Raw genomic sequence first — 57671 nt, forward strand, 5'->3', positions numbered from 1 at the left:
CCGACTCGTCGTCGCCGGGGACAGCGCCGGCGGCAACCTCGCGGCCACCGTCGCGCTGGCGTCCCGCGATCGTCGTGGTCCGGCCGTCGCCGCCCAGGCACTGCTCTACCCCGTCATCGACGACGACTTCGAAACCGACTCCTACCGAACCTATTCCGAGGGTCACTTCAACACCCGTGCGGCGATGCAGTGGTACTGGAAGCAGTACGCACCCGGCGGCGCGGACAGCGCGCTGATCTCCCCCAACCGCGCCGAGAGCCTGTCCGGCGTCGCGCCCGCCGTCGTCGTCACCGCGACCCGCGACCCGCTGTGCAGCGAGGGCGACGCCTACGCCGCACGGCTCGCGGCGGACGGTGTGCCCACGATCCACCGCGTGTACGAGGGGCTGTTCCACGGATTCCTGACGATTCCGGCACTGTCGATCACCCAGGTGGCGCGCAAGCAGTTGTGGGCGGACCTCCAGTCGATCCTGGGGACCGCGTCGAACTGAGCGTCAGCGGGAGGGGTGGGCGCTCAGCGCTGCCCACCCTTCTCCAAGCCCTCGACGAAATCCTCGACATCACGCCAGGAACCAGCCACCTCGGGAATCGGATTGCCAAGTTCGTCGCGCTCGCGCACGTGCGCGAAAGTCTCTGCGGCCTCGTCGATATCGTCGAGCATCTGCCGCGCGAGGTCCATCTCGGCCCGGTAGTAGCGCTCGGCCCACTTCAGGCTCATCTTCGAGAACGCCCACGACGGCTCGCGCGTGGCGTGGTCGGCGTGCAACTCGGCGCGCTGGCGCAGCGCCTCCATGTTCTCGATGTGGGCCTCGACGAGCGCCTTGAGCTGCTCGGGGTCGTTGAGGTGTCCCATCCACAGCCGGAGCATTAAACCGTGCTTGAGCACGGGCTGGTCGACGGGCGCGTCCCGGGACCAGTTCCGCGCCGCATGCGTCCCACGCTCGGTGATCCGGTAGACGCGCCGGCCACGCTCGCCGGGCTCGGAGACCATCTCGGACTCCACCAGGCCCGCCGCCTCGAGCTTCTTGAGTTCCCCGTACACCTGGCTGATCGACGGGCTCCAGTAGAAGTAGCCGATACTCCAGTCGGCCCACTTCTTGAGGTCGTATCCGGTGAGCCCCTCACCGAGGGTCAGCATGCCCAGAACCGCCCAACTGGTGGCGGGCAGCGACGGGTAGCCGGCGTCGACAGCGTCGTTGGCGGGCTCGGTTTCGGGCATGGCCGAAGCCTAACAGCCCAGGTAGAAGGTGGTTACAGCCCGGTAGCAAGTGTCCGCTCACCGGGAGCGCACCTCCCGCTCCGTGGGAGAACTGCAGACGTACGACACGACAGTGACTACCGTCACGCATGGAGTCAGGAGGTCCGTTCATGGAAAGCGTCAGCTGCAATAGCTGCGGCAACCGAGTCCTCGTCGAGAAGTACAGCGAGGCCCACACCAGCATCCAGTGGCTCGAGGATGCCGACCGCGCGTGCCCCGAGTTCGCCGAGGCCCGCACCGAGGTCGGACGTCCGTGGACGCCCACGTGCCACAAGCTGCGCGAGTCCATCGACGATCTCACGATCTCCGGACAGCTCGGCCTGTCCCTGCGCAGCTACCCGGTGCCCGGCCGCCTCGAGTGATCCGACGGCGGTCCCGGTCTCTGCCACCGGGATCGCCCAGGCACGCACACCGATGCGTCCCCTACGTTCGAACGATGAAGTGGGCATTGCCGGGCGCGATGATCGCGACCGCCGAGCGAAATCGGCTTCTACACCAACGTGCTGAAGCTGCCGCTTCGTGATCCGCTGCTGACGGCGAAGCAGGTCGCGACGATGGCCGTGATGTCGGGCAACCGGATCGCCGTCGGCGTCGGGCTGTCGTGGATCCCGGAGGAGTTCACCTTCACCGGCACCGAGATGCGGACCCGCGGTGCCCGCACCGACGAGGCCATCGAGATCCTGAAGGCCGTGTGCGCCGGGCGTGGTCCCGAATGGGTCGATTTCCACGGCAACCACTACGACTTCGACCGGCTGATGATCAGTCCCGCACCGGATCTGCCGGTGCCTGTCTACGGCGGTGGGCACAGCGAGGCCGGCCTGCGCCGCGCGGCACGCTTCGCGGACGGCTGGATCTCCGTCAACACCGGGGTCGCAGAACTGACCTCCGCGATCGAGCGTCTGGGCGAACTGCGCGCCGAGTTCGGGCGCGCCGACGAGCCGTTCGAGATCGACGCCTCCCCCACCGACGTCTCGGACATCGACGGACACCGCGCGCTCGCCGATATCGGCGTCACCCGGGTCCGGGTCTCCCCGTGGCGACTCTACGGCGCCGATCCGTCCGATCCGCGGGCCCGCCTCGACGCCGTCCGCCGTTTCGCCGACCAGGCCATCGCCGGCTCCTGAAGCACTGGACGGGAGTTCACGGCACACTTCGACGGCGAAGGTGTGCCGCGAACTCCCGCTCAGGGGTCCGCTGGGCTACGCATTCCCACCGAGCCCGACCGCCCAGGTCAGGAAAGCATCGACGTGATCTGCCCCGATTGCCAGCGCCGACGGACGCACCAGCGCGGAGTCGACGCCCAGTTCCCGCGCCTGGTCGGCCGATGCCGCCATCGCGTCGAACTCGACGCCACCGGATCCGTCGTCGATTGCCGGCAGCATGATCTGTACCTCGGCGGATGCCGGGTCGCGGCCCTGCTCCTCGAAACAGTTGCGCAGCAGCGTGATGCTCTCGGCGAGGCGGGGCATGTCCGCCGGGGCTGCGGTCCAGCCGTCGCCGACGCGCGCGATCCGGTCGAAGTTCCGCTTCGACGGCGCCATCCCGAAGATCACCGGCACCCGTGACTGCACGGGACGCGGCAGGCTGTAGAAGTCGGAGAACGCGAAGCCCGTTCCGGTGAACGACGCCGGCGGCGGACCCCACAGTTCGCGGCACGCGGCCACCGTCTCCTCCAACCGGCCGAAGCGGCGCTCGAACGGAATCCCCGCCGCCTCGTACTCGGCCTGCTGCCAGCCGACGCCCATCCCGATCCGCGTCCGGCCCCGCGACAGCACGTCCAGCGTCGCGATCTGCTTGGCGAGCAACAGCGCCGGCCGCAGCGGCGCAACGAGCACGTACACGCCCAGCTCCACCCGTTCGGTCACCGCGGCCACCGCGGACAGCAACGACATCGGGTCGAGCCACGGATGCTCGAGCTCGAACGGAAAACCGTTGGCACGCACCCGCTCTTCGTGAGCCTCCCGCGAGAAGCCCAGGTGGTCCGAGGCCGTGATCAGGTCGATGCCGCGCCGGTCGGCCTCCGCCGCCAGGTCGAGCAGTCCACGGTGGTCGCCGTCGTAGAGTCGCTCCGCACCGAAGACGTCCAGTCCGATCCTCATGGGTCCTTGTCCTCTTCCTTCAGAAAGCACCGAAACGGGAGTTCACGGCACGCATTCGCTGTCGAAGTGTGCCGTGAACTCCCGTTGAGGGGTTTGCAGTGCCGGTCAGACGCGCCCGAAGTACGCGTCCTTGAGGACTGCGAGGTCGTCGATCTCCGACGCCGGCGAGTCCATGACGACCTTGCCGATGTCGAGGACGGTGACGTGGTCGGCGACGCTCATCGCCGCCTCGACGGCCTGCTCGACGAGGAGCACGGCCAGGCCGGTTTCCTTGAGCAGTTGGACGCGCTCCATGACCTCGTTGACGATGACGGGGGCCAGGCCGCCCGACGGCTCGTCGAGCAGCAGCAGCTTCGGTTCTGCCATCAGTGCCGCACCGATCGCCAGCATCTGCTGCTGACCACCGGACATCGAGCCGGCCAACAGGTTCCGCTTCTCACCGAGGATCGGGAACATCTCGTAGATGCGCTCGACCTCGGACTTGAGGGCGGTGCGACGCTTCTTCGTGGTGTAGCCGCCGAGCAGCAGGTTCTGCTCGATGGTCTGCTTGTGGAAGACGCGCTTGCCCTCCTGCACGTACGCCATGCCGCGGCGCACCCGCTGGTGGGCGGGAACACCGGAGATGTCCTGGCCGTCCATCTCGATGGTGCCGCCGTGAACCTTGTTGAGACCGGAGATCGCACGCAGGGTGCTGGTCTTGCCGGCACCGTTGCGTCCGAGCAGGGCCGTCACCTGGCCGGGGTAGACGTCGAAGGAGACGTCCCAGACCACGCGCAGGTCACCGTAACCGGACTGCAGATTCCGAACGCTCAGAACCGGTTTCATCACTCCACCTTCTCCAGCTCGGTAGCCGTGCCGCTGTCGGGGTCCACGCCGAGGTACTCGCTGAGCACGCGGGGGTGGTGCTCGATCTCCGCGGGCGGGCCCGACGCGATGACCTGTCCCTGCGCCAGCACGACGATGGTGTCGGCGAGGGAGAGGACGAGGCGGAAGTTGTGCTCCACCAGCAGCACGGTGGCGCCGGCGTCACGCAGGGCGCGGATGAGCACCGACAGCCGCACGAGTTCGTCCTCGTCCATGCCGGACGCGATCTCGTCGAGCAGCAGGACCCGCGGCTCGGCGATCACGGCGCGCGCGACCTCGAGCATCCGTCGCATTCCCAGCGGCAGCGAGGTGGCAACCTCGTTCCGTAGGTGCGACATTCCGACCAGTTCGAGGACCCGCTCGGCCTCGGTGATGTCGGCCTTGGCGACCTTGCGGAAGCTCGGCAGCCGGAACACGGCCGAGAGCATCGAGGCACGGTTCGTCATGTACCGGCCCGAGGCGACCGCCTCGAGGACCGTGACGTTCTCGGGGATGTTCGGGGTCTGGAACGTGCGGGCCACACCCTCACGGGCCACCCGGTTCGACGAGAACTTCTGGACCTCGGTGTCACCGATGACGATTCGACCGGAGTCCGCGGTGTAGAAGCCACAGATCATGTTGAGCATCGTGGTCTTGCCGGAACCGTTGGGCCCGATCAGCGCGGTCACCCGGCCCGGCTCGGCCCGCAGGGTCGCCGCCTCGAGCGCCTGGTTCCCGCCGAACGCCTTCGAGATGCCGTCGACCTCGAGCGTGGCACCCGCGATGGGATCGACATGCGGAATCGCCTCCGGGTCCCGCGGTTCCGGCCGTTCGAGGGCGCCGATACCGGCCTTGCGGTCGAGCCTGGTTGCCAGGCTGCGGAACACCTTCGTGAGTCCACCCGAGAGCAGGACGCCGCCGATGATCAGGAAGCCGCCGTAGAAGATCAGCGAGTACTCCTGGAACGCGGTCGACTGATTCGGCCCGAACTGCATGATGGCCGCACCGATCACCGCACCGTAGACGCTCGCCGAACCACCGAGGATCGACGCCGCGAGCACCGCGGTGGCGAACGTGAAACCGAACGCCTCGGGGGCGATGAACAGGTCGGTGTTCGCGAACAGGGCGCCCGCGAGGCCTGCGGGCAGGGCGCCGATCGCGTAGCCCAACAGCTTCATCCGGAACACGGACACACCCTGGGACTGCGCGAGAACCGGAGACTGCTTGAGCGTGCGGAACGCGATGCCGTGACGCGAGACCACGAGGTTGCGCATCACCACGAACCACAGGATCGTCACGCCGACCACGACGTAGTAGAAGTTCTTGTCGATGTCCTGGCCGAACAGCGTCGGCGGTTCCATCCCGGACAGGCCGTTACGGCCACCGGTCTTGCCGCCGAAGATCGCGAGGATGTCGGGCACCAACAGGATCAGGAAGAACGACGTCATCGCCAGCGACCAACTACCCAGTCGCAGACCGGGAATGCCGGTGATGATGCCGACAATGAGTGCGACCGCGCCCGCGGCCGCCAACTGCACCAGGATCTCGGTGTGCCCGGCCTGGGACATCAGACCGGCCGTGTACGCGCCGGCCGCGTACATCGCGGCCTGGCCCAGTGCGAGCTCACCGGCATAGCCGAGGCTCAGGTTCAGGCCGCTGACCACCAGGGCCAGGATGCACGCCAGCTGGAGCTGACGCGTGTTCGTCGCGTCCATGCCCATCATCGGTGCGAAGAACACGATCAGGCCGAATGCGAGCGCGAAGATCCAGCTCGGGACACCGCGCAGAGTGCGCCAGATCTGCATGGTCACACCACCCGTTCTTTCACCGTGCCGAACAGTCCGGCAGGTTTGACCATCAGGACGACGATCAGCACGACGAACACCGCGATGTTGCTGTACTGGCTACCCGCCCACAGTGCGGTGAACGATTCGACCAGACCGACCGTCAGACCACCGATCAGTGCGCCCGGCAGCGAACCGAAGCCGCCGATCGCCAGGGCCACGAAGCCCTTGAGCGCCAGCGCGGCACCGAGCGTCGCGACCGCGAACGTCTTGGGGCCCACGAACAGTCCGAGCACACCGGCGATCGCACCGGAGAACGCGAACGCGCCCATCGCGATGCGCCGCACATTGACACCACGCAGCATCGCGGCCTCGCGGTCCTCGGAGACACCCATGAGAGCCAGACCGGTCATGGTCCGCTTGCTCAGCTGACCGAGGCCGATCACGAGCACGATCGACAGGACCAGCAGCGCGATCTCGACCGGATACGTCCGGCCGCCCAGGATGGTGATCGGGTCGTTCGACCCGAAGAACGGAACCGTCAGCGGCTCACTGCCCCAGATCAACTGCGTCGCACCGTTGAGCAACGTCGCCGCACCCAATGTCGTCACCAATTGGTTCTGGTGATCGGCGACCGGTCTGATCGCGACCAACTCCTCGACGGCCGCGAGGATCATCACCGTCACGGTGGCCATCACGGCAACCACCAGCACCGGAAGCTTCAGCGTCACCAGGCCCGTGTAAGCCACGAAGGTGCCGACCATCATCAACTGCGCCTGCGCGAAGTTGAAGGTGTTCGACGAGACGAACACGATGTTGTACCCGATCGCGACGAGCACGTAGACAGCGCCGAGGGCGAGCCCCGACCACAGAATCGTCACAGCGAGAACCTCCTTCGCGTCGTATGGGAATCAGAGTTCATGAACGTCATGCGGCCGGATTGCCGAACTGGCCGTTGACGACCTTGGTGGGCGCGATGAACTTCATCTCGTCCTGCGTCGGGTTCGGGCCGTGGTTGTCGGCAGTGAAGTTGTAGCGGGACAGGAAGGCCGTCTTCGCGTTCTTCTGGACCTCTTCGGTCTCGAGCGCCTGCGCCAGCTTCTCGGAATCGGTGGTGGTGCCGGCCTTCTCGGCAGCGGCGGCCACGAGCGGGAACGCGTCGTAGTTGTCAGCAATGATCAGCGTCGACGAGATGGCGCCCATCGAGGCCATCGTGTCGACCATCTTGTTGACGGCCTCGTTGTTCGGGTCGTACACGGTGCTCGTGAAGACCTGCGAGACAAGGTTCTTCACCTCAGGCGTACCGAGGACGCCGTTCGGCGGCTCGTTGGCGACGAGGTTGGTGCTCGACACCGAGGTGTTGCCGATCAGCGGCACGTCCCAGCCCAGACGCTGCATGCTCTGCAGGACGTAACCCAGCGGCGCGCCGTACGCGTCCAGCGCGATCGCCTTGGCGCCGGCGTTCTTGAGCGACTGCAGCTGCGCGGTCATATCCAGCGCGGTGGCCTCGTACTCCTCGTTGCCGGCCTGCTTCAGCCCGGCCTTCTCCAGCTCGGAGGTCATCTCCTTGCCGAACAGCTCGCCGTACGCGGTGCTGCCGTGGATGACACCGATGTTGTCGTAGCCCTTCTCCTTCACGTGGCCGACGATGCCGCGGGCGTTGTCGCCGGCGCCGGGCGCCAGGTCGAAGTTCAGCGGGAACTTCGACGGATCCGTCGAATCCGGCGTGGGCGCAACGTTGAACGAGAGGATGTCGTTCTGCTCGAGGATCGGCAGCACCGCGGCGCCGACGGACGACGGTCCGGAGTTGAGGACGAGGTCCGGCTTCTGCTTGTTGATGGCCTCGCGCACCTTGGTGACCGCGATAGTGGCGTCACCGGCGTCGTCGACGACCGTCAGTTCGATCTGGCGACCACCGATGCCACCGGCCTGGTTCTGAACCTCGACACCGGCCTTGGTCGCGAGGATCGAGGTCTGCGCGTTGGCCGCGAGGACACCCTGGGCGCTGATACCGCCGGTCACGAGGACCCGGTACGGCGCATCGGCGCCGCCGGCCTCGGCGGAGTCCGTGCCACCGCACCCCGCAATCGTCAAGACCGACGCGGCAACCGCCGCGACGAACACTGGACGCCGATTCTTCATGACTGCCCTCCTAGGACACCCGCTACGTACCTACAGAACCAAGCGCTCGCTTGGCGTGTTTGGACACGGAAGAGCTCGGCGAGCCCCAGCTGGGCGACGCCTCGACACGTCACCCTGCATCAACACCCACCGAGCTCTTCCCATCAAGCACTTGCTTGATTCACCAAGCACTTGCTCGAGTGGGAGCATAAGGGTGTGACGTGGGTAACGTCAACCGACTCGACCATGGGATGGGAGGGCGATGCCCCGCGATACCGCTGAACGGGAATTCACGGCACGTTCCCGGGGCCGAAAGCGTGCCGTGAACTCCCGTTCCGGGGTTGGTCAGGGTCGATCAGGGGTTGTCCACAGCACCGGCACCGCCCACAGGCGACGACGCCGCGGCGCGCTGGGCGCATTCCGTGTTCCACGGCGGGGCCGCCCTCGATCGGGGCCTGGTGAGCAGGCGTGGACTCCGACGCCACTACACGCGCATCTACCCCGACACCTACCTGCACAACGACATCGAGGTCGACACCCGGGTCCGCGCGGAATCATCCAGTTGTGCAGCGTGATCGAGGAGTACGACGGCGACCACCACTTCGAGGTGGAGCAACGGAACCGCGGCGTCGAACGCTAGCACGCGTTCGAAGCAGCCGGATGGCGGGTGATCCGTGCCTAGGCCCGGCGGTTGATCCACCGCTGCAGCGGTTGATCAAGACGTGGGCGGCCCGATCCACTCCGGATACTGCACCGCGACCGGCATTGTCTCGGGCACGTACCCCTCAGGAGGGTCGAGAACGTTGGAGCCGTTTCGAGGCACGAAGGTCGGGAACCGCTCCTGCCACCAATCAACACAGGAACGCGGAATTTCCTCAATCGGCACATACTTGAGCTTGTCGATCTTCCACGAGCCGAAGACATTCCATGTCGGTATCGGGTGCTCCCGCTGGTCGTTCGTCCGTGCATCCGTATCTGCGACGGCAGGTACGCCCGGATCGCCTCCAGGATTCGACAGTTTGACCCACCAGGCGCCACGCAGCTGATTCGGTCCAGGATTCGCAGTACCGTCTGGGTCGATCCAATAATCGCAAACCGTCGCGTTCACGGTTCGCTTGGACTCTTCGAGTTCTGCAATGTGGCGAAAGAACGTTGTGGGCTTCTGCTGGGATTCACCCGGTTGGTTCGAAAAGAAGTAGTCCTCCACGGCCGGATTCGTACTCGAGATGTATCCGGGGAGCGCGTCCAGGTAGCCGGGGAATGACTGTGCTGCACCAACATACGTCGCGTACTCGCCGGCCTCGAGTGCAGCGCGCGTCAATTCTGCACCCCTGCTGAAGATGCTGACGTCTGCACCGGCTGACCACACATTCGAGTACACAGGCCCCGGCACTTGCTGAGGCTCGGAATCGGAATCACCGTCAGTGACACCGCATGACGCGACCAGTAGTCCTAGCGCGATCACTCCGATGGCAATCGACCGATTTCTACCCGTCATTGCGGACTACTTCGTTGTACATCTCCTGCATCAAACTCCCATGGCCGTCTGTTGGATCACCGATCTTGTTGAACACTGCTCGTAGATCTGTTTTCCATCTGTCACCCCGAGAATCGATCGCATCGTAGGGTCGCAGGTTTCCTTGGTCGTCGAACAGATCCTTGTATTCGGATCGGACACCATCCGGAATGTCCGGCGTTGCGGCGAGGACCGCATGGTATGCGGCCGGAAAGTCGGGCCCGGTCAGCACCGCCCGGTCCGCTTCACCGGGCGCCTTTCCGATGATTGATTCCTTGAGCGTGTCCCCACCCGCGTCGACCAGTGTGCTGAACGCATCACCGCCCCAGGCTTTGTCCAGCCCGTAGGTTCCGACGGTAGTTGCCAACGAGTACGCGGCAGCCTTGCGCTCGTACGCGGCCTTCGCGGCTTCCGCGCTGTCCTGGTATTCGTTCTGCGTCTCGATGAGCAGGCCCCGATCGACGAGCCCCATGAGGCGCCCCGCGGTCACCAGGTCGTAGCTTGCGTGTGGATCGCTCGGATCCTTTGCGTACGCCCCGAGGCTGTCGAGCGTGGTGTGCTGCGCGGCCGCCGTGAAGTGTCGCCCGGCTTCGCCGTCGGTGTTCATCAACGCGAAGATGTTGGCGGTTCCGTTGTAGTGGCCGTTGTCGCTGGGGTCGGCCCAGTCACCAGGCGCGAAGCCCGGACGGTCGAGCATCTCGGCGCCGGTGAGCCCCGGAAGGTACGGGCTCAGGCTGTGCGACAGCGTCCGGAGCAACTCCGGGTTGACCTGTCCGGCCGATTGGCCGTTCGCACCAGGGATGTCGGAGAGGGTCTTCCACGCGTCGGCGGTACTCAGATGCTCCCCTACCCCCGCCATGAGCTTCCCGGCCTGCGTCGCACGAGCCACGTCCTCGGGATTGTTCGGGTCCTCGACGGTGAAGTCCTGCTCGGAGAAGCGGAACATCGACGACGCCGCCTTACCGTCGTCCGTCCAATCGTGGGCAAGCATGTCGCGCACCAGGTCCCCGCCGTGCTTGCCCGTCACGGCGTCGAGAACAGCGGCCTTGTCGTCGCCGACGGCATCGAAGATCTGCTCCGCAACCGCGTCACCGCTCGATCCGCGTCCGTCGACCGCGAAGTACTCGAACTTGTTGTTCGGGTTCTGCTCGTGCGCCACCTGGGCGTCGAGGTACTGCCGGCCGGCGTCGAGCAGGCGCCTGTCGAGTTCACTGCCCGTCTTGTACAGCGCGTCCCCCGACTCCACGATGCGGGCGATGGCCTGGTTGTCGGACACACCGTTGAGTTCGGCACTCCACGAACCTGTTCCGGCGATCATCTTGAACTCACGGACCACCAGATCGTCGCGGGTGAGAGATTCTCGGACCCTGTCCGGGAGGAGGTCCGCGCCACCGCTCGTCGGCACCTCCGGGTCACCGGCCACGCCCGCGATAACGCGCTCGTTCGACACGATCTGGAGTGAATTCGCGAGTGCCCGCCTACCCTCCTCCGGCAGCCTGCCCATGAGTTCCTCGATCTCGCGCGGGCTCTTTCCGTCGAGAGATCGCGCCACCTGATTGAGGTACTCCATGTGCGACGCCGGGATGGGTGCCTCGTGTCCACCCGACAGCGCTGCAAGCTGTGCAGGGTCGAGCGTCCCGGCCTCGACGAGACGGCGCACCGACTCCGCGCTCACCTCCCCGCCGGAGGCGATCAACTCGCCATCGGTCCGGCCCTGCTCGGCTCCCAGCGCCGCTACCGACACGAACATCGCGCGCAACTCGGAGCGGTGCGCACCGAGCGCCTCGCGAACGGAGCGGTCGGCCATCTCCACGTCGTTTGCCGCCGCGGTGATCTCCCCCTGCCACTGCCGCAGGGCTGCAATCCTTTCCGGCGAGGACTCGGACAGGGTGTCGGTGAGCTGAAGTGCGCTCGACACCGCGAACCGCTCCCCTTCGGCACCGGCGATCGCGTTGCGCGCCCGAGACAGCGGGGCGTCGATCTCGAAGAATCCCTGCCGCGCTCGCGCCGCGAGGCTTCCGAGCCGATCGACCACGGCCAGGGCGGTCTTCCGGTCCGAGGTCGCACGATCCTGCGCCGCCTCGGCAGCTCGGCCTTCCCAGTACCCGTCGTTCACGCGGGTGACCGCCTCGACGTAGCGGTCGAACAAACCCTCGACCTTCGAGCCGAACGCCTCCCACGCATCCGCGACATCGTTGAGTGTGGCCGGATTCCAGGATTCGATCTGTGAACGCGAGAGGGTCACGCGGGGTCCCCCGGTGCATCCCAGTCGCCTGTCGCGTCGAGATAGGTGCGCACGAGTTGTTCGGCGTTCGCGGTCTCCTGGTTCCGATACTGCGCGGCGACGTAGCGCATGACGTCACCCGTCTCTCCAAGACGCTCAGCGAGCGCGGCGACGAGTGCTCCGTCCACGAGATCAGCGGAAATGCTCGACGCCTCGAGTACCGACGACATGGTGCCGCCGACGGTCGAGGCGTAGGGACCTGCTGCCGGACCGGTGCGAAGCGAACGCGCCTCGTCACCCAGTGCATTGCAGGATCGAACTCAGTTGCTCGAGATGTTCGAGATCAGTCGTCAACGCGTCCACGTCGCCCCCCCGGGTTGTGTTCGGGACACACACTAGCAACCGGGGATTCAGCGCTGGTTGCGCGGCTTCCAGACGACGAGCGCGTTGCTGCGCGGGATGGGCACCAGGTCCCGGCGGTAACTGGCGTGGACGCGGGCGATCTCGGCGGCCATCTCGTCGACGCGGTGCTGCAGCGCCTCGACCTGGTTGGTCAGCTCGATGATCCGCTTGATGCCGGCGAGGTTGACGCCCTCGTCCTGGGACAGGCGCTGCACTTCACGCAACAGCGCCACGTCCCGCGGCGAGTACCGGCGGCCGCCACCGGTGGTGCGGTGCGGGGTGACCAGGCCGAGCCGGTCGTAGTTACGCAACGTCTGTGCGTGCATCCCGGCCAGTTCGGCGGCCACCGAGATGACGAACACCCGCGCGTCGGGGTCCGCTGGGACCTCCGACGCCTTGCGTTGCTTGTCGCTCATGATGGTTCACCTGTTCGATCGGTTCGCGCCGGTCAGGCGCCGGCCCATCCTGCCCGCGGATCGAATCCGCTGGCCTTCTCTGCCTCCAGATAGGTCTGGAGTGCCTCGGTGGCGGGGTCGTCGAGCTTCTGCGGCACCGTAACCTTCACGGTGACCAGCAGATCGCCGGCGCCTCCGCCGCGCTTGGGCACACCGCGCCCTCGCACCCTGAGAATCCGCCCGTCCGCGGTTCCGGCCGGAACCTTCACGCCCACACGGCCGTCCAGTGTCGGCACCGACAGGGTCGTACCGAGCACCAATTCGCCATAACTGACCGGCACCACCAGCGTCAGATCGTCGTTGTTGCGCCCGAACACCTTGTCGGGACGCACGTGGACGGTGACGTACAGGTCGCCGGACGGTGCACCCCGCAGCCCGGCCTCACCCTGACCCGCCAGGCGGATCCGCTGGCCGTCACTCACGCCCGAGGGAACCCGGACGGTGATGGTGCGGGTGCGGTTGGTGACGCCGTTTCCGTGGCAGTCGGCGCACGGATCGTCGATGATCGACCCGGTGCCGCGGCAGTCGTCGCACGGCTCACTGAAACCGAACGCACCCTGGTTGCGGCTGACCACGCCGGTTCCGTTGCAGCGCGGGCACACCCGCGGGCTGGTACCCGGCTCGGCACCGCTGCCGTGGCATGTGGTGCACGCCGACCTGCTGGTCAGGCGCAGCGGAACCGTCACGCCCTGGGCGGCCTCGCGGAACTCGAGCGTGGTCTCCGTCTCGACGTCGCTGCCGCGGTGCGGACGCGACGCCGTGGTGCGGCCACCGCCACCGCGGTTGAACAGCCCGCCGAACAGGTCACCGAGGCCACCGTCGCCGCCGGCGGCACCGCCGCCGCCACCACCGAACAGGTCGTTGATGTCGAAGCCGCCGCCGCCGAAACCGCCACCGCCGGTGCTGTATCCGGCTCCGGGGCCGAAGCCGCCGCTCGCGAACAAGCGGCGGGCCTCGTCGTACTCCTTGCGCTTCGCGGGGTCGGACAGGACGGCATGCGCCTCACTGACCGTCTTGAAACGCTCCTCCGCCTTGGTGTCACCGGGGTTGGCGTCGGGATGCAGATCCCGGGCCAGCTTGCGGTACGCCTTCTTGATCTCGTCGGCGGAGGCGTCGGAAGAGACACCCAGTTCCTTGTAGAAGTCCTTTTCGATCCACTCCCGTTGGCTCACTGGGCGTCTCCTCCTTTCACTGTTGTCTGTCTATCTACTCGGCTGCCGCATCGGCTGCAGGCGCGCCGTCGGTGACGGTCACCATCGCCGTGCGGAGCACTCGTTCGCCCAGGCGGTAGCCCTTGCGCAGCACTGCCCCGAGGACGGGGTTGTCACCGTCACCCTCCATCTGCACGGCCTCGTGCAGTTCCGCGGAGAAGGCATCGCCCTCGGCGCCGAACCCCTCGAGGCCGAGACCGTCGAGCACACCGGCGAGCTTGTCGGACAGCGCCTTCAGCGGTCCCGACTCCAGATCCCCGTGGGCGCGTGCCCGGTCGAGATCGTCGACGAGGTCGAGGAACTTCCCGACCACCGCGACCCTCTCGTCCTCGACGGCCCGATCGATCCGGGCCAACGCGTTGCGGCGGATGTTGGCGATCTCCGCCTTCGCGTAGCCCAGCTCGGTGCTGGCCTTCTCGAGTTCGGAGGTGATCGCGGTCAGATCGTCCGTCTCGGCCGCACCGGCCCCGGCCGCCTCCTCGGAGGCAGCCGGGGTGGTGGTGGCGTCGACCTGATCGTCGGCCGTCACCGGTTCGCGCTCGGGGTTTTCCGCCGTCACTTCTTGTCCTGATCGGTCGGCTCGTCGACAACCTCGGCGTCGACGACGTCGTCAGCGGCGGGGCCGGAGCCGTCACCCGACGCGGCGGCGTCGGCGGCCTGCGCGTCGTAGATCGCCTGGCCCAGGGCCTGCGACTCGGTGGACAGCTTCTCCACTGCAGCCTTGACGGCGGCGATGTCCGAGCCGGCGAGAGCGGTCTTGACCTCGGTGACCGCGGCCTCGACCTTCTCCTTGACGTCGGCGGGCACCTTGTCCTCGTTGTCCTTGATGAACTTCTCGGTCTGGTGCACCAGCGAATCGGCCTGGTTGCGGACCTCGGCCTCCTCGCGGCGGTTCTTGTCCTCCTCCGCGTGCGCCTCGGCGTCCTTGATCATCCGATCGATCTCGTCCTTGGACAGACCGGAGCCGTCCTGGATCTTGATCGTGTTCTCCTTGCCCGTGCCCTTGTCCTTCGCGGTCACGTGCACGATGCCGTTGGCGTCGATGTCGAAGGTGACCTCGATCTGCGGCACGCCGCGCGGGGCCGGCGGGATACCGGACAGCTCGAACGATCCGAGGAGCTTGTTGTGCGAGGCGATCTCGCGCTCACCCTGGAACACCTGGATCTGCACCGACGGCTGGTTGTCGTCCGCCGTGGTGAAGGTCTCGGAGCGCTTGGTCGGGATCGTGGTGTTGCGCTCGATGAGCTTGGTCATCACGCCACCCTTGGTCTCGATACCGAGAGACAGCGGGGTGACGTCGAGCAGCAGAACGTCCTTGACCTCGCCCTTGAGGACGCCGGCCTGAAGCGCCGCTCCGACTGCAACCACTTCGTCCGGGTTCACGCCCTTGTTGGGCTCCCGGCCACCGGTGAGCTCACGAACCAGGTCGGAGACGGCCGGCATACGGGTGGAGCCACCGACGAGCACGACGTGGTCGATGTCCTTGACGGCGATGCCCGAGTCCTTGACCACGGCCTGGAACGGCGCGCGGGTGCGGTCCAGCAGGTCGGAGGTGATCTTCTGGAACTCGCTGCGGGTGAGCTGCTCGTCGAGGAACAGCGGGTTCTTGTCCGCGTCGACGGTGATGTACGGCAGGTTGATGGAGGTGCTCTGCGAGCTGGACAGCTCGATCTTCGCCTTCTCCGCAGCCTCACGCAGACGCTGCAGGGCCATCTTGTCCTTGGTCAGATCGATGCCGTTCTGAGCCTTGAACTTGTCGACCAGCCAGCTGACGATGCGCTCGTCCCAGTCGTCGCCACCGAGGTGGTTGTCACCGGAGGTCGCGCGGACCTCGACGACGCCGTCGCCGATCTCGAGCAGGGACACGTCGAAGGTGCCGCCGCCGAGGTCGAAGACCAGGATGGTCTGTTCCTTCTCGCCCTTGTCGAGGCCGTACGCCAGCGCGGCCGCGGTGGGCTCGTTGACGATGCGCAGGACGTTGAGGCCCGCGATCTGTCCGGCTTCCTTGGTGGCCTGGCGCTGCGCGTCCTCGAAGTAGGCGGGGACGGTGATGACGGCGTCGGTGATCTCCTCACCGAGGTACGCCTCCGCGTCACGCTTCAGCTTCATCAGCGTGCGGGCGCTGATCTCCTGCGGCGTGTACTTCTTGTCGTCGATCTCCACGTTCCAGTCGGTGCCGATGTGGCGCTTGACCGAGCGGATGGTGCGGTCGACGTTGGTGACCGCCTGGTTCTTGGCGGGCTGACCGACGAGCACTTCACCGTTCTTGGCGAAGGCCACGACGGACGGGGTGGTGCGCGAGCCCTCGGAGTTGGCGACCACTACCGGCTCGCCGCCTTCGAGCACAGACACGACCGAGTTGGTGGTCCCGAGGTCGATTCCGACCGCACGAGCCATAGTGATCCCTCACTTTCCTTCTTCGCAGCCTCTCGAGCTGCGGTTATCTTCTCGACACTGAGCTAATGAACCTCAGGTGAGCGTATCCGGCTCAAGTTTGCATGCGACTCCAGTCGAAGTCAATCCGAAACTTGAGTCCTCGACGCTCAGGTTCTCGAAATGGTCAACGGGCCGCCTCACGGGTTTGTTCCCGACTGCGGGATTTTCCCGACCGGGCTGACCGGACCGCGGGCGCGGATACGATTCGGACGTGGACACCACCGACGAACACGAGGCAACGGCGGTGCCGGCGCAGCCGCACCGGCCCCGGCCGCCCCGACCCGATGTCGTCGTCGCTCCGCTGCACACCCCGACCGCGGTCACTCCCCCGCACGCGCTCGCCGCGGCACTGGCCGCGTGGACGGCCTCCTTCGTCGTTTTCGTCGGACTCCTCGGAGCCCTCGCGTTGGACTACGGAAGGGTGCGCGACGCCCTCGAGTCCGACCTCGCCGATCGGAATCCGACCGCCGCCGCGGGCGACGTCTCCGGGGTCGTCAGCCTCACCGTGCCGGCCGTCGTCGGCATCGGGCTGCTGGTCATGCTCACCGCGGTGTTCGCGATCCTTCGGCTCCGCAGGCGTCGTCGCGGCGGCCGAACCGGGCTGGCCGTCGCCGCACTACCGACGATCGTCGCGGCCGTCGCCACCTGGAATCTGTTGTCGGGCGCGTGGGACACCTCCGTCCGCGCCCTCACGTGGGCGCCGCTGCTGCAGGCCGGGTTGGTCGTGGTCGGCACGGCGTTGCTGTTCGCACCCGCCGTCTCGGCGTGGCTCGACCGCCCGGCCGGCGGCACGCCATGACGGACGCCGTCGTCGTCGGCTCCGGCCCCAACGGGCTGGCCGCGGGTGTGGCGCTCGCGCTGCGCGGCATCTCCGTGACCGTGTACGAGGCCGCGGACACGATCGGCGGCGGCACCCGCACCTCCGAGCGCCTCGTGCCCGGACTGCTGCACGACGACTGCTCGGCGGTGCACCCGATGGGCGTGGCGTCACCGTTCTTCCGCTCGCTCGACCTCTCCGCGCACGGACTCGAATGGCGGTATCCGGAGATCGATCTCGCGCATCCGCTCGACGATGCCGTGTCGGGCGTGTTCACACGGTCGATCGAGCAGACCGCGAGCCGACTGGGGCCCGACGGACCCGCGTGGCGACGGCTGTTCGCGCCGCTGTCCGAGCACTTCGACGAACTGGCCGGCGAACTGCTGCGTCCCGTCGTACACCTGCCCAGGCACCCGATCCCGATGGTGCGCTTCGGGATCCATGCGCTCGCCCCCGCCACGCTGACGGCGAGGCGATGGCGCACCGCGCAGGCGCGGGCGCTGTTCGGCGGTGTGGCCGCGCACGCCTACTACCCGTTGTCCCGGCCCACGACGTCGGCGGCGGGCCTGATGATGCTCGCCGCCGGGCACCGCTACGGCTGGCCGGTCGCGAAGGGCGGGTCCCGCGCGATCACCGATGCGCTGGCCTCACTGTTACTCGCCCACGGCGGTCGGATCGAGACCGGACGACGTGTCCGCTCGCTGGGCGAGTTGCCGCGCGCCGACATCACGATGCTCGACCTGTCGCCCACCGGCGTCGCCGAGGTGGCCGGCAACCTGCTGCCGGCCCGGGTGGCCCGCGCGTACCGCCGGTACCGGTACGGTCCGGCGGCGTTCAAGCTGGATCTGGCCGTCGAGGGCGGCATTCCGTGGCGTGACGACGCATGCCGCCGCGCCGGCACCGTCCACCTCGGCGGGACCTTCGAGGAGGTGGTCGCGACTGAGCGGGACCTGCACCGCGGCCGAATGCCCGAGCGTCCGTTCGTCCTGATCGGACAGCAGTACCTGGCGGACCCCTCACGATCGGCCGGTGACGTGCACCCGGTGTGGGCGTACGCCCATGTGCCGCACGGATACACCGGCGACGCGACGGAGGCGATCCTGCGCCAGATCGAGCGCTTCGCACCCCACACCCGGGACCGCATCGTCGGCAGCTTCACCCGGTCCGCCGTCGAGATGCCCGCCTACAACCCCAATTACGTGGGCGGCGACATCGCGACCGGCGCGAACGATCCGGTGCAGTTGTTGACGCGCCCGCGGGTGGCCATCGACCCCTATTCGACAGGCATCCCGGGCGTCTACATCTGCTCCGCCGCGACCCCGCCCGGCGGCGGCGCGCACGGGATGGGCGGATACAACGCAGCCAGGTCGGCACTGCGGCGAATCGAGCGTTAGGTTTCGGACGCCGCACCGGACCACGGCACGTTGGGATCGATCATCGCGAGAGCGCAAGGCGAAGGTGTCGGAGCGCGTCGACGATCGCCCCGGGCTCACCGGCCGGCAGCAACGGAAGCCGGACGTTCGGGGTGGATATCCGACCCTGGGCATGGAGAACGGCCTTGATGACGGTGGGATTGGGCTCGGATATCAGTGCGGATGTGGGCCCCACCAATTGGTGCGCCAGCGCCCGTGCGGGCACGGGTCGTCCGCTGCGCCAGAGGTCGTACAGTTCGACGAATTCCCTCGCACACACATTCGCGGTCGCCGCGATCGCGCCCGCCGCGCCCATCGCGAGCAGCGGCGAGACGAGCGTGTCCTCCCCCGCAAGAACCGAGAACGCGTCCACAGGAGCAGACCCCGCGGCGCGACCCGACGACGCAGACTCCGCGAGAAGCCGCGCGGTGTCGGTATCCACCGAGCCGACTGCCTGCTTGATGCCGACGATCCGCGGATGCTTCGCCAGGCGCACAACGGACTCCCAACCCAGATACTGGCCGGTGCGGTACGGAACGTTGTACAGAACGAGCGGAAGCGGACTCCGATCGGCGACGTACTCGAAGTGCGCCACGACCCCCGCCTCGGACGGTCGCGTGTAGTACGGGACCACTACCAATACGCCCGTGACATCGGCTTCCGCATTCAGCGCCTCGATCGCCCGCACGGTGCCGACCGTGTCGTTGGAGCCGGCCCCGACGAGCAGAGGAACCCCGCGCTCGCGGCACACCCTGCCGCAGATCCGCACGACATCGCGGCGTTCCGGTGGGCTCAGCGTCGCCGGCTCCGCGGTGGTCCCCAACGCGACGATCCCGGCCGCTCCCTCGTCGATCACGGCGTGCGCGAGGAGTTCCAGCTCGGCAGCGGCGAGCTCACCGTCGTCCGCGAACGGAGTGACGAGCGGGACGAGAATTCCTGACGGGTGGAAGGTCATGCACCCAGTCTCACCGCGCACATAATCAAGATCCAGTTACTGTTCATGGCGCTATCCGTAAGCTGAACTGATGCTCGACATCCGCAAGCTCAGACTTCTGCGCGAACTCGCCCACCGAGGCACCATCGCGTCGGTCGCAGAGGCACTGTCGTACACGCCCTCGGCGGTGTCACAGCAGCTTGCGGCCCTCGAGCGCGAGGCCGGTCGCCCGCTGTTGACACGCACGGGCCGTCGGGTGAGTCTCACGCCGGCCGGGACGATGCTGGTCGAGCACACGGAGGTCGTGCTCGCCGACCTGGAACGAGCCGAGGCCGCGCTCTCCGCGAGCGAGAAGGGCCTGTCGGGTTCGGTTCGCCTGGGGGCGTTTCCGACTGCCCTACGGACGATCGTGCTGCCCGCAATGCTGGAGATCGGCCGCGCCGAGAAGGGTTTGGAACTGACGGTGACCGAGGTGGATCCCGCCGCCGTGCCGGATCTTCTTCGCGGCGGTCGACTGGACATCGCGTTGGTTCATGAATACGACAACGTGCCCTCCACCATGGGGCCAGGCATCGAGACCGAACCGATCCTCGACGAGGTCGTGTACCTCGCGTCAACGGAACCGGCGGAGGGGGTCGACATGACGGTGGTCCGCCGGCACGCCGGAAGCCGCTGGATAGTCGGCAACACCGGCACCCTCTGCCACACGATGGCCGTACGTACCTGTCAGTCCCAGGGCTTCGAACCGCACATAGCCCATCGGGTCGATGACTTCGCGACGGTCCTGCGACTCGTCGCCGCGGGAGACGGCGTGGCGTTGGTTCCCCAACTCGGAGCGACCGACGTCCCGGAGGGGGTAGTGCTCACGACTCTCCCGATCCACAGGCGGACCCGGATCGCCTACCGGCTCGGAAGTCGGTTCCGGCCGCCATTCGCCGCCGTGAGCGACGAATTGCACCGTGCGGCACGATCGCTTCCACAGCGCCCCTCGACAACCGATCGATCGCACATCGGGTGATCTCCCGGGCCGCCGGCCGGGTCATTGCCCGCAAAGGTCAGGCGTCGGATCCGGATTCCGGTCGATCGACACGGATGGACCCGGACGCCAGATCCACCCGGATCAACGGCAGCAGGCCTCGACCGGTGATCCGGCTGAACACCACCTCGACGAATGCCAGCAGTATCAGCAAGCACGCCAGGCCGGGAAGCGTCATCACCCACAGCAGACCCATACGCGTCAGTGTCGGTCGGTGTCGCGCCCGCCTGTCCAGATCTCAGCCCGCGCGGGATCGCAGCGAACTCGCGCCGCGGGCCCACGAGTTCGCCATGTGCTCGCCCACCAGGTCGTCGAACGCGAGGCACGCGGCCGCGCCGAACAGGACGTCGCCGGCACAGTCCGGGCGCTGCGCGACCAGACCGCCCGCGAGGTCGCGGACGACGATCTGCTCGTGCACGGAGTCGGCCTCGACGTGTTCGTCGAAGAACAGGGTGGCCGCGGCGCCGAAGCCGAGCCGACGCAGCCCGGCGGCGTACTTCTTGCTCGGCAGCGCGGAGGTGGTCTCCACCGCGCACAGGTGTCCGGCGAGCGCGGCCCGCAGACGGCGGTGCAGCCCGAAGAGGGACAGCGCGTTGAGCGATGCGAGCGTGACCGCCGGGACGTCGTCGAGATAGTGGGCGTACCCGTCGGACAGCCCCAGCTCGCGCATCGTCGTCGCGAACAGCTGCGAGTGCATCCGCTCGAGACGCCCGCCGCCGTACTCGTCGGCCTGCACCTCGACGAGCGCCGCCTTCGGCCGCCCGACGAGTCTCGGGATGCCGATCGTGTGGACGTCGGCCTCGCGCAGCTGGTTGAGCGATCGGTGGATCAGCAGCTCCCGGAACTGGTCCGCGGTCGCGTCCGTGGCCATGAAGCCCGCCAACCCGGGACCCACCGTGGGCGCGGTCATCTCCCAGAGCGCTGCCACGACATCGGACGGGTCGACGTCCTCCACCCGCGGGCGCGCGAGCTCGCGGACCGCCGCCTCGAACGGTGCCTCCAGCTCGGCACGCGCGGCGATCAGCTCCGGGGCCCACTCGAGCCGGTCGTCCGCTCCGTCGACGCCGTGTAGATGCAGCTCGTACAACAGCGCCAAGGCCAGCTGCGCGTCGTCGTCGTCGATCATGCCGTTCGACGACTCCGACCTGTATCCACGGGCCGCGGTGTTCACGGTCGCCGGGTCGTCCGCGCCGGACAGCACCGCGACGACTGCGGCGCTCACGGGACCGCGTGGTTCGGGAATCGGCATCGGCATCGGCTTCCCCGATCAGTAGCGGTCACCTGCGGTGGTCATTCGTCTCGTTCCTCCGTTCCGCTCCGTGCAGCGCCTAGGTGTACTGCGCCACGAGCCGGTCGAACTCCTCGCTGTCGACCAGGCCGGGCTGTCCGATGTCCAGTGCGGTCAGGAACTTGTGCACCAGACCGAAGTCGCGCCCCAACTCGGCGCGCGAGGGACCCGACGTCTTCGGGCTCACACCGCTTCCGATCATCGCGTCCAGATTGGCGGCGATCTCGTTCAGCTTCTGTCGGTCCGCATCGGTTCGACCGGCTGTTCCTCCAGTTGTCATCCGTTCTCAACCCCGTTTCCGTCTTGTCGTCGTTCGCAAGGTTTCCGGGCACTGACTCTCATACTGCCCGTGTCCGGATCGTTCTGCTGGACAGGATTTCGGCCACGCCACCTGTGGAGGAAAGAACTCACACCTGTGGACAGCCCTGTGAATGATTCACCGCCAGGGGCGGACTCGACGATGACTCGAGAACCGCTAGGTCACTCGAGTTGACGCAGAGAAGATTTCACGGATTCTGCTGTTTCTTCCGTTTGTGCGAGCTGTCACAGAAGGGCGACCGGCCCGTCCTCCCGCAGCGGCACAACGCAATCGTCGCGCGTTCGTTGACGATCGGGACACCGGCGCCGTCGACGAGACTCACCGGGCCGCGGATCAGCAGCGGCCCGTCGGGGCACACCGTGACGACCACCTCGGCTCCCGCGCCGTCAGCCACGACGGACCGCCTCCCTCCACCCGGCACGGAACACGACCAGCCTTTCGCGGTCCTGCCCCGCCTCGACCAACCCGCGACGCCGAAGCATGCCCTCGCGCGCAGCGGTTATCGGACCGAACGGTATGTCCACGCTGCGAACGATGTCGACTTCCAACCCCCGCTCCTCGAGCATCACCTGCGTCTTCTCGAGACCGCTCAGTGCGGACTGCAGCAGCAACATCACTCCCCCGTCGGTCAGGACGTCGGGCACCTCGGTGCAGATGCGATCGAGCAGCGATCGACCGTTCGATCCCGCATCCCACGCGCGGGCCGCGCCGCGCGTCGGCAACCGGTCGGTCGCCGAAGGCACGTAGGGCGGATTGGACAGCACGAGGTCGAACCGCTCGCCGTCCACCGGCACCGTGAGATCACCCCGCACCACCCGTACGTGAGCGCGGTTGAGCCACGCGTTGATTCGCGTGTTCACCACCGCTCTACGGCCGATGTCGACTGCCGTGATGTCCTCCGAGCCCGCCGCCGCGGCACGCGCGCTGAGCATCCCGGTGCCCGCGCACAGGTCCAGGATCCGAGTGCGGGCACCCACGGGCTCGGAGCTCAGGGCCTGCGCCAGAAGGAAACTGTCGGTTTGCGGACGATAAACACCGGGTAATCGGAGAAGCACGAAGGGCCCCCTCGGTCCTCGTGGCGTCGGAGCACCGACACCTCCTTCGAGTATCGCCGACACCCGCGGGCGGTGCACGGAACCGACGGAACGGCCGGATCAGCCCAGCCGGCGCAAGTCCGCGATCGCCGCACGCGCGGCGAGACCGATCGCCGCATCCGCCCTGGGCAACAGTGCATCCGCGCGCGCCGCCCGGGTGAAGACCGCGACCGCGAACGCGTCACCGTCGGGAAACTCGATCACTCCCACCTCGTTGCGTACCGCACCGAGCGTTCCGGTCTTCCCGGCGACGACGACGTCTGCGAACGGGAATCCCGAGCGCAAGCGCGCGGTGAAGACCTGGCTCGACATCAGGGCACGGACGAATGCCGTCTGATCCGCGGACAGGACGGCCCCGGTCCACACCGCCGACAGCAGCGTCGTCATGTCCCGCGGGGTGGTCGCGCTCGACAGCACCGGGTCGTAGCCGCTCGGGAACATGACGGTGTCGTTGTCGCCGATCCGGGCGAACGCCTCGGCGGGCGAGCGCGTGCCCGTGTCCGCCACCAGCGACTCCAGGCTGTCCGCGGTGCCACCGACGATCCGCGTCGACGAGAGCCCCAGGCCGCCCATCGTCTCGTTCACCCGGTCCACACCCACGCGCCGGAGCAGTTCGTCGGCGGCGGCGTTGTCGGACACCGCCATCATCGAGCGCGCCATGTCGCGCAGCGACATTCGTACCGGATCCGACATCTGCGAGACACCGGTCGGCCCGGTGGTGCGGGTGGACGGGTCGAGGGTCACCTGCCGGCGCGGGTCCAGATCACCGGCGTCGACGAGGCGGCAGAACGTGACGAGCAGCGGCAGTTTGTACACCGAGGCCATGACCACCGGCTGGTCCGGCGATGCCCCGACCTCGATACCCGCGCGTCGGTCCGACACCGGGATCGCGTGCAGACATCCGCGCACGGCGGCGTCGACGAACACGTCCGACAGTCCAGTCGTACCCGTCACGACGTCACCTGCCCGGCCGCCGCGTAGCCGGCGATCCGCGCGGCCATCGCGTCGAGCACCCGGTCCGGCACGTCGGCCGACGCCGACCGCAGGCACCGCAGGCGCAGGCGGATCGACTCGTCGCCCGGCCGGACCCGGCCCACCCCGGGAGCCGACAGCGTCTGGTCCGCGGTGAGGGCGAAGGCCTGGCCGGCCGCCACGAGCGCGAGGGCCCACCGGTCGTCAGGTGCGTTGATGACGTCCAGGTCGGTCCCGACCCGGGCGAATGCGTCGCCCAGCAGGTCGTACGCCGCCGGGCCGTCGGAGCGTGGCGGCGACGCGAACCGCAGGCCGGTCAGGCGGGACAGCCCGCACGGGTCCTGCGCCGCCGCCGGGTGCGAGGCCGGCACCAACAGGGTCAGCGGCAGTGGCACCACGTCGGTGCCGGTGAGCGGGTCCACCAGGGCGGGATGCTCGATGACACCGAGATCGATTGCGCCGGAACCCAATTGGTCGACGAGATCGGCACTCGGGGCGATGCTCACCTCGACGCGGCCCGACCCGGCGAACGACCGGACCGTCGCCGCGAGGTCCGCGACCAGCGCGGTCGGCACCTTCGGCATGACGCCGACGCGGAGGGTGCGCTCGTGCGCCTGCCGCCGGCGCGCGGTGTCGGTGAAGCGCTGGGCCTGTCCGATCAGGTCGATCGCGTCCGGCAGCAGCGCCTGCCCGCTCGCGGTGAGCACGACGCCCTTCGATCCGCGGTGGAACAGCGTGACGCCGAGTTCACGCTCGAGCTTCTTCACGCCCTGGCTCAGCGGCGGCTGGGTCATCCCGAGGCGGGCGGCAGCGCGGCCGAAGTGCTGCTCCTCGGCCACGGCGATGAAGAATTCGAGGTGTAACAGAAGGTTCACGACGGCCCTGAACTGGCCTTATTCGTATCGAGTATCGGTCTCACGTCAATAGCATATTGGACTCGCCGGAGTCCTCGATGCTTCGCTGCCAATCGACATCCAATCGAACGAGCGGAGTGATGATGGCCGACGGGACCAAGCGGGAGTTGTGGAAGCGCGGCGCACTGACACTCGCGGCGGCGGTGGCGCTGACGTCGTGCGGCGTGCTGGGTGGTCCCGACTCCGGCGAGAAGGTGGCGCGCAAGTTCGTCGACGCCCTCGGCAGCGGGGACGTGGCGGCCGCCGCATCGCTCACCGACGACCCCGACGGCGCGAGCGACGTGCTGCGCCGCACCCTCGACGGTGTGGGCGACGGCGCCGAGGCCGAGTTCACCGTCGAACGCGCCGACGACTCACGGTTCACCTACCGGTCGGACTGGGATTTCGGCGGCGGACGGTCCTGGAGTTACACCACGGCGGTGCCGTTGACGTACACCGACGGCACCCGCCGGGTGTCGTGGTCCTCCGCGGTGGTCAACGAACGACTCCAGCCCGGCCAGGCCCTGCAGTACACACCGGTCGCCGACACACGGGCCGTCCTCGACGCCAACGGGATGGCACTGCTGGAGCCGCAGACGGTCACGGTCGTCGACATCGAATCGAACACGCTGGCAACCGATTCTGCGGTGCGGGCGCAACTGTCGCGTCTGCTGTCGCGCGCGGTACCGGGGTTCGAAGTCGCCCCGCCGAATCCCGGCGCGGCGGCGAAGCCGGGCGAGCGGGTGAACCTGGTGAGCCTGCGGCAGCAGGACGCCGCGCCGATCCGCGCCGAACTCGCGAAGATCCCCGGCATCCATCTCTCCGATCAGATGCGGCTACTCACCGTCGACCGGGCGCTGACGTCGCCGGTGGTCGCCGAGCTGCGGGCGACCTGGGAATCGCGACAACAGGATTCGGCGGGCTGGCGGGTGCAGGCCGTCGAGCGCGACGGCGGCGTCGCCGGCACCCTCACCGGCGGCGACCCGCCGGACGGCACGGCGCTGCGCACGACGCTGGATCCCCGCATCCAGCATCTCGCCCAGCAGGCCGTGAACACCGAACCCCGCGCGGCCGCGCTGGTCGCGCTCGATGCCACGAACGGCCAGGTGCTGGCGGTCGCGCAGAACGGGGCCGCCGACAAGTCCGGCCCCATCGCCCTGACCGGCCTGTATCCGCCGGGCTCGACATTCAAGACCGTCACGACGATGGCTGCGTTGCAGAGCGGCGCGGTCAACGCCGACAGCACCGTCGACTGCCCGGGCACCGCGAATATCGAGGGCCGCGTCATCCCCAACGAGAACGAGTTCGACCTGGGCCGCGTCCCGCTGCACTCGGCGTTCGCCCACTCGTGCAACACGACGATGGGCAGACTGGCCGTCGGACTGCCCGCCGACGCGCTTCAGGTGCAGGCACGCGAGTTCGGGCTGGGCGTCGACTACCTGACACCGGGACTGACGACCGTCACCGGTTCGGTGCCGTCGGCGCAGACGCCCGCGCAGCGCGTCGAGGCCGCGATCGGCCAGGGCGAGGACCTGGCGAGTCCCTTCGGGATGGCGATGGTCGCGGCGGCGATCGCCGGGGGCCGGGCCCCTCTACCCCAGTTGATCGGCGGGGAGCCCGCGACCGCCGACCACACACCGGGGCCGCTCGACCCCGACCATGTGCGGGACCTGAAATCAATGATGACCGAGACGGTGCGCAGCGGCACCGCCACGAGCCTCTCCGACATCTCCGGGCTCATGGGCAAGACCGGGACCGCCGAATTCGGCGACGGCACGCACGCCCACGGATGGTTCGTCGGGATCCGCGGCAACGTCGCGTTCGCGGTGCTGGTGGTCTCGGGCGAGAGTTCCGGCCCCGCGCTCGACATCGCCGGCAGCTTCCTGCGACCGATCAGCGACGAGGAGTAGACGCGACCGGCGCCACGCGCACCGCCCCCGCGTCGATGTCGAGCCGCATCGCCCCGGCGAATCCACCGACCCCGCCGGTCCCGCCCAGTTCGGTCAGCACTCCCTCCGCACTGCGGGCGGCGACGCGACAGGCCCGGGCGGTGAACTGGTCGACCAGGGGATGCGCCGCCCGCTCACGCCACTTGTGCACCGCTGCGAGCGCCACGACCCGCGCCTCCTCGATCGAGGCGTCGGCCGCCAGCCCGAGCCGCGTTGCGGGATCGATGCCGAAACCACCGATGAGCCGCTGCAGTTCGGTCAGATCGTCGCCCGACAGGCCGGTTTCGGCGCTGCGGAGCCGGCCGAGCATGCGCAACTCCTGGAAGCCGTGGACGTCCGCGAGCAGCCGTCCGGCCTCGTCGATCATGCGCGGGGTCTGCGGGGTGGGGTGCGCTTCGAGGACCCGTTCGAGCGCGACGAGCGCGGAGTGCGTCTTGAGTTGATCGGCTCGCTGGCCGAACTGCACGTCGATCACCTGTCGCAGTTCGTCGAGCCCGCTGCGGGCCACCAACTCGGCGGCGAGGCTGGGCGAATCCTGCACCCCGAGCCGGATCAGCATCACCGCGAGCCGAATCCCGAACAGGCCGAACCGGTCCGCGAGCTGACGGCGCATCGCCGCGTCCACGGGCAGCGGGGCGTCGTCGCGGACGAACCGGTCGGCGGACAGCATCGCCAGCTGCAGATCCTCCCCCGGCACCCGCGCGAGCGCCTCGAATGCCGCGAACTCGCTCTGCCGCAACGTCCGCGCGCCCAGCGCCAAGAGGCCCGCCACCGGAACGACCGCCTGACACAGTCCGGTGAGCTCGAGTTCCGCCGTGAACCGGGCCGCCATCTCCTTCGCGGACAGCATCGCGTCGGCCCGGCCCGCCCCCACCTCGTCGGCGCGCGAGACCACCCCGACGACGCCGAGCGGCCCGGACTCGCCGCCCACGTGGGCACCGATCCGGCCCAGGAACTGGACATCCGACGCACTGAGGCTGCGCAGCAGGTACACCACCGCGTCGGCGCCGGACACCGCGTTCTCGGGGGTCAGCATCTCGAGGGTGCGGGCTGAGACGTCCTTCGACAGCGACGACGTACCTGGGGTGTCGATGATCGTCGTCTGGGCGAGCGCGCTGGCCGGCCATTCCACGTCGAGGCGGTCGACACGGTCCGCCGTGAGGTCGCCGAGGTCGAACGTCAGGCGTCCCGCGTGCCGCTGCACGGCCACATTGGCGGATTCGGCGCCGTCGTAGCGGGCGGTGACCGTCGGCGTCGTGCCGCCGCGATACCAGGTGACGACGCGGGTGCACTCCGTCGCGTCGGTCGGGGCGATGTCCTGTCCGACAAACGCATTGAGCAGCGTGGACTTGCCCGCCTTGACGGAACCGGCGAGCGCGACGCGCAACGGCTGCTCGAGCCGGGACGCGCACTCGTTCAGTTGCGCCCGCGCGACGGGGTTGTCTGCGTAGATCTCGCGTGCCGACACGATGAGGGCGCGCGCCCGCTCGAACGACATCGACGCCGTCACGCCGGCACCTCCTCGTCCACCCCGGCCTCGACGGGAAGCAACTGTGCCGCACGATCCTTCAGCTCGGCGAGCACCTGCATCTGCCGCTCCACCTCGGCGGCGCGGCCGGCCCGCTCGGTCGACTCGACGGTGTCCGCGTCCTGTGCCGCGCGCAACGAATCACCGAGCGACCGCAGCGTCTGCTCCGCGATCGCCGTGAAGTGGTCACGCAGCAACCGCTGGATCAGCCGGAGCCGATCCTTCGACTCCTTACCCACCTGGAAGCTGACGTCGTCGGTGAACCGTCGGATCGCCACCTTCGCGTCGGCGCGGCGCTTGACGACCCGGGCGTCACGGTCGTCGCGATATGCCTTGGTGCCGAGCAGAACTCCGGCACCCACCGAGATGGGGTTGAGCAGCGTCATCCCCATCAGCGTCGTGATGAGGCCGAACATCAGTACGCCACCGTACGATCCGCGCATTCCGACCAGCACCTTCTGGGTGATGCCGATCCGGCCCGACTCGAGGTCCGACAGCGCGACCACCGGTTCGAGCACACCGTCGAGATCGGCGACGTCGAGCTGCGGCATCTCCACCGCACCCGCGTCCGCGAAGTGCTCGGCCACCACCTCCGCGAGCCACAGGGCACGGTCGTGCGCCCACACGAAGTTGTCGCCCACCGACTGCGCGATCTGCTCCTCGAGCCACTCGCCCAGCTCGCCCCACTCCTTGCCGGGATCGCCCTCGTCGACCGCACGTTCGGCCTCACGGGTCACCTGCCGCAGCCGGTCCCGCAGGTCGTGGTCGATATCCGACGCCAGATCCGCGATCCCGTCGGCGAGGGTCTGCTGCCATCGCGACGTCTTCTTGTGCAGCTCCTCGGTGGCCGTCTTGGCTCGCTGCAGTTCGGCCACCGCGGCCGCGCCCTTCGCCGGATCACGCAGCGCGGCAAGCTCGCTGCCGAGTGCGAGCATGAGGTGCTCGACCACGGAGTGGACGTCGTGAGACACCGCGCGACGCAACCCGCCCTCGGCGTGCTCGATCACCCGCCCCCGCAGGAACGCGTACAGGGCGTCGAAGCCGGACTCGCCGTGCAGGGATCGGTCGTCGAGGCGCAGGGCGTGCGAACGCAGCACCGACGAGATCGGCACCAGCGGGACGTCGATGCCCGCGCGCTGCAGGTGCGCTCGGTCGGCGTCGACGATCCGCCGCCAGTGCGGATACAGATCAGTCTTGGTGATCAGGCACGCGACCGCGGGACACAGCCCGGTCACCTGGCGCAGGAACGCGAGCTCCGGCTCGGTGAACTCCTGGCTCGCGTCGGAGAGTACGAGAACCGCGTCGGCGGCCGGCAACAGTCCCAGAGTGGCTGCCGCGTGCGGATTTCCGTGCCCACCGACGCCGGGGGTGTCGACGAACACCAGACCGTCCGCCAGCAGCGGGCTCGGCACGTTGACCTCGAGACGCAGCACCTCACGTCCCTCCGCGCGCGGAGTCGACGGACCGACCGAATCCAGTTCCGCGAGTGGAACCTCGACCCGCCGCGGCTCGCCACCGGGCTCGGCCACGACAAGCTCGGCGAAGGCCCGCTCGGAGTTCTGCACGACCGTCGGTACCGCGGTGGTCTCGTCGTCCCCCACCGAGCACACCGCGAGGTTGAGCAGCGAGTTGACGAACTGGCTCTTGCCCTGTTTGAGCTGTCCCACCACCACGACGCGGAACCGGGGGTCGACCACCCGCGTGCGTACCAGGTCCAGACGATCCACCAGATCCGTCCGGCCCGCGGCCGCCGCGATCCCGGTGGTGCGGTCCAGCAGTGCCGTCAGCGCGGCCTCGTGCGCCGGCACCGCGCGGTTCCGCGTCGGCGACTTCGCCGATTCCGCCGTGTCCGAGGTCGCGTTGTCCATGGGTTTCGCTGCCCCGCTTCTGTGTTCCGACCTACGCCCGCACCGCTGTGCACGCGCTGACTGATCCGCCGCTCCGCTGGATACGAACCGGGGCCCCGTTCGCATTAGCGCGTACGGGGCCCCGTTCGTTACAGGTCGTGTCCGGGCGTCACGGCAGCAGATGGTCTCCGAGATCGACGTGCGCGGGTGTCGGATCGGCGACGGAGCCCGCCTGGCCCTCCACCTCACCGACACCGTTCGCGAACAGTCCGGCATCCGAGTGGGCCGAGCCGAACGCGTCGGTGTCGATCGACGACCACGCATTGCCCGTCACCGCTTCGGACAGACCACCGGTGAGGCTGCCGGCCGCGTCGAGCGCGCCCTGCAGTGCCGAGTCGAGGTCCGTCGTGAGATTGCCCGCGATGTCGGAGGCGCCGGCAAGACCGGCACCGAGTCCACCGTCGGCGTTACCGGTCGAGCCGAAGCCGCCGTCGATCTGTCCCGTGGCGCCGAGACCGGAACCGACCTGCTCACCCAGATCCGAAACCGATCCGAGCGCGCCCGACAGGCTCGCCCCCAGGTCACCCCCGAGGCCGGCACCGAGCCCAGCTCCGAGGTCCGCACCCAGATCGCCACCGGCCGAGCTTCCGGCACCCAGCAAACCCTCGAGCGAGCCGCCCGACTCGAGCCCACCGCCGAGCAGACCACCGAGCGCTGCACCGAGATCGGCGCCCGCCGAGCCGCCGACACCGAACGCGCCCTCGAGCAGCCCACCGAGGTCCGCCTCGGCGCCGATTTCCAGGCTGCCGCCGAGGGCCAGGGCACTGTTGAGCGCGGTCCCGAGCGCCGCGGTGAGGGCACCGTCGACGTCGAGCGCACCGCCCAGGGCCCCGCTGATCGCGGCACCCAGGTCCCCACCGGACCCGATCAGGCTGCCGAGGTCGATGCCGCTTCCGAGTCCACCGTCGAGGGCCCCGCCGAGGGCGGCACCCAGGTCGGCACCGATCGATCCACCGATCCCGAAGGCACTCTCGAGCGCCGCCGTCAGGCCGCCGCCGACCTCGAGCGGACCACCGAGGTCCACGCTGCCGGCACCGGCCAGCGCGGCGCCCAGCGCGGCACCGAGGTCCGCGGTCAGCGCACCCTCCACGCCCAGCGAGCCACCGATCACGCTGCCGAGCGACGCGCCGAGATCGAGGAAGCTGTCGAGATTCAGGGCGCTCGCGATATCCAGCGCGCCGCCGAGTTCCAGCGCCCCGCCCAGGGCCGCTCCCAGGTCGCCGCCGACGGATCCCCCGATCGACAGGGCCGACTCGAGCAGTCCGCTCAGCGCCGCGCCCAACTGGCCGGCGATGTCACCGTCCAGTGCGCCGCCCAGGCTGCCGCCGAGCGACAGCGCCGCCTCGAGCGCGCTCTCGAAGCCGGCACCGAGCCCCCCACCGAGCTCGGCACCGGCCTCGATTGCCGCACCGAAGAGTCCGCCGAGGGCGGCACCCAGCTCCCCACCGAGCTCGCCGCCGATCGCGAAAGCACTCTCCAGCGCGGCGCTCAACCCGCCGTCCACCGACAGGAGTCCGCCGAGATCGAAGCTGGTCACGCCCTCGAGCGCGGCACCCAGGGCCGCACCGAGGTCGGTCACCAGCGACCCGTTCACATCCACGACGCCACCGAGCGCCCCATTCAGAGCGGCCGCCAGCGCACCACCCAGATCCAGCGAGCCGCCGACATTCGTCAGGCTGCCGAGGTCCAGACCGCCGCCCAGCCCGCCACCGAGGCCGACGGCGGCTTCCAACGCGGCGCCGAGAGCCGCACCGAGCTGCGCGCCGATCGATCCGCCGACGGCAAGGGCGGCACCCAGCGCCGCCACCAGGTCGCCGCCGAGGTCGAGGTCACCGGCGAATCCGCCGCCCACCGCCGCGCCGAGGCCCAGTCCCGCACCGGCGCCGAGACCGAGGCCCGCGCCACCACCCAGACCCAGACCACCTCCCGGGCCTAGTCCGCCGCCGGCGGCCGCGCCGAGCGAGCCCGCCGCGCCCGTTCCGGCCGCCAGGATCGCACCCAGATCGGCGCCCGCACTGCCGAACAGACCGGACTCGGCCGCCATCGGGGCGACGGCGACGATGTCGGCGTGGCACACATCGCCGAGTCCCGCCGCACTGAGCGCGGCCTGGGGGTTCGCGCAGTAGGCGGCGGCGGCGTCCTCGTCGCGGAGAAGCCGGAGGATGAAGTCGAGAACTGCGTTGCTGGCCATGAGGTAACTCCTGACGGTCGGTAGGCCGGCCACCGCGGTTCCGGAACGGACACTGCGGCGAGATTGGTTAACACGCTACGAATCCGGGAGACGAACGGGAACGGGGCGCATCCCCCCGAACGCGGACAGGGGGATTCGAACAGCCCACCCTAGGGGATTGTGGACGATTAGGGGGATCGCCCTCGACCTGGGGCGAGATCGCGGGGTTCCCGTAACGATCGTCGTGCTCGCGCCGACAATCGCCATACCACCGGCGGTGCCGCAATCCGCCCCGAACGTATGGGAGAAGCGCATGGGCGCCGTGCTCGGAATTGCTGTCGGAACGACCAATTCGGGCACTGCATCGATCACAGCGGACGGAACCTTCACCGATGAGGCGGACGCCGTCACGTCGTCCCGACCGACGATCCTGCACCTGTTGTCGGACGGAACGGCCGTGTTCCCGGAGCCGGGCGACGACGCCGGACGAGCACATCTGTCGGGTTTCGTCGAGCGGGTCGGCGACCCGGTCGGGCTGCTCGACGATGCCGGCCGCATCCATGCCGGGGCGGATCTCTTCGCATCCGCCGTGGCGTGCCTGGCCGCGCCGGAAACCCCCGCGACGGTGGTGGTCACCCATCCGACGGCATGGAGTAAGTACACCGTCCGGGCCCTCGAATCGGCGCTCGACCGTTCGGGGCTGTCCACGGCCGGACTGGTCTCGGAGGCCGCAGCCTGCGCGCGGTGGCTCGAAGCCTCACGTGGGCGCCCGGACGACGGAGTGATCGTCGTCTTCGACCTGGGCGCCTCCGCGCTCGACATCACGGTGGTGCGCACCGGCGCCGAGTCGGCGATCCTCGGCAAGCCGCTCCGCTCGGAAGACTTCAGCGGCGCCCACTTCGACCAGCTGATCACCCGCTACGTGCTCGACGCGATCGCGGACAAGACGGGCGACCTCGACCCCTTCGACCCCGCGACCATCGCCGCCCTGTCGGTGCTACGGGCCGACTGCGCCACGGCCAAGGAAAAGCTGTCCACCGACACCGAGACGGCCATCCCGGTCGCCCTGCCCGGCGTCACGACCGACGTACGACTCGTCCGGTCCGAGCTCGAGGATCTGATCCGCCGACCCCTGTCGAGTTCGGTCGAGCTGATCCGGGAGGCCCTCCGCTCGGCCGAGATCGAGGTCTCCGACGTCACCCACGTCCTGCTCGCGGGTGGCGGTGGCGCGATCCCGCTGGCGGCGGAACTCGTGTCGTCCGAGCTGGGGCTCACCGTGGTCGCCGCCCCGGTCCCCGCGCTCACCGCGGCGATCGGTGCCGCGTATCTGGCAGGCGACACCGCGTCGTCGGGTGCCGCAACCGTTCCGACCCCCGTGGACCGGGACAATCGTGCCGCCGACGGCGTCTACCGCGCACCCGTCACGGCGAGCTTCCCGTCGCGAATGCACTCCGCCCCCAACGGATCGAGCACCCGACGGCGCATCGCGATCATCGCGTCGGCGGCAGCCGCGGTGGGAATCCTCACCGCCGGCGGCCTGTCGATCGGCACGGCGGCGAACACGTCGCCGACGCCAGTGGTGACGTCCACCCCGGGCGCACCGGCGTCCATGCCGAACGGTGGCGCCCTGACAGCGGACGGCGTGGCGAACGGCGGAACCCCATCGGAGGTATCGACCGTCAGCGCCATCGGCGGCGGGAACGGCGGTGCGACAACGGCAACCGCCAGTGCGAATCGAGCCGGCGTCGTCGGCGGCGCCACCGACGGGCAGCCCGCCTCCCGGTCCTCGGCCCCTAACTCACCGGCGGCTGCACCGGGAACCCCCGCTGCGGAAGACATCGGCACCGGAGACACCGCGGCTCCGCCCGCCTACACACCCCCCGCTCCCGAATTCGTCCCGCCGAATCCCGGAATCAACGCCCCCACCCCCGGCGAGGTGGGCGAGGGATTCGCCAAGGCGGCCAATGGAATCGGACAAGGACTCGGCGCTGCCGTGACCGGCATCGGGACCGGCGTGGGCGGCCTCGTCGGAGCGGTCGTCGATCCGTTGACCGGCGCACTGATCGGAAAGTAGTCGATGCGGACCGTACAGGCCGTCGACACGGCGCCGGACGACCTCGTCGCGGGTGTCCCCGGCGCCCGCGAATTCCTCGACGCCGTCGATGTCGCGGCTCCCGGCTGCGTCCTGCTCCGAGGCAACTCGGGCAGCGGAAAGTCGCTCCTCCTCGCCGCAGCCCGAACACTGCTGGACACCCGCGGCGGTGACGTGCACGCCACCGTGGCCGCAGCCGAACTTCACAGCGGCGCATTACTGCTCGACGGTGCGCACATGCTGCCCGACGACGAGCGCGCCGCCCTGCTCGAGCTCGTGCGACGCGGCGACCGCACCATCGTCGTCGCGACCGAACCGCGCCCCCACGACCCGATCCTGCGCTCGCTCGTCACGGCTGTGCAGTCCCTCGGCGCGGTGGTCGACCTGCGCGCACTGACCACGTTCGAGATCTCCGAACGCGCCCGACGGCGAGGCATCTCGCCCACCCCGACGCTCACCCGGACGCTGGACGATTCGACAGGCGGCGTGCTCGCGGGCGTCGACGCCGGGTTGTCCGCCGCGGCAACCGCCCCGGGCGACGACGACGTCGTCCGCGCCGCAGCGGCCACACACCTGCAGACCACACTGCGCCACCTCGATGCCGAAATGCTCGCCGCACTTGCCCTGTGTTCGTACAGTTCCGGGATCGACGCGAGCGACATCGGCACCGCCCTCGAGGTCGATCCGCGGCGGGGACAGGACCTTGCCGACCGCATCCGAGCGAGCGCCTTCGTCACCCGGGCCGGCTCCGTACTGCCCTTCGTGCGCCCACACGTCGCCATCGCGACCGGGGTCACCCGGGTGCGCGATCTGCAGCTGCGTCTGCTCGCCACCCGACTGGACGCCGGGACGCTGGACGCGGAGACCGCCGTGGCCCTCGTCGAGGCCGGGCTGGAGGATCCACGACTGGCCGAGTTCGTGTGCACCTGTGCCGATGCCGCGGAGCCGACCGCGGCGGCCGACCTGTACACCGCCGCCGTCAGAGCCGGCGCCGACGCCGGCCGCCTCGCGGTGCGCCACTGCGAGGTCAGTGCCCTGAGCGGAGACCTCGACACCGCGGAACGGATCGCGGACTCGCTGCTGACCCGCGCCGATTCCCTCGATCCTCCGGAACTGACCGCTGCCGTTCGCATCTCCGCCAGCGTCGCCGCCTACCGTGGTGCGATCGGCCGCAGCGCCGACCTCTACGAATGGTTGGGGCCGACGCGCGTCGGCGCCGACACCGCGGTCTCCGCGGCGGTGCTCCTCGCGGCCGGGCGACCCGACGCGGCCGCCGCCGCCCTCGCCGTCGGGTCGCAGGGTCCGCCCACGTCAGGAGCCGCGGGCATCGCCCTGGTCGCGGAGGGGCTCGCGCAGTCGATCGCGGGTTCCGGTGCGGTCGCGATGAACTCGTTGACCCGCGCGATGTCGCTGCTGTCCACCAGCGCGCACACCCGACTGCTGCCCGACAGCGCGACCGCGGTCACCGCCCTGCTGTGCCTGCACTCCGGCGAACTCGCACACGCGGAGTCCGTACTCGGTCGGGCCCTGGAGTCCGATCCGCCGGGCAGTGTCACCCAACTCCGGCATCGTGTGCTGGCCGCGTGGGCGGCGATGGTCGGAGGCGATCTCGCCGGTGCCGCCGCGCTCGTCGACACGCTGCCGACCGACCGGCCCCTGCACCATCGGGAGGCCCTGTTCGTCCACGGACTCCGAGTGGGACTCGCCCGGCGACACGGCGATCTCGGTGCGCTGCAACGTCAGTGGGCCGACGCCCAGCCGGTCGTGGCGGGATACTCGGTGGACCTGTTGAGCCTTCTGCCGCTCGGTGAACTCTGGCTCGCGGCAGTACGACTCGGCGACGAGCCGCGCATCACGCACCTCGTCGAACAAGCACAGGAACTACTGGCCCGCCTCGGAGAGCCCGCACTGTGGGGAGCGTCGCTGCACTGGTACGGCGTGCAGGCCGCGATTCTCGGCGAGAACCCGGCGAAGCTGCTGCCGCACGCGCGGGCCCTCGCCGCGTCGGCCGAGGTGAGTTCGTACGCCGCGGGACTCGCGGCGGCAGGGCGCGTCTGGCTCCGCGTGCTCCGCGAAGAGGCAGAGGCGGCGGAGGTCGAATCCGCGGCGCGGGCGCTCGAGCGGATCGGGCTGCCGTGGGACGGCGCACGGCTGGCGGGCGAAGCCGCGCTGCGGGTCTCGGACACCCGGGGGGCGACGACGCTGCTGCAGGTGGCCCGGTCGCTCCGGGACGCGTCGGCGGCGCCACCCGTCGGCGCCGAGCCGAGCACCCCCGAGCCCGCCACCGGTGCCCTCACCGATCGCGAGGCCGACGTGGCCGAACTGCTGCTGCTGGGGCTGACCCACCGCGAGATCGGGGCGCGCCTCTACATCGCCCCCAAGACTGTGGAACACCACGTGGCGCGGATCCGGCGGCGGCTCGGGGCCCACTCCCGCTCGGAGCTGCTGTCGATGTTGCGTGCACTCGGCCACGGAGTCTCCGAGTCGTCGGGATCGTGAACTTCGGGACTTTGTTCCCGGGCGCTCCCACCGCAACTTGCCCTATTGTTGGTGGCTGATCCCGAAGACCCCGAAGGAATTCAATGCGTACCTCGCTGGCGCCGCGCGCCGCAGTCCATTCGTTGGCCCGCCGCGTCGCCGTCGCAGGATCGTCTGCGCTACTGCTCCTCGGACCCTTCACCGCGGCCGCGCAGGCCGCCCCCGAGACCTCCCCCACGTCCTCGGTGACACAGTTGTCGGCCGACGAACTGCCCGCCGAACTGGCCGAGGCGATCACACGAGACCTGAAGATCAGCCCGCAGGAGTACCTGGACCGCGCCGCCCGCGCGCAGGAACTCGGTTCGTATGCCGAGGACTTCCGCGCCGAGCGCCCCCACGACTTCGCGGGCGCATGGATGGGACTCGACGGCCACCCCATCGTCGCCGTCACCACGACCGAGGCGGCGCAGATCGCAGCGCGCGACGGCTATCGCACACGCCTGGCACCCGTCTCCGCAGAGGGACTCGAGAGTTCCCTCGCCGACTTCAACCGGTGGGTCTCGGATCTGCCCCGCGAGATCGCGTCGCAGATCGGTGCCGCGTCGATCGACGTCCTGAACAACCAGATCGTCGTCGACATCGCGAACAGCCCCGCCGGGCGGGCCCTCGACCTGCCGACCCACATCGCGAACGTCAAGGTCCAACTCAAGGCATTCGGACCCGTTCCGGTCGAGCGCGCACCGATGGGTGGCGACACCTACGTGACATCTTCCGGGCCGCTCGCGAACGCGGGGCCGGGCGAAATCGGGGTCTGCTCCTTCGGATTCAACGGTGTCGACCGGAACGGCAACGCGATCAACATCAGCGCAGGCCACTGCGACCCGGCACCGGGCGCCGGAGCGGGCGTGTACCTGCCGAACCGCGCGAACATGAAGGACAGCCTTCGGGTAGGCGACTTCGCGCGCTCCGAGGTCGGGAACGCGGACGCACTCGACTACTCCCTGATCCGCATCAACGACGCCGGCGTCAAGGCCGGACTCGACCGCCCGGTCGTCCGCGGCGCCGGCGGCAGCACCCTCACCGTGACCGGCACAGCCGTCCCCGTCGTGGGCGCGCCGATCTGCAAGTCCGGGCAGACGTCGTCGTTCACGTGCGGCGTCGTCTCGGCCGACCACGTCCAGGCCGAACTGGTGACAGATACCAACGACAGTCGGATCGTGCGCGGCTTCGCCGGCACCGCCTGCACACTCGCGGGTGACAGCGGCGGCGCAATCGTCACCGGCACGCTCGCACTGGGCATCACGAGCGGATCCAACAGCACCGACGCCCCGAACTGCGCCGAGGCCAACCTCGTCCTCGCATTCGACGGCGGCACATCGAACCTCGGGATTCCGATTCGGAACGTGCTCGACTCGGCGAATGCGTCCTCGGGCGGAGGTCTCGGCGCGGGGCTGTCCGTGCGCACCGGCGCCGCCGACCACTGACGAACGACCCACCCACGAATTACGCAGATCGTGTGGGCACGGCAGTACCGAACCCATATAGTCGTACGCGGCTCGGGGGCATCCACTGACACCGGGCGCTCATCTCTGCGCGCGTCTGGATCCTGCGCGCAGGGCACACAATAGAAAGGCCCACATGCGAAGCTCGCTCGCACGTCGCGCCGCGGTGTTCGGTTCTGCCGCGCTCCTACTCCTCGGCCCCGCAACCGCGGCCGCCCAGGCCGATCCAGCCGAATCGTCGTCCACGTCGGGCGTATCGGATCAGGCGGCGCATCTCCCGATCGAACTCGTCGACGCGCTGCAGCGAGATCTGCAGCTCACCCCGGATCAGTACCTCGAACGGTCCGAGCTCGGGCAGAAGCTCGCGGAGTTCGCCGCGCTCGCCCGCTACGAGTTCCCCGACGCGTTCGCGGGCGCGTGGATCGACCCGTCCGGCACTCCGATCGTCGGGCTCGCCGGCGAGGGCCGCGACGCCGCGCGGGCAGCCGTCGAGCAGGCCGGGTTCACGAGCAGGGACGTCGACCGCAGCGAGATCCAACTGCAGTCCGACCGCGCCGCGCTGAGCAAGTGGATCGACACGCTGCCGCGGGAGATCGCCGATCTGGTGCGCGGTATCACTGTGGACATCGCCGGCAACACCCTGGTGCTGCGCGCCGATGACGCCGCAGGCGACCTGTTCGACCTCCTGCCCCCGTTCCTGCAGGGTGCTGCACGGGTCGCGCTCGGTCCCGCACTCGGTTCGCTGCAGCCGCCGGCACCGGGTCCGGCCGCTGGCCAGTACGCGCCCGACGCCTTCCTCGGCGGCGACCCGTATGTGGCGGCCGGCGGCGGCATCGGGCTGCGTTGCTCGCTCGGATTCAACGCGATCGACCGCAACGGTGCACCCGTCAACATCAGCGCCGGACACTGCGACCCCAGCCGCGACGTCGCCGGAACGGCGGACGCGTCGACGGCGTATGCGTCGGCGGGTGGTTCGGCCGGGCCCATGATCGGAACCTTCGAGAAGACCAGCCTCGACCGCCTCGACTACTCGGTGATCCGCCCCACCCCCGAATCCGCGCAGCGGTTCGAGAACAACGGCGTGCGGGTTCCCGGAGCGGCCCCGGTCGCCATCACCGGCACCGCCGACCCGGTCGTCGGCGCGCCCGTCTGCAAGGCCGGCAACACCTCGGGCTTCAACTGCGGGGTCGTCACCGAAACCAACCAGAACGTCAAGGTCGGTGCCCGCATGCTCGCCGGCGGGTTCGCCACCAACCTCTGCGCACTCCAGGGTGACAGCGGCGGCACCATCCTCACCGGCACCCTCGCCCTCGGCATCTCGAGCGCGTCGACCGTCGGCGAGTACGGCCTGTGCGAGGTCGCGGGCTTCGTCAGCTCCGTCATGGGCCAGACCCCGGAACTGTTCGCCACCCCGATCAACGCGATCCTCCGCGACAACCCCGGCCTCCGCATCCGGACGTCCTAGCCCGTCCGAACGCACATAGAGAAGGAGCCCACTTCCTCACGGAAGTGGGCTCCTTCTCCTCTGTCCCGGTGCGTCAGGTCACGCCGCCGGCGCCGGTGCGGGGTTCATCGTCTGGAACACCTGCCATCCGTTGTAGGCGAGGACGGGCCCGGCGGCGAGGATCGTGCCGATCATTCCGCCGACCGGAGCGGCGGCAGCCGCTCCACCGAGGCACGTAAGAACGCTGGCTGGAATTCCGAGCCCAGTCAGCGCCAGCGGCGCTCCACCGATCGCGCAGCCTGCTACAGCCCCGACAAGCGTTCCAACGATGGTGCCGACGGTGACCGCGGAGTCGACGCCCTCGACCAACTTGTCGAGCATCGAGAGGTCGATCGGCATCGGCGGCAGTGCCGGACCCGCGACATCGACCGGCGTGGACTTCGCCGGATCGGTCTCGGGAGTGAGGGCCAACTGCCGGCCCTCGATCACGGGTGCGATCGAGAACTCGCGATCGCCGATCCGGTACGACAGCGGCAGCGCCTGCAGGACGGTGCCGGCGTCGTTCTTGATCTCGACGAATTTTCCGTCGGACGTCACGTGGAATCCGCCGGCGTCGAGGACAGTAACGACCGAGCGGCCATCGATGTGTGCCTCGTACCCGACCGCATCCTGCGCAGGTGCGGCGTACGACGTGCCCGCACCGACGCCCATTGCGGCGATCACCAATGCCGACGTTGCGGCAAGCTTCGTGAACTTCATAAGGCTGTCATTTCCGTTCTGTGACTGCCACGAGTGGCTCTCCGACCGAATAGGTATTCGAACCCTCGAAGCGCTCCCGGCGCTCTCCCACCTGCGCAAATGAGCCGCGAGAAGCCCTCCGATTCGCGGCGAATCATAACCCGACACAACACGGAATTGTCACTAATTCATATCGAATATTAAATGAACAAACGTCCAAATTGCTTTTGGGATTCACACCCACCCGCGCGAGTTAGGTCTACCTACACGACATACGTCACACCGGCACCGCATACCGTTAACTGAATCCGACCCGAACGGGCGGGGCCCAGCCCGCCCCGCACCCCTTCGAGCCGGACGTCTGCGTGCCCCCGGGAAGGTTCTTCACGGACAAAGATGCAGGAAACGACGGTACGCGCTATGTTACCGACAGGTAGTACTCGCAAGTTACCAGCGGGTAACTTGTCGGGCGCTAGGATCTGTGGGCTGACCCCAGGCGGCACGCGTGCTGCCCCGAAACGAAAGGCATCGACATGAATGCCCTGACGATTACGTTGGGCACCGTCGGCGCGCTGCTGAGCCTTGTCTGCTGGGCCTCATTCCTGAGTGGGGCCTGGACCATGGCGAAGACCGTGCAGATCGGTCAGCCGGCGCCCGACCGCTGGCGACCCTTCTTCCCTCGCTTCAAGCAGATGATCGTCGAGTTCATCGCGCACACCCGGATGCAGAAGTTCCGCACCGTGGGCTGGGCGCACTGGCTGGTGATGATCGGCTTCCTCGGCGGCATGCTGCTGTGGTTCGAGGCCTACGGCCAGACGTTCAACCCCGAGTTCCACTGGCCGCTGTTCGGCAACACGTGGGTCTGGCACCTGTGGGACGAGATCCTGGGCATCGGCACCGTGGTCGGCATCCTGACGCTGATCGTGATCCGCCAGCTCAACCACCCGCGCATCCCGGCGCGCCTCTCCCGCTTCAGTGGCTCGAAGTTCGGCCCCGCCTACTTCGTCGAGATCGTCGTCCTGGTCGAGGGCCTCGGCATGATCATGGTGAAGGCCGGCAAGATCGCCACCTACGGGCATGCCAACCCGTGGACCGACTTCTTCACCATGAACGTCGCCAAGCTGCTGCCCGCGAGCGCCGTCATGGTCTCGATCTTCGCGTTCGTCAAGCTGATGTCCGGCATGATCTGGCTCTTCGTGGTCGGCCGCAACATCACGTGGGGCGTCGCCTGGCACCGCTTCTCGGCCTTCCCGAACATCTACTTCAAGCGTGAGGACGACGGCGACGTCGCCCTCGGTGCCGCCAAGCCGATGATGTCCAAGGGCCGCGCCCTGGACATGGAGAACGTCGATCCCGACACCGACACCCTGGGGGCCGGCCGGATCGAGGACTTCTCCTGGAAGGGCTGGCTGGACTTCACGACCTGTACCGAGTGCGGCCGCTGCCAGTCACAGTGCCCCGCCTGGAACACCGGCAAGCCGCTCTCGCCGAAGCTGCTGATCATGTCGCTGCGCGACCACGGCTACACCAAGGCCCCGTACCTGCTGGCCGGTGGCCGCAAGGACATGGGTGGCGACGAGGTCGGCCTGGTCGACGCCGACGGCAAGCCGAACGAGGCTGCCCTCGCGAAGATCCCCGAAGCCGCGCGTGCCGAGGCCGAGCGCCCGCTCGTCGGCGAGACGGTCGAGGGTGAACTGGGCGGCATCATCGACCCCGAGACCCTGTGGTCGTGCACCACGTGTGGCGCGTGCGTCGAGCAGTGCCCGGTCGACATCGAGCACGTCGACCACATCATCGACATGCGCCGCTACCAGGTGCTGATCGAGTCGGAGTTCCCGTCCGAGCTCGCGGGTCTGTTCAAAAACCTCGAGAACAAGGGCAACCCGTGGGGCCAGAACTCCAAGGACCGGCTCAACTGGATCAACGAGATGGACTTCGAGATCCCGGTCTACGGCCAGGACGCGGACTCCTTCGAGGACTACGAGTACCTGTTCTGGGTCGGCTGCGCCGGCGCCTACGAGGACCGCGCGAAGAAGACCACCAAGGCCGTCGCCGAGCTGCTCGCGACCGCCGGCGTGAAGTTCATGGTCCTCGGCGCCGAGGAGACCTGCACCGGCGACTCGGCTCGCCGCGCGGGCAACGAGTTCCTGTTCCAGCAGCTCGCGATGCAGAACATCGAGCTGCTGAACACGGTCTTCGACGGCACCCCGGACAACAAGCGCAAGATCGTCGTCACGTGTGCGCACTGCTTCAACGCGCTGGGTAACGAGTACCCGCAGGTCGGCGGCGTCTACGAGGTGGTCCACCACACGCAGCTGCTCAACCGCCTGGTGCGCGCGAAGAAGCTGATCCCCGTCGCCAAGCTCGACGAGGACGTCACCTACCACGACCCGTGCTACTTGGGCCGTCACAACAAGGTGTACGACGCACCGCGTGAGCTGATGGAGGCGTCGGGCGCGAATCTCAAGGAGATGCCGCGTCACGGCGAGCGGTCCATGTGCTGTGGCGCCGGTGGTGCCCGCATGTGGATGGAGGAGCAGCTCGGCAAGCGCATCAACATCGATCGCGTCGACGAGGCCCTCACCACCTCGCCCAAGAAGATCGCGACGGGCTGCCCGTTCTGCCGCGTCATGCTCACCGACGGCGTCACCGCCCGACAGGAGCAGGGCCAGGGCGAGGGCGTCGAGGTCGTCGACGTCGCACAGCTGATGCTGAGCTCGGTCACGCGACTCGATCCCGCACAGCTCACCGCGAACATCAAGGTCGAGCCGCGCGAGAAGATGCCGGTCGCCGCCGAGGCTGTCGCTGTACCCGCGGCCGCCGCTGCTGCTCCCGCCGCCGAACCCGAGGCTCCGGCCGCCGAGACGGCACCGGCCGCTGCTGCCGCCGCCGCTCCCGCGGCCGGTAAGGGCCTGCAGATGAAGGGTCTCGGTAAGGCACCGGGCGCGAAGGCTCCCGGCGGCAAGGGTCTGCAGATGAAGGGCGCCGCCAAGGCACCCGGCGCCAAGGCCGAGGCTGCCGCTCCGGCCGCCGAGGCTGCTGCACCGGCTGCCGAGGCACCTGCGGCGCCGGTCGCCAAGCCCGGCGGCCTGGGCATGAAGGGCGGGGCCAAGGCACCGGGCGGCAAGGGCCTGCAGATGAAGGGCGCCGCGAAGGCACCCGGCGCGAAGGCTGCCGCACCCGCACCCTCCGCTCCTGCCGATTCGGCCGCTCCGGCTGCTCCGGCTGCTCCGGCTGCTCCGGCTGCGGAGACACCGGTGGCTTCCGCCGCACCGACCGCCAAGCCGGGCGGACTCGCTATGAAGGGCGGGGCCAAGGCGCCCGGCGGCAAGGGCCTGCAGATGAAGGGCGCCGCCAAGGCTCCCGGCGCCAAGGCCGCCACACCGGCACCGGCTGCGCCCGTAGCCGAGGCTCCCGCGGCTACCGCACCCGAGGCTCCGGCCGCACCGGCTGCCGAGGCCAAGCCGGCACCGCAGCCCAAGGCGGGCGGACTGGGCTTCAAGGCCGGCGCGAAGGCACCGGGCGCCCGCAAGGCCGCCCCGGCCGCCGCACCGGCACCGGCGGCACCTGCTGCCCCGGAGCCAGTCGCGGAGCCTGAGCCCGAGGCACCTGCCGAGCCGCAGGCCGAGGCCGCGCCCCAGCAGGATGCGTCGAACACGCCTCCGCCTCCGCAGGCCAAGCCCGGCGCGCTGGGCTTCAAGGCCGGCGCCAAGGCACCGGGCCGCAAGAAGTAGTCGCCTGACGACAAGCGCCCCCACCGTTCGCTGAACTGACCCCCGGGAGTTGGACTGAGAAATCAGTTCAGACTCCCGGGGGTCAGTGTTTTGGATAGACGAAGTTCGCTGACGCAAGAGCAGCGCATCGCAGCAGTAGTGTTGTTCGAGAAAGGTGCGGCTTCGAGGGCCGTAGCGACGTCGTTGGAGGTGCCCCGCGATCCGATTCGTAGGTTGCACCAGCGGTGGCGGGTCCGAGGCAGAGGAGTGCTGGTGTCGAAGAGGGCAACGCCTGCTGTGTATCCGTTCGAACTGAAACTGGACCTTGTGCAGCGGTTCCTCGCGGGCGAGACACTCGCGGAGCTGGCGGAGGAAGGCGGGTTGTCTTCGCCTGTCCTGCTGCGTAGGTGGGTTCGGGAGTATCGCGCTCACGGCGAAGATGCGTTGCGGCCGAAGCCGAAGGGGCGACCAGCCAAGAGCACGGTCACGGGCGAGGAGACGGAGCTGGACCGTCTTCGCCGTGAGGTCGAGTATCTCCGGGCGGAGAACGCGTACCTGGGAAAATTGCGGGCCTTGATGGAGGAGAAACGACGGACAAGGTGAATGCCGTCGTTGCCCTCAAGGCCGTCCATTCCCTCACCACGTTGCTGAAGATCGCCGGTCTTGCGCGGTCGACGTTCTTCTACCACCAAGCCAGGCTGTCCGAGCCGGACAAGCACGCGGAGCTCAAGACCGCGATCCGGCAGATCTTCGACCGGCACGGCGGCCGCTACGGGCATCGCCGCATCCACCAGCGGCTGCGCCGCGAGGACTGGGTTCTGTCGAAGAAGACCGTCCTGAAGCTGATGAACACACTCGGGCTGCGTTGCGCGATCCGTCGCAAACGCTATGTCTCGTTCAAGGGCGAGCCCGGCAAGATCGCCCCGAACTTGTTGAGGCGCGACTTCACGACCACGGGGACGAACCAGAAGTGGGTCACCGACGTGACGGAGTTTCGTGTCGGCGAGCAGAAGGTCTACCTCTCGACGGTGATGGATCTGTTCGATCGGCAGATCATCGGTCACGCGCACGGAACTTCCCCGAATCTCGCGTTGACGAACACGTCGCTGCGCCGGGCGTTGAAGACCAGGCACCGAGGGCAGAAGCCGATTGTCCACTCCGATCAAGGATTCCAGTATCAGCATGTTTCCTGGCGGCGACTGCTGAAGGGGCGTGCGATCCAGTCGATGTCGCGCAAGGGCAACTGCCTCGACAACGCGGTCATGGAGAGCTTCTTCGGGCATTTGAAGGACGAGCTCTACTGCAACACCACGTTCCTCACTGTCGACACTCTCACCGTCGCGATCGATGACTACATCGCATGGTTCAACACCGAACGAAGCCACTCAACGCTGAAGGGCCTGAGCCCGGTTGAATACCGGGCTCAGGCCCTTGCCGCATAGCCCCGTTACGATCTCACTTGGCCAGTCCAACTTCCGGGGAGCAGTTCACGCGGTGGGGGCGCTTTCGTTTCCGCGCTCCCGACGCCACACACCTTTTCGCCGCATCACACACGAGTTCGCTGTGGAAAAAGTGTGTGGACTCGAGATGACGGGTGTGTTCTCATATCGTCCACAGCTCGGTGGTTATCCACAGCCTCGTCGCGGAACACACACAAGCGACGTCCGCCTCGCCTCTCCGACGGCACGATGCCGGATGTGGACCCACACATCATCCGACGCGCCGAGGCACTGCGACGCGGGGCCGCCGACCATCAACTGCAGGCAGTGCCAGACCGGGACGTGGCGGCGACTCCGGCCGGGGCGTTACGCCCCACGGGCCGAGTTCGACGCATTGGATGCTTACGAACGACACAGGCTACGGGCCGTGGAAACCCTGCAGGCTGCATCCACGGATGCGGTTCTCAGCCACCAGTCCGCGGCCGTCATCCATGGGCTGGATCTATGGAACACCCCGCTCGCCGTCGCGCATCTGACCCGCAGCCGTCCGACCGGCGGCCGACGCACTCGGCACCGCCACGTCCACTCCGCGACACTGCAGCCCGACGAGGTCACCGAGGTCGACGGACTCGCCGTGACAACCGTGGCGCGGACGGTGGCGGATCTCGCGCGGACGCTGCCGTTCGAGCAGACCGTCATCGTCGGTGATCACGCGCTCCATGCGACGGGACTCACGTCCGACGACGTGGCCGCTGCGGCGGACAGGATTGCACCGCATGCCGGACGTCGCCGCGTCCACCGCGTCCTCAACCAGCTAGACGGACGCTCCGAGAGCGTCGGTGAATCCCGCAGTCGGGTCTTGATGTTGCGCGAACAGTTGCCGGTCCCGGGCTGCCAGCCGAACCTCTACGCCGCCGACGGCGATCATCTGGGTCGGGTGGACTTCCTGTTCGAGGAGGTCGGTGTCGTAGGCGAATTCGACGGGCGCGGCAAGTACGGCCGCCTCGTCCCCGACGGACAGGTTCCGGCGGACGTTGTGTGGGCGGAGAAGCGCCGCGAGAACGCTATCCGGGACGCCGGCTGGCAGGTGGTGCGGTGGACCTGGGACGAGCTCGAGATCCCGAACGTGGTCGCCCGACGGATCCGTGATGCCGTCAAGAGGGCCCGGCTCTCACCGCCTCCGAACGGACGCGTCGAACACACTCCGCGTCCTTGACCGAATCACACACCGATTGCCAGCGTCACACATCCTTTCACCATCGAGTTCGTGTGTGATGCCGACAGAAAGTGTGTGACGTGCGACGAGCGCCCTACGGCCGCCACAGCTCCAGGCGCGGCACGTCCGGTGTCTCGAAGCCGAGCACCTGCCCGTAGAACGACAGCTCCGCTTCCCGAGCGCTGACGATCGTCTCGAGCTTCCGGAATCCGTGGGACTCGCCGTCGTACGCGAGGTACGCGTGAGGGATGCCCTTGCGCAGCAGCGCGCTACGGAATCGCTCGGCCTGGGACGGCGGGACGATCGGGTCGGACAGGCCCTGCAGCAGCAGCACCGGGCAGGAGAGCCCGTCGACGTTGTTGACCGGCGCCCGCCGCGCGTACAGGTCGGCGGCCTCGGGCAGCGGTCCGATGAGGCCGTCGATGTAGCGGGACTCGAAGTCGTGGGTCTCCTTCACGAACTCGACCAGTTCGGCGACGCCGTAATACGAGACGCCGCAGGCGAACACGTCCGACGTGGTCAGGGCGGACAGCACGGTCCAGCCGCCGGCCGAGCCGCCCTCGATCGCGAGACGCGCGGGATCGGCCAGACCGGCGTCGGCGAGCCCCCGCACGGCGGCGACGGTGTCCTCGACGTCGACGATCCCCCACTGTCCACGCAGCCGGTTGCGGTATTCACGACCGAACCCGCTCGAACCGCCGTAGTTGACGTCGACGACGCCGATACCGCGGCTCGTGAAGTACGCGTACACCAGGTGCACGGCCGGTGCGACGTGCGCGGTGGGGCCACCGTGCACGAACGCGACGTACGGCGGCAGTTCGCCGTCGGGCGCCTCGTAGTTCGGGTTCCGCGGCGCGTAGGCGATCGCGTGGACCTCGCGTTCGGGGCCTTGGAAGGTCAGGGACTGCGCCTCGGGCAGGTAGGCGACGTCCGGCAGGTCGTCGACCGACATTCGCACGTCGGTGAGCTCGCCGCTGTCCGGGTCGAGCAGTCTCAGCCCGGAGGCGACGCGGGCTCCGCCGCACCGCAACAGGATCCGCCGTCCGTCGACGTCCGCGATCTGCACCGAGGAGATGCCGTCGAGCGGGATGTCGTGGAGCGCACCGGTGGCGGGATCGAGCACGGCGAGGGTGTCGGTGCCGACCGTGCGGGTGGTCAGCAGGGTGCCGTCGCCGAGGTCGGCGTACCAGCGGGCACCGAGCTGCCACAGCGGGGCGCCGAAGTCGGCGTCCGTCGGGCAGATCGGTGTCACGGTGCCGTCACCGAGCGCAACGCGATGGAGGTTCCACCAGCCACTGCGGTCGCTGATCACGTGCAGTGTCGCGTCGTCGACCCATTCGGGTTGCAGGACGGATTCCTCGGCGCCGCCGAGCAGAACGTCGACCCGACCGGTCGAGAGCGTCAGCACACGCAGTTCGGTTCCGTCCCAAGGCATCTGCGGGTGATTCCAGGCGATCCAGGCCAGCCGGGTCCGGTCCGGGGACAACCGTGGGTAGGCGAGGAAATCCGAGCCGCCGACGATCGAGCGCACCGCGGCCGGGTCGCCGGCGGCCGATCCGTCGAGGGGGATCGCGCAGATGTCGCGCATCGGCGACGGGCCGCGGTGGACCTCGCGCACACACCACACCTCGTCGCCGACGATGGTGAGATCCCCGTAGCGGTCCGAGGACGGGGTGGGCGACATCGGGGTGATCGGCACCGGCGCAGCGTCGACGCGCGGGTCGAACCGGTACAGCCGCTGGTCGCTGAACTCGGCGAACACCAGCACCGAGTCGCGGGCCACCGTCCAGGCTCCGCCACCGTATTCGTGGACGCGGGTGCGCGCGTTCCACGGGACCGGCAGGACGTCGGCCGGTTCACCGTCGGGTCCGAGCCGGCGGATCGCGGTCCGGCCGCCCTCGGTGGGGCGCTGCTCCGACCACCACACCTGATCTCCGACGAACCGGCCTCCGTCCACCGGGTGACCGCTGGCCGCCAGGTCGGCAGCCGCGATGGGCGACGTCCACGAGCCGTAGGGGGCGACGGTTCGAGCGGCAGATGTCATGCGCACACCCTAGCCAGGAATATCGCGGGGACACCGCCGCGCGACGTACCGTTTCCTCATGCCCGCGCAGCTGCCCCCGCGGTTCACCGACGCCCCGATCGCCCGCATGGCGACGGTGACCGAGGACGGCGACCCGCACGTGGTGCCGGTGGTCTTCGCGGTGCTCGGAGAGACGATCTACACCGCGGTCGACGACAAGCCGAAGAGCACCCGCCGGCTGCGTCGGCTCGCGAACATCACCGCGACCGGACGCGTCAGCCTGATCGTCGACCACTACGACCACGATTGGACGCGACTGTGGTGGGTCCGCGTCGACGGCGCCGCACGGATCCTGTCCGGTGACAGCAGCGAGGGCCGGTCCGCGATCGACGCGCTGGTCGCGAAGTATCCGCAGTACCGATCGATGCGCCCCGCCGGTCCGGTCGTGGCGATCGGCGACGTTCGGTGGCGGGCGTGGTCGGCGTCGTGAGCGCGGCGGCGTCCGTCACGTCCACGGGCCTCGACGGACCTTTCCCGCACGCGTCCCGACACCCACGATCAGCGCCCCCACCAGGCCGAACATGTCCGATTTCGGCGCCGCTCCGGAGTGGCCGCTCGTGGGCGGCCGATTTCCGTTTGCGCGCGAGTGGAATCATGGTTGCGTGAGCACTCCAGATTCCGTCCGCAACCGTCGGCCGCAGCGCGCTCTCGAGCAGTCCACCAAACTGCAGAACGTGCTGTACGAAATCCGCGGGCCGGTGCATGCGCACGCGGCGCGACTGGAGTCCGAGGGGCACCGAATCCTCAAGCTCAACATCGGCAATCCAGCCCCGTTCGGATTCGAGGCACCCGATGTGATCATGCGCGACATGATCGCGGCTCTGCCGTACGCGCAGGGCTACTCGGAGTCCAAGGGCATCCTGTCCGCACGGCGCGCGATCGTCACGCGGTACGAATTGGTGCCCGGCTTCCCGGAGCTCGACGTCGACGACATCTACCTCGGCAACGGCGTCTCCGAACTCATCACGATGACGATGCAGGCACTGCTCGACGACGGTGACGAGGTCCTGATCCCGGCTCCGGACTACCCGCTGTGGACCGCGATGACGAGCCTGTCGGGCGGCACCCCGGTGCACTATCTGTGCGACGAGCAGAACGACTGGAACCCGGACATCGCGGACATCGAGTCCAAGATCACCGAGAAGACCAAGGCGCTGCTGGTCATCAACCCCAACAACCCGACGGGCGCCGTCTATTCGGCGGAGGTGCTCTCGCAGCTCGTCGACCTGGCCCGCAAGCATCAGCTGCTGCTGCTGTCTGACGAGATCTACGACAAGATCCTCTACGACGACGCCAAGCACATCTCGCTGGCCACGCTCGCGCCCGACATGCTGTGCCTGACGTTCAACGGGCTTTCGAAGGCGTACCGCGTCGCGGGCTACCGCTCCGGCTGGGTCGCCATCACCGGCCCGAAGGACCACGCTGCCGGGTTCCTGGAGGGTCTGGATCTGCTGGCGTCCACCCGCCTGTGCCCCAATGTTCCGGGTCAGCACGCCATCCAGGTTGCGCTCGGCGGGCACCAGAGCATCGAGGATCTGATCCTGCCGGGCGGCCGGTTGCTCGAGCAGCGTGACGTCGCGTGGGAGCGGCTCAACATGATTCCCGGCGTCTCGTGCGTCAAGCCGCGCGGCGCGCTGTATGCGTTCCCCCGGCTGGATCCGAACGTCTACGAGATCCACGACGACGAGAAGTTGGTGCAGGATCTGCTGCTGCAGGAGAAGATCCTCATGGTCCAGGGCACCGGTTTCAACTGGCCCGATCACGACCACCTGCGCATCGTGACGTTGCCGTGGGCGCGGGATCTCGCGGTGGCGATCGAGCGGTTCGGCAACTTCCTGTCCAGCTACAAGCAGTAGCCCGTCGGACCTGTCCGCCCGGCCCGGATGCAGGTGCACCCGATACCTCGGAAGCACCTGCATCCGAACGTGATCCAGGTGATCGCATGGTGGGCCGACACGCTATTTTCCCTCAACCCTGCGGGATCGCCCCGGTATGGGTAGATTGACCGATTGGCACCTCTGAGTGTCCGTAAGCGCCTCGTCTTGCCCCCTCCCCCCTGGGCGACGAGGTATCGGTGGCGGGGACGCCCCCCCCTGCTCCCCGCCACCGTCGCTTGCCACCGCCACCGCTAGCCTGATCCGGTGCAGAGGCCGATCCGATGACATCCGAAGCCCTCCACGGTCATGGCCACGGCCACGGCCATTTCGAAGGCCCGCTCCCGGTGGGCCCGACCGCTGCACGCGTTGTGGTCGGACTGCTCGTCGCGATCGCAATCGCCGTCGTCGCGGCGGCCGCGATCCTGTGGCCGGGCAAGCAGCACATCGAGATCCCGCTGCCGTTCCAGAACGCGGGCGGTGGAGCCGTCACCACCGAGGCCGGCACCGTCGTCGCACAGGACATCACACCGTGCGGCAGCCCGTCTGCGGGCCGGGCGTTTCCGGGCGATCCCACACCTCCCCCGACCGGTAGTTCGTTCGATTGCCGACGCAGCCTGGTGACGATCGACTCCGGCCCCAACGAGGGAACCCGGACGCTGCTCGAGATCGTGCCCGGTCCGGGGCAACCGAATCTGAGCGTCGGTGAGCACATCCGGCTTGTCCGGCAGACGGATTCGTCCGGCACCCCGATCTACTCGTTCAACGACTACTCCCGCGGGCTTCCCCTGCTCCTCGTCGTCGCGGCGTTCGCCGTCGCGATCATCGCGGTTGCCCGGTGGCGGGGTGCGCGGGCGCTCCTCGGACTCGGGATCACCTTCGGCGTCCTCGTCGTTTTCACGCTGCCGGCACTGCTCGACGGAAAGCCGGCGATGCCCGTCGCACTCGTCTCGGGCGCGGTGATCCTGTACGCCGTGCTCTACCTGGCGCACGGCGTGAATCTACGCACCAGCGCGGCTCTGCTCGGCACGCTCGCCTCGATGCTCGTCGCAGCCGTCCTGTCCGTCATCGCGATTCGGGTGACGCATCTGACGGGACTGTCCGAGGAACAGAACACCAACGTGCAGGCCTACATCCAGCAGGTCAGCATCACCGGACTCCTCCTGGCCGGCTTCATCATCGGCTCGCTCGGTGTGCTGAACGACGTCACGATCACGCAGGCGTCGGCGGCCTTCGAGATCGCGTCGATGGACGAGGCCGCTTCCCGGCGAACCATCTTCACCTCCGCAATGCGGGTGGGACGCGACCACATCGCCAGCACGGTCTACACCCTGGTGCTCGCGTACGCCGGCGGTGCGCTTCCGCTCCTGCTGCTGTTCAGCGTCGCGGGTGGACCCGTCAGCGACGTCCTGACCGGTGACGCCGTGGCGATCGAGATCGTCCGATCGTCGGTCGGCGGCATCGCACTCGCGCTCTCCGTGCCCCTGACAACCGGGATCGCCGCGCTCCTCGCCCGGCCCCGGCTCGCCTCTCCGTCACCGCGGCGGCGTACAGGCGGGCGTCACGCGCGCTGACCGACCGCCCGTCAGAGCCGCGGGAGGGGCAGCAAGGGTGGCAGTTCCACCGGAGGCAACGGCAACTGCGGGAGCTGCGGCAGCGGTGGGAGCGGCGGGATCCCGGGTAGCTCCGGGATCTCCCACCAGGGCGGTGGATCCGCCGGACGGGGCTGGGTCGGGGGCGGTGGGGCCGGGGCGCCCCCACCGCCCCCGACCGGCTGCGACGCGCCCTGCTCGGACGGCGGCGTCGTCGGCGCTTCGGACGGCGGCGGGGGTGACGGGAGCGAGGTCTGGACCGTCGTCGACGAACTCGGCGGTACCGAGGTGGGTGTGTCGGCGGTGGCTGCCGCATCCGGACCGAAAAGGGTTCTGCCGTAGCCCAGTCCGAACCCGACGACGGCGATGACGACGAGCGCGGCCCCGGCGATACCGGCACCGCTGACCTGACGCCGCGAGACCGCCTGCCGGTGCCGCCCGCGCGCGGTGGACGGCCGTGGACGAGCGGGCCCGGCCGCCGACACCGGCGCCGCAAGCAACGCGGCGCCGCGGGCAGCGGCCAGTTCCGGCGCGTGCGGCGCCACGATCGGCAGACCGAGCCTCCACTCGAGCACGGCCCGCACCACGGGCAGATGGGCTCCGCCACCGAGAAGCACGACGGCGTCGGGCCTGTGCCCGGACTGCACGATCAGTTCGGCCACCAGGTCTGCCGAACGCTGGACCGCGGGAACCGCGACGCTGTCGAATGTTTCACGTGGTAGTCCGATCAGGTCGTCGCCGCACAGGACGTCGGTGCGCTCCGTTGCCGCGACCACTCCGGTCGACCGGTCGACCACGCTGACGGTCAACCCCGAACTACCGAGGTCGTAGAGCACGACCGTCCGGAACTCCGCCATATCGCCGACACCGCGCAACTGCTCGAGTACCGCGGTCACCTCGGGGACGAGGCGAAAGCCGGTGACACCCTGCCGTCGCATCGCCACGTCGAGCGCAGCGGCCTGGCCCTCGTCGCTGTAGGAGATACCCACGCCGACGGCCGATCCCGACTCGGCCGCCTCCGCGAGGATCACGCCGACCGATTGCGCCGCCAGATCCTCCGCGATCTGCCCACCGACCTCGATCGCCTGGTACTCGAACTCACCGGATCCGTCCGGGGAATCGGATCGCACCAGACGAACGAATCCGGCCCCCACCGAAACTCCCAGAACCCCACCCATGAGCCGCCTTCGATCGTGGTCGCAAACGGTCGCCGCGCGAGCCGCGTGCTGGACGAGCCGAGTCTATACAGCCGCCTTACACTCACCCCATGCAACTGCTGTTCGTCTGCACCGGCAACATCTGCCGCTCCCCCACCGCAGAGCGGCTCACCGCCGCCTGGTCGGCCCGCACCGGGCGGACCGATCTGGCCGCATCCAGCGCAGGGACCCGAGCGGTAGTCGGCGGCCCGATGGAACCGACGGCAGCACAGATCCTTTCGAACCTCGGCGGCACGCCGGACGGCTTCGCGGCGCGCCAGCTGAACCCGGCGATCGCGGGAACCGCCGACCTGATCCTGACGATGACCGAGTCCCACCGCGACGCCGTGCTTCGCACGGCACCGCGCCAGCTCAAGCGGACGTTCACGCTGCTCGAGGCGACCCATCTGGCGCGCGCGACCGGATCGGCCACCGTCGCCGACCTCGCAGCGGTCCGCGGTCAGGTCCCCCGACCCGACAACGTCGACGTCCCCGACCCGATCGGCCGCAGCGCGATCGTGTTCGGGGACGTCGGCAGTCAGATCGACGAGGCCCTACTCGACCTTCTGCCCCGCCTGCGCGACTAGCGGCGCGGGATCGACCTTCGCCGGGGCATCTTCCACCTTCTGCACCGGCGCATCCGAGTCGTAGTAGTACTTGTACTCGTACGCCCCCTTGCCCTTGGCCGGCGTCATCGTCAGGATCGTGCCGAGGACGGTCGCACCCACGCTGCGCAGATTGCCGATAGCCCGCGAGACCTGCTCGCGCTTGGTCTGCCCGTGCTTCACCACGACCAACGCGCCGTCCACCTTGACCGCGAGAACGGCCGCGTCCGTCACCGGCAGAAGCGGCGAGGCATCGATGATGACGAAGTCGAAACGCGAGCGCAGATCCGCGAACAACTTCTCGGCATGCGTGGAGCCGAGCAACTCGCTCGGATTCGGCGGCAGCGGACCGGACGCGAGTACCGAGACGTTCGGGAACGGCGTCGACTGCAACACGTCGTCGATGTCGGCCTGCCCGGCCAGCACCGTGCTCATACCGACCGACCCGATCAGATCGAGATACTTGGCGATACGCGGGCGGCGCAGATCCGCGTCCACGAGAGCCACCGAGTAGCCGGCCTCCGCAATCGCGAGCGATAGATTGATCGCCGTCGTCGTCTTTCCCTCTCCCGGAAGCGAACTGGTGATCGCAATGACACGGGGCGGGTTGTCCACCTCGAGGAACTGCAGATTCGTGCGCAGCTCACGGAACGCCTCGGCGCTGCCCGAATACCCGTCCTGGAAAGCGATGGCCGCCTTCTCTTCCCGATCCTTGTCGAACGGCACCGTACCCACCAGACCGACCCCGGCAAGCTCGTCGAGCACCTCACGGCTCTTCACGGTGTTGTCCAGGCGGTCGCGCAGGACGGCGAGGGCGATGCCGCCGAGAAGTCCGACGACGAAGCCCAGTGCCAGGTTGCGCTTTGTCTTGGGGCTCACAGGAGTGGACGGAGTCGACGCGTGCTGCTCCACCACGACGCGGGCCATCGGAGGCTTCCCGACCTCCATGCTCTCGAGTTCCTCTGCCATGAGAACGAACTCGTCCGACAGTGCATTCACGAGGTCGCGCGCGACCTCGGGAGATGCATCCGTCACCTTGGTGTCTATCAGGACGGTGTCCGGCGTCGAGGTTGCCTTGACCTTCTTGGCCAGTTGCTCCGCAGTGAGGTCGGACTTCCCCAGCTTGTCGAGCGTGCGCTGGGCGAGCGTGGAACCGGTCAACAGTTTGGTATAGGAAGCGACACGCTGTTGCGAGAACAGGTTGCCTTGGTAGACCTCGTTGACCGACGCACCTGAGGAGGTGGAGACGAACAGCCTGGACGATGCCTGGTACATCGGTGTCGACATCAGCGAGGCTCCGAGCGCGACGAGTATGCCGACCAGTGTTGTCAGCGCGATGATCCTCCACCGTGTCTGCACGATCCGTAGGTAGTCCTGTACTTCCATATCCCCGATTCCCCGTCCTGTTTTCGGTACAACACTTGCGGATACCCTATGCGCGAGTTCGTATCACGGCGCACCTCCGTCCAGCTCGGCGAGAAGGTGCGCGACGCGCCGGAGCGAATCCGTCGAGGTCATCTCCGCGTGCGCACACGGCACGCTATGCTCCGTCACGTCGCCCCGAACGTAGGGACTCCACAGACCACGCAGATTTCCCCGTTCCTCCGATTCGTGTGCCGCGACGAACAACACGACGTCGCCGTCGAAGGCTCCCGAACGGTGCCCACGGGCGGCGGCTTCCAACGCTGCGCCGGTCCGAACCACGTGCTGAACAACACCGGGGTCGAGTCCCGGGACGTCATCGATCGCGCCAACCGCATCCACGGCGGCGTTCGACGGAACGGACTCCGGCGGGAGCGAATCGAGCAGTACCAGTGCCGCCACCTCTTCTCCCGCCGCGCGCAACTGCACCGCCATCTCATGCGCGATGTTGCCGCCCAAAGACCAGCCGAGCAAGTGGTACGGCCCCTGCGGCTGCACCGCTCGCACCTGCTCGATGTACCGGCGCGCCAGTCCCTCCAGGCTGTCGACGCTTTCGTTGGTTGCCTGCAATCCGTACAGCGGCCTGTCGCGCAACTCCTCGGCCAGTCCCGCGTAGCACCAGGCGAGCCCGCTGACGGGGTGAACGCAGAAGAGCGGTGCCGCATCGGGGTTCTCGGGCCGGTTCAGGCGCACGAGCGTCGCCAACGGATCCGGATCCTCGCTTCCGGATTCGATCTGCCGGGCCGTGCCGGCGACCGTTGGATCGGCAAAGAGTGCGGCGAGCGCAACGTCGTAGCCGTACCGTTCCCGTAGCCGCGTCACCAAGCGGACGGCGCCCATGGATGTTCCGCCGAGTTCGAAGAAGCTGCGATCTCGGGGAGCACCGGACAACCCGATCACGTCCGCCATCTCGGCGGCCACGCGCCGCTCGATGATCCCCTCCGGCTCGGCACCGCTCACGTATCCGTCGTCGAAAACCGGTTCCGGCAGCGCGCTCCGGTCGATCTTTCCACCTGCCGACACCGGCATTTCGGCAATCACGGTTACCGCTGCGGGAAGCAGATGGCGGGGCAGCACGCGCTCGAGGTGCGCACGCAGGAATCGCGGTTCGAGGGTGCCTCCACGCCGGGTCGACACGTACGACACCAGCACCGTCTCGCCCGTCGGTCGACACCTCGGCAGAGTGACTGCCGCAACCACCGCCGGGTGCGCCAGTAGTGCAGTGTCGATCTCGGCGGGTTCCACACGCACGCCGTTGATCTGGACCTGGTCGTCACCGCGGCCGATGTACTCGAGGGTGCCGTCACTGCGCAGGCGCACCAGGTCCCCGGTCCGGTAGATCCGCGCCCCCGGTGCACCGAACGGGTCGGCGACGAATCGGCCGGCCGACGTACCGGGCAGCCGGTGGTATCCCTGCGCGAGCCCCGTGCCACCGACGTAGAGTTCACCGACGACACCCACCGGAACCGGATGCAGTCGCCCGTCCAGAACTCGCAGACGCGCGCCGGCCAGGGGCGCCCCGATGTTCACTGCTCCGGTCCCCAACACGTCGCTGCACGTGACGCCGACTGTGCACTCGGTGGGCCCGTAACCGTTGCAAAGATGGTGCC

Annotated in this window: 49 protein-coding genes (2 of these 49 cut by a window edge); 20 read left to right on the forward strand and 29 right to left on the reverse strand. The window is 68.6% G+C overall.

All coding sequences use genetic code 11. The features are described from left to right. Positions 1-490: the 3' portion of an alpha/beta hydrolase gene (locus tag HUN07_RS22785; protein WP_174913052.1), read on the forward strand. The gene continues 446 nt to the left of window position 1, outside the view; only the last 490 of its 936 coding nucleotides appear in the window; the start codon falls outside the window, past its left edge; the stop codon is at positions 488-490. A gap of 23 nt (positions 491-513) precedes the next feature. Here HUN07_RS22785 and HUN07_RS22790 read toward each other — a convergent pair whose 3' ends face one another. Beyond that, the gene (locus tag HUN07_RS22790) at positions 514-1218 is read right to left on the reverse strand and encodes a PadR family transcriptional regulator (protein WP_174913055.1); all 705 of its coding nucleotides are present in this window, start codon (positions 1216-1218) and stop codon (positions 514-516) included. Between the two features lie 149 nt (positions 1219-1367). Here HUN07_RS22790 and HUN07_RS22795 point away from each other — a divergent pair, with 149 nt between their 5' ends. Next, positions 1368-1619: a hypothetical protein gene (locus tag HUN07_RS22795; protein ID WP_114721756.1), complete on the forward strand. Its 252-nt coding sequence runs from the start codon at positions 1368-1370 to the stop codon at positions 1617-1619. Between the two features lie 138 nt (positions 1620-1757). Further along, the gene (locus tag HUN07_RS22800) at positions 1758-2381 is read left to right on the forward strand and encodes an LLM class flavin-dependent oxidoreductase (RefSeq protein WP_254622640.1); all 624 of its coding nucleotides are present in this window, start codon (positions 1758-1760) and stop codon (positions 2379-2381) included. Positions 2382-2456: 75 nt separating this feature from the next. Here the strand turns inward: HUN07_RS22800 and HUN07_RS22805 are convergent, their stop codons facing one another. From HUN07_RS22805 to HUN07_RS22825, 5 genes are all read right to left on the reverse strand, one after another. Further along, positions 2457-3356: a TIGR03619 family F420-dependent LLM class oxidoreductase gene (locus tag HUN07_RS22805; RefSeq protein ID WP_174913058.1), complete on the reverse strand. Its 900-nt coding sequence runs from the start codon at positions 3354-3356 to the stop codon at positions 2457-2459. Between the two features lie 105 nt (positions 3357-3461). Further along, positions 3462-4181, reverse strand: a complete 720-nt coding sequence (locus HUN07_RS22810) for an ABC transporter ATP-binding protein (protein ID WP_174913060.1) — start codon at positions 4179-4181, stop codon at positions 3462-3464. Continuing rightward, the gene (locus HUN07_RS22815; RefSeq protein WP_174914970.1) at positions 4181-6004 is read right to left on the reverse strand and encodes a branched-chain amino acid ABC transporter ATP-binding protein/permease; all 1824 of its coding nucleotides are present in this window, start codon (positions 6002-6004) and stop codon (positions 4181-4183) included. The genes HUN07_RS22810 and HUN07_RS22815 overlap by 1 nt, the downstream gene beginning before the upstream one ends. Positions 6005-6006: 2 nt before the next feature. Next, entirely contained in the window at positions 6007-6864 is an 858-nt protein-coding gene (locus HUN07_RS22820) for a branched-chain amino acid ABC transporter permease (RefSeq protein WP_114721551.1), read from the reverse strand. A gap of 46 nt (positions 6865-6910) precedes the next feature. Continuing rightward, positions 6911-8125, reverse strand: a complete 1215-nt coding sequence (locus HUN07_RS22825; RefSeq protein WP_114721549.1) for an ABC transporter substrate-binding protein — start codon at positions 8123-8125, stop codon at positions 6911-6913. Positions 8126-8466: 341 nt separating this feature from the next. Here HUN07_RS22825 and HUN07_RS22830 point away from each other — a divergent pair, with 341 nt between their 5' ends. Further along, positions 8467-8679 (forward strand): hypothetical protein, encoded by a 213-nt coding sequence (locus HUN07_RS22830; protein WP_174913063.1) that lies wholly within the window; start codon positions 8467-8469, stop codon positions 8677-8679. A 140-nt stretch (positions 8680-8819) separates the two neighbouring features. Here HUN07_RS22830 and HUN07_RS22835 read toward each other — a convergent pair whose 3' ends face one another. The 7 genes from HUN07_RS22835 to dnaK form a co-directional block, all read right to left on the reverse strand. Further along, positions 8820-9311 (reverse strand): hypothetical protein, encoded by a 492-nt coding sequence (locus HUN07_RS22835; protein ID WP_147283507.1) that lies wholly within the window; start codon positions 9309-9311, stop codon positions 8820-8822. A 280-nt stretch (positions 9312-9591) separates the two neighbouring features. Further along, positions 9592-11865, reverse strand: coding sequence for a TPR repeat region-containing protein (locus tag HUN07_RS22840; RefSeq protein WP_174913065.1), 2274 nt, complete (start codon positions 11863-11865; stop codon positions 9592-9594). Beyond that, a complete protein-coding gene (locus tag HUN07_RS27140) occupies positions 11862-12074 on the reverse strand; it encodes a hypothetical protein (protein WP_254622641.1) in 213 nt (70 codons plus the stop codon). Before HUN07_RS27140 ends, HUN07_RS22840 begins: the two co-directional genes overlap by 4 nt. Before the next feature lie 180 nt (positions 12075-12254). Further along, positions 12255-12662, reverse strand: coding sequence for a heat shock protein transcriptional repressor HspR (locus tag HUN07_RS22850; protein WP_114721541.1), 408 nt, complete (start codon positions 12660-12662; stop codon positions 12255-12257). 32 nt (positions 12663-12694) lie between these two features. Further along, entirely contained in the window at positions 12695-13873 is a 1179-nt protein-coding gene (gene dnaJ / locus HUN07_RS22855; protein ID WP_174913068.1) for a molecular chaperone DnaJ, read from the reverse strand. Positions 13874-13907: 34 nt separating this feature from the next. Further along, entirely contained in the window at positions 13908-14471 is a 564-nt protein-coding gene (gene grpE, locus HUN07_RS22860; protein ID WP_174913070.1) for a nucleotide exchange factor GrpE, read from the reverse strand. Then, complete coding sequence (dnaK, locus tag HUN07_RS22865; RefSeq protein WP_114721535.1) at positions 14468-16309, reverse strand: molecular chaperone DnaK; 1842 nt, start codon at positions 16307-16309, stop codon at positions 14468-14470. Before dnaK ends, grpE begins: the two co-directional genes overlap by 4 nt. Positions 16310-16559: 250 nt before the next feature. Between dnaK and HUN07_RS22870 the strand changes: the two genes are divergently transcribed. Both HUN07_RS22870 and HUN07_RS22875 read left to right on the forward strand, forming a co-directional pair. Further along, a complete protein-coding gene (locus HUN07_RS22870) occupies positions 16560-17147 on the forward strand; it encodes a hypothetical protein (protein WP_174913073.1) in 588 nt (195 codons plus the stop codon). Beyond that, positions 17144-18559, forward strand: a complete 1416-nt coding sequence (locus HUN07_RS22875; protein WP_174913075.1) for a phytoene desaturase family protein — start codon at positions 17144-17146, stop codon at positions 18557-18559. Before HUN07_RS22870 ends, HUN07_RS22875 begins: the two co-directional genes overlap by 4 nt. 40 nt (positions 18560-18599) lie before the next feature. Here the strand turns inward: HUN07_RS22875 and dapA are convergent, their stop codons facing one another. Beyond that, the gene (gene dapA, locus HUN07_RS22880) at positions 18600-19532 is read right to left on the reverse strand and encodes a 4-hydroxy-tetrahydrodipicolinate synthase (protein ID WP_174913078.1); all 933 of its coding nucleotides are present in this window, start codon (positions 19530-19532) and stop codon (positions 18600-18602) included. Positions 19533-19602: 70 nt separating this feature from the next. Between dapA and HUN07_RS22885 the strand changes: the two genes are divergently transcribed. Then, entirely contained in the window at positions 19603-20529 is a 927-nt protein-coding gene (locus tag HUN07_RS22885) for a LysR family transcriptional regulator (RefSeq protein WP_174913081.1), read from the forward strand. 37 nt (positions 20530-20566) lie between these two features. Here HUN07_RS22885 and HUN07_RS22890 read toward each other — a convergent pair whose 3' ends face one another. The 7 genes from HUN07_RS22890 to HUN07_RS22920 form a co-directional block, all read right to left on the reverse strand. Continuing rightward, positions 20567-20743 carry a hypothetical protein gene (locus HUN07_RS22890; RefSeq protein WP_174913084.1) on the reverse strand — a complete coding sequence of 59 codons (177 nt, stop codon included), beginning with the start codon at positions 20741-20743 and terminating at the stop codon, positions 20567-20569. A gap of 42 nt (positions 20744-20785) precedes the next feature. Beyond that, the gene (locus HUN07_RS22895; RefSeq protein WP_174913087.1) at positions 20786-21796 is read right to left on the reverse strand and encodes an iron-containing redox enzyme family protein; all 1011 of its coding nucleotides are present in this window, start codon (positions 21794-21796) and stop codon (positions 20786-20788) included. Positions 21797-21875: 79 nt separating this feature from the next. Further along, positions 21876-22115, reverse strand: coding sequence for a hypothetical protein (locus tag HUN07_RS22900; protein ID WP_174913090.1), 240 nt, complete (start codon positions 22113-22115; stop codon positions 21876-21878). Positions 22116-22341: 226 nt separating this feature from the next. After that, the gene (locus tag HUN07_RS22905; protein ID WP_309473096.1) at positions 22342-22548 is read right to left on the reverse strand and encodes a CDGSH iron-sulfur domain-containing protein; all 207 of its coding nucleotides are present in this window, start codon (positions 22546-22548) and stop codon (positions 22342-22344) included. After that, positions 22541-23209, reverse strand: coding sequence for a HemK2/MTQ2 family protein methyltransferase (locus HUN07_RS22910; protein ID WP_114721520.1), 669 nt, complete (start codon positions 23207-23209; stop codon positions 22541-22543). The genes HUN07_RS22905 and HUN07_RS22910 overlap by 8 nt, the downstream gene beginning before the upstream one ends. A gap of 99 nt (positions 23210-23308) precedes the next feature. Further along, on the reverse strand, positions 23309-24202 hold the full coding sequence (locus HUN07_RS22915) for a serine hydrolase (protein WP_174913092.1): 894 nt from the start codon (positions 24200-24202) through the stop codon (positions 23309-23311). Next, entirely contained in the window at positions 24199-25095 is an 897-nt protein-coding gene (locus HUN07_RS22920; protein WP_174913095.1) for a LysR family transcriptional regulator, read from the reverse strand. Before HUN07_RS22920 ends, HUN07_RS22915 begins: the two co-directional genes overlap by 4 nt. A 119-nt stretch (positions 25096-25214) precedes the next feature. On the opposite strand from HUN07_RS22920, the gene HUN07_RS22925 reads away from it, so the two are divergent. Continuing rightward, positions 25215-27023: a penicillin-binding transpeptidase domain-containing protein gene (locus HUN07_RS22925; protein WP_254622642.1), complete on the forward strand. Its 1809-nt coding sequence runs from the start codon at positions 25215-25217 to the stop codon at positions 27021-27023. Here the strand turns inward: HUN07_RS22925 and HUN07_RS22930 are convergent. From HUN07_RS22930 to HUN07_RS27315, 3 genes are all read right to left on the reverse strand, one after another. Then, the gene (locus tag HUN07_RS22930; RefSeq protein ID WP_174914974.1) at positions 27007-28560 is read right to left on the reverse strand and encodes a dynamin family protein; all 1554 of its coding nucleotides are present in this window, start codon (positions 28558-28560) and stop codon (positions 27007-27009) included. The two genes, HUN07_RS22925 and HUN07_RS22930, sit on opposite strands and share 17 nt — an antisense overlap. 8 nt (positions 28561-28568) lie before the next feature. Next, positions 28569-30458, reverse strand: a complete 1890-nt coding sequence (locus tag HUN07_RS22935) for a dynamin family protein (RefSeq protein WP_174913097.1) — start codon at positions 30456-30458, stop codon at positions 28569-28571. 148 nt (positions 30459-30606) lie between these two features. Further along, positions 30607-32688, reverse strand: coding sequence for an IniB N-terminal domain-containing protein (locus HUN07_RS27315; protein ID WP_174913098.1), 2082 nt, complete (start codon positions 32686-32688; stop codon positions 30607-30609). Positions 32689-32980: 292 nt separating this feature from the next. On the opposite strand from HUN07_RS27315, the gene HUN07_RS22945 reads away from it, so the two are divergent. From HUN07_RS22945 to HUN07_RS22960, 4 genes are all read left to right on the forward strand, one after another. Then, complete coding sequence (locus HUN07_RS22945; protein ID WP_174913100.1) at positions 32981-34741, forward strand: Hsp70 family protein; 1761 nt, start codon at positions 32981-32983, stop codon at positions 34739-34741. Positions 34742-34744: 3 nt separating this feature from the next. After that, complete coding sequence (locus HUN07_RS22950) at positions 34745-37258, forward strand: LuxR C-terminal-related transcriptional regulator (RefSeq protein ID WP_174913102.1); 2514 nt, start codon at positions 34745-34747, stop codon at positions 37256-37258. Positions 37259-37341: 83 nt separating this feature from the next. Next, entirely contained in the window at positions 37342-38721 is a 1380-nt protein-coding gene (locus HUN07_RS22955; protein ID WP_114721502.1) for a S1 family peptidase, read from the forward strand. A 154-nt stretch (positions 38722-38875) separates the two neighbouring features. Next, the gene (locus HUN07_RS22960) at positions 38876-40204 is read left to right on the forward strand and encodes a S1 family peptidase (RefSeq protein WP_114721500.1); all 1329 of its coding nucleotides are present in this window, start codon (positions 38876-38878) and stop codon (positions 40202-40204) included. A 78-nt stretch (positions 40205-40282) separates the two neighbouring features. Here HUN07_RS22960 and HUN07_RS22965 read toward each other — a convergent pair whose 3' ends face one another. After that, entirely contained in the window at positions 40283-40942 is a 660-nt protein-coding gene (locus HUN07_RS22965; RefSeq protein WP_114721498.1) for a hypothetical protein, read from the reverse strand. A 512-nt stretch (positions 40943-41454) separates the two neighbouring features. On the opposite strand from HUN07_RS22965, the gene HUN07_RS22970 reads away from it, so the two are divergent. From HUN07_RS22970 to HUN07_RS22980, 4 genes are all read left to right on the forward strand, one after another. Further along, positions 41455-44655: a (Fe-S)-binding protein gene (locus HUN07_RS22970; RefSeq protein ID WP_174913104.1), complete on the forward strand. Its 3201-nt coding sequence runs from the start codon at positions 41455-41457 to the stop codon at positions 44653-44655. A 252-nt stretch (positions 44656-44907) separates the two neighbouring features. Next, on the forward strand, positions 44908-45237 hold the full coding sequence (locus tag HUN07_RS27150; protein WP_254622519.1) for a helix-turn-helix domain-containing protein: 330 nt from the start codon (positions 44908-44910) through the stop codon (positions 45235-45237). Continuing rightward, entirely contained in the window at positions 45234-46076 is an 843-nt protein-coding gene (locus tag HUN07_RS27155) for an IS3 family transposase (RefSeq protein WP_254622520.1), read from the forward strand. Before HUN07_RS27150 ends, HUN07_RS27155 begins: the two co-directional genes overlap by 4 nt. Positions 46077-46500: 424 nt before the next feature. Continuing rightward, positions 46501-47289 (forward strand): hypothetical protein, encoded by a 789-nt coding sequence (locus HUN07_RS22980; protein WP_174913106.1) that lies wholly within the window; start codon positions 46501-46503, stop codon positions 47287-47289. Positions 47290-47383: 94 nt separating this feature from the next. Here HUN07_RS22980 and HUN07_RS22985 read toward each other — a convergent pair whose 3' ends face one another. Beyond that, on the reverse strand, positions 47384-49333 hold the full coding sequence (locus tag HUN07_RS22985; RefSeq protein WP_174913108.1) for a S9 family peptidase: 1950 nt from the start codon (positions 49331-49333) through the stop codon (positions 47384-47386). A gap of 58 nt (positions 49334-49391) precedes the next feature. Between HUN07_RS22985 and HUN07_RS22990 the strand changes: the two genes are divergently transcribed. The 3 genes from HUN07_RS22990 to HUN07_RS23000 all read left to right on the forward strand — a co-directional run bounded on the left by HUN07_RS22990 (position 49392) and on the right by HUN07_RS23000 (position 52820). Further along, positions 49392-49802: a TIGR03668 family PPOX class F420-dependent oxidoreductase gene (locus HUN07_RS22990; RefSeq protein WP_174913110.1), complete on the forward strand. Its 411-nt coding sequence runs from the start codon at positions 49392-49394 to the stop codon at positions 49800-49802. 172 nt (positions 49803-49974) lie between these two features. Further along, entirely contained in the window at positions 49975-51228 is a 1254-nt protein-coding gene (locus HUN07_RS22995; protein ID WP_114721752.1) for a pyridoxal phosphate-dependent aminotransferase, read from the forward strand. Positions 51229-51530: 302 nt separating this feature from the next. Then, positions 51531-52820 carry a YibE/F family protein gene (locus HUN07_RS23000; RefSeq protein ID WP_174913113.1) on the forward strand — a complete coding sequence of 430 codons (1290 nt, stop codon included), beginning with the start codon at positions 51531-51533 and terminating at the stop codon, positions 52818-52820. An 11-nt stretch (positions 52821-52831) separates the two neighbouring features. Here the strand turns inward: HUN07_RS23000 and HUN07_RS23005 are convergent, their stop codons facing one another. Continuing rightward, positions 52832-53968, reverse strand: a complete 1137-nt coding sequence (locus tag HUN07_RS23005; protein ID WP_254622644.1) for a hypothetical protein — start codon at positions 53966-53968, stop codon at positions 52832-52834. Between the two features lie 137 nt (positions 53969-54105). Here HUN07_RS23005 and HUN07_RS23010 point away from each other — a divergent pair, with 137 nt between their 5' ends. Next, entirely contained in the window at positions 54106-54621 is a 516-nt protein-coding gene (locus HUN07_RS23010) for an arsenate reductase/protein-tyrosine-phosphatase family protein (protein ID WP_114721484.1), read from the forward strand. Here the strand turns inward: HUN07_RS23010 and HUN07_RS23015 are convergent. Both HUN07_RS23015 and HUN07_RS23020 read right to left on the reverse strand, forming a co-directional pair. Beyond that, positions 54589-56025: a polysaccharide biosynthesis tyrosine autokinase gene (locus tag HUN07_RS23015; protein ID WP_114721482.1), complete on the reverse strand. Its 1437-nt coding sequence runs from the start codon at positions 56023-56025 to the stop codon at positions 54589-54591. The genes HUN07_RS23010 and HUN07_RS23015 overlap by 33 nt on opposite strands. Before the next feature lie 63 nt (positions 56026-56088). Continuing rightward, positions 56089-57671, reverse strand: partial view of a non-ribosomal peptide synthetase gene (locus HUN07_RS23020; protein ID WP_174913119.1) — the 3' portion only. The gene runs 17191 nt beyond the window's last position; 1583 of the gene's 18774 nt are visible here — the last part of the coding sequence; its start codon lies beyond the right edge, outside the window; its stop codon occupies positions 56089-56091.

The sequence above is a fragment of the Rhodococcus sp. W8901 genome (assembly GCF_013348805.1).
GTDB lineage: Bacteria > Actinomycetota > Actinomycetes > Mycobacteriales > Mycobacteriaceae > Prescottella.

Excerpts from the sequence above, each read along its gene's own strand:
- HUN07_RS22790 (WP_174913055.1), bottom strand. The coding sequence starts at position 1,218 with ATGCCCGAAACCGAGCCCGCCAACGACGCTGTCGACGCCGGCTACCCG.
- HUN07_RS22795 (WP_114721756.1), top strand. The coding sequence starts at position 1,368 with ATGGAAAGCGTCAGCTGCAATAGCTGCGGCAACCGAGTCCTCGTCGAG.
- HUN07_RS22805 (WP_174913058.1), bottom strand. The coding sequence starts at position 3,356 with ATGAGGATCGGACTGGACGTCTTCGGTGCGGAGCGACTCTACGACGGC.
- HUN07_RS22810 (WP_174913060.1), bottom strand. The coding sequence starts at position 4,181 with ATGAAACCGGTTCTGAGCGTTCGGAATCTGCAGTCCGGTTACGGTGAC.
- HUN07_RS22815 (WP_174914970.1), bottom strand. The coding sequence starts at position 6,004 with ATGCAGATCTGGCGCACTCTGCGCGGTGTCCCGAGCTGGATCTTCGCG.
- HUN07_RS22825 (WP_114721549.1), bottom strand. The coding sequence starts at position 8,125 with ATGAAGAATCGGCGTCCAGTGTTCGTCGCGGCGGTTGCCGCGTCGGTC.
- HUN07_RS27140 (WP_254622641.1), bottom strand. The coding sequence starts at position 12,074 with ATGTCGTCGGTACTCGAGGCGTCGAGCATTTCCGCTGATCTCGTGGAC.
- HUN07_RS22850 (WP_114721541.1), bottom strand. The coding sequence starts at position 12,662 with ATGAGCGACAAGCAACGCAAGGCGTCGGAGGTCCCAGCGGACCCCGAC.
- dnaK (WP_114721535.1), bottom strand. The coding sequence starts at position 16,309 with ATGGCTCGTGCGGTCGGAATCGACCTCGGGACCACCAACTCGGTCGTG.
- HUN07_RS22875 (WP_174913075.1), top strand. The coding sequence starts at position 17,144 with ATGACGGACGCCGTCGTCGTCGGCTCCGGCCCCAACGGGCTGGCCGCG.
- dapA (WP_174913078.1), bottom strand. The coding sequence starts at position 19,532 with ATGACCTTCCACCCGTCAGGAATTCTCGTCCCGCTCGTCACTCCGTTC.
- HUN07_RS22885 (WP_174913081.1), top strand. The coding sequence starts at position 19,603 with ATGCTCGACATCCGCAAGCTCAGACTTCTGCGCGAACTCGCCCACCGA.
- HUN07_RS22890 (WP_174913084.1), bottom strand. The coding sequence starts at position 20,743 with ATGGGTCTGCTGTGGGTGATGACGCTTCCCGGCCTGGCGTGCTTGCTG.
- HUN07_RS22895 (WP_174913087.1), bottom strand. The coding sequence starts at position 21,796 with ATGCCGATTCCCGAACCACGCGGTCCCGTGAGCGCCGCAGTCGTCGCG.
- HUN07_RS22900 (WP_174913090.1), bottom strand. The coding sequence starts at position 22,115 with ATGACAACTGGAGGAACAGCCGGTCGAACCGATGCGGACCGACAGAAG.
- HUN07_RS22925 (WP_254622642.1), top strand. The coding sequence starts at position 25,215 with ATGATGGCCGACGGGACCAAGCGGGAGTTGTGGAAGCGCGGCGCACTG.
- HUN07_RS22930 (WP_174914974.1), bottom strand. The coding sequence starts at position 28,560 with ATGTCGTTCGAGCGGGCGCGCGCCCTCATCGTGTCGGCACGCGAGATC.
- HUN07_RS22935 (WP_174913097.1), bottom strand. The coding sequence starts at position 30,458 with ATGGACAACGCGACCTCGGACACGGCGGAATCGGCGAAGTCGCCGACG.
- HUN07_RS27315 (WP_174913098.1), bottom strand. The coding sequence starts at position 32,688 with ATGGCCAGCAACGCAGTTCTCGACTTCATCCTCCGGCTTCTCCGCGAC.
- HUN07_RS22945 (WP_174913100.1), top strand. The coding sequence starts at position 32,981 with ATGGGCGCCGTGCTCGGAATTGCTGTCGGAACGACCAATTCGGGCACT.
- HUN07_RS22950 (WP_174913102.1), top strand. The coding sequence starts at position 34,745 with ATGCGGACCGTACAGGCCGTCGACACGGCGCCGGACGACCTCGTCGCG.
- HUN07_RS22955 (WP_114721502.1), top strand. The coding sequence starts at position 37,342 with ATGCGTACCTCGCTGGCGCCGCGCGCCGCAGTCCATTCGTTGGCCCGC.
- HUN07_RS22960 (WP_114721500.1), top strand. The coding sequence starts at position 38,876 with ATGCGAAGCTCGCTCGCACGTCGCGCCGCGGTGTTCGGTTCTGCCGCG.
- HUN07_RS22965 (WP_114721498.1), bottom strand. The coding sequence starts at position 40,942 with ATGAAGTTCACGAAGCTTGCCGCAACGTCGGCATTGGTGATCGCCGCA.
- HUN07_RS22970 (WP_174913104.1), top strand. The coding sequence starts at position 41,455 with ATGAATGCCCTGACGATTACGTTGGGCACCGTCGGCGCGCTGCTGAGC.
- HUN07_RS22985 (WP_174913108.1), bottom strand. The coding sequence starts at position 49,333 with ATGACATCTGCCGCTCGAACCGTCGCCCCCTACGGCTCGTGGACGTCG.
- HUN07_RS22990 (WP_174913110.1), top strand. The coding sequence starts at position 49,392 with ATGCCCGCGCAGCTGCCCCCGCGGTTCACCGACGCCCCGATCGCCCGC.
- HUN07_RS23000 (WP_174913113.1), top strand. The coding sequence starts at position 51,531 with ATGACATCCGAAGCCCTCCACGGTCATGGCCACGGCCACGGCCATTTC.
- HUN07_RS23010 (WP_114721484.1), top strand. The coding sequence starts at position 54,106 with ATGCAACTGCTGTTCGTCTGCACCGGCAACATCTGCCGCTCCCCCACC.
- HUN07_RS23015 (WP_114721482.1), bottom strand. The coding sequence starts at position 56,025 with ATGGAAGTACAGGACTACCTACGGATCGTGCAGACACGGTGGAGGATC.